Consider the following 57,671-nt stretch of genomic DNA (forward strand, 5'->3'; position numbering starts at 1 on the left):
ACCTCGCCGGGTGTCCAACCCGACTGCGGTTTGCGCCTTGATTGCGGCTCGCCAGTGCCTCACGCGGGGGTGAATTTAGTGTTAACACGCCCTAAGCCACGCCTCCGGCAAGCAAGATTCTGTGCACTATCGTCAATGCCTATACACCGCCAAGCTTATTGAGCTTCGGCATGAACCAGTTCGTGAGCACGATTTTCCAGGCCCTGGTCCAGCGCCTCTGCCCAACGCGCTGAGGCATCGGCCAGTTCTCCCCAGGCATTTGTCAGGCGCGAGGGAGGAGCATCCAGCGGCTCTCTGCGAGACAGTACCAAACGGCCAGAGCGCTGCAGGCCCAGCGTAGCGCCCAGCGTAGGGGCACCTAGCGTGTTGCCCTGCAAGAGCACGCGCAGCAACTCGGGAGAAGCATCTACTGGCAGAGACTCCGTGCCGACGTAGCAGGCACCCTGCATGGAACCGCCCATCTCGTCCGGCTCGTACGAAAGCGCGATCGCCACGCCATCGATGATGAGTTCCTCATAGCGCGCCAGTGCGGCTGCATCAAGGCCAATGTCTTGCGCCAATTCGGCCAGCGCGATGTCGTATCGTTCTTGAGTCATGTTGCAAAGTTATGAAGTTCAGTCTTTTGGTGGGGCTTTCAAGCTCTCATGTGCAGCAGCATGTAGTCTTGAGGTGGCGCCTCAACCTTGGGCTTGGCAGAGAGGCGGGCAGACCAGTTGTCTGCGTCGGCGCAGAGAACACCCAGGAAAACATCCAGGGTGTCGGGATTTAGCGAACCAATGCGCCGGGAGGCGCTCATGATGAGCATGTCGTTTCCGCGCATGCCCAAAGTGGAGCCAGCCGTTCCGGCCCAAAGATTATTGGCCTGCAGCAAGAGACGACAGATATCGGCTCCAGGATCCTGACTGAACTTGGCAAGGTCCGTGCGGCAAATCACCATACCGTCTTCCGGAGAGGTTTCGTGCGGCACAAAGGAAAGGCTCACGGCCCGGCCGTTGACGATGAGTTCCTCGGTGCTCGCGAGATCCATGCTCACAACGCCAGGGCGAGCCTGTTGCTCATAGTCTGTCAGCAGATCGAAATATTGGCGATTACTCATACTTTGATTTCCATAGATGTCTCTCTCTGATCAGGATTTCTTGATCAGTGCGAAATCACTTCACAACAGAGAGGCGACTCGAATATTTTTCTCACGAACCGATGGCAAATTTCAATCAACCACCCGCACATTCATAAGTAACCCCGGAGCGGGCTTGGTTCCATGCCACAAGACGAAATTTTCTCGGCCCCTTGGTGAAACGAACTTCTGGCAAACCGCCATCAATTCCGGCCAAGCCAAGCGCCGCTGGATCAGGCTGTTCCCCCTGGGAGCGCCAAGCTCCAGCTTGGCAATTCTGCGCTTGCAGGCCCCCCGAACTGCCAAGCTGGAGCTTGGCGCTCCCAGGAACAAGTCCGCGGCCCCGACGCCGGGCGGCTCTCAATACACGGGCAACTCTGGCGTCACCCTGCCTTGCACGACTTCGCTCCACAGCAAAGCAACGTCTGCAAAGGCCTGAACTGCCGCCGATAGCGCGTGGGCATCGGTCACGGCCAGTGGCAAGCGCACACATAGCAACACAGCACCCGTGCCCGCTTGCAGTCCCAAGGTGCAGCCGCCTGTTCCTACCCACAGAGCATTGGCTTCCAACATAAGCTGCATGAGCTTAGCGCTCTCTACGCCGGGCGCTGGGCGCCCCAGGGAAGCAAAGATGTTGAGGTTGCCCGCGCTTTCGTCGCCTTCCGGCGCAATGCCAATGGCAAGATCCTGGATCACCAGTTCCTGGGTGGAAAGGAACTCCTGCACTGGCAAGCCCACAAGACGGGCGTACTCTTCAAGCAGTGTGGCGTAGCGGCTCATGCAACTGGTCCTTTATGCAGGTTTGAACTTAAAAACAGGGTATGGAACGTGTTCCGATAACGGGGCATTCGACGCTCAGACGACCGGATATCTCCAGCGCTTGAGCGCATTGACCTGCTCCAGGTCTGCTGCCATCAAAACGCCAACTTCAGCTTTCTCCTCGTTCAATTCACGCAAGACCTGCTGTAACTCTTCAACATGGAAGTCAGCCAGAACGCTGGCGACTTTGACATTCTCAGTCGCCTCCGTGGACTCCCGCCTTGCTCTATTGGCGGCAATGGCTCGGATCACCATGAAGTCCTTCACTTTCTCCAGCTCTTTGGCCAGGGGCGTGAAAACGGGGTTCGATTGCTTGATCAAGAAGCTGATCCGTACTTCCGTGATAGGTTTACCCTCTCCATCCAACGACAATTGACCATCTTCGTCGCGTTTGAAAACCCGTTCGAACTGCATGCTCCGAGCACCTCCGGGAAACCCTGCCCCGTGATGATCGATGGTCATGATGCCAGAATGGCGACCGCTGGCTTGCCCCACCATGTTGGCGGTGTAAGCGGTGGGCATGGACATCAGAAAGTTAAAGAGCTTGCCGTCAGGGTCCGCGGTCAAAAGTGCGCCGCTGGAGTCCGTTCGAGCCAAAGGAGCCTCAAGGTCCCCGGCAGGCTTATCGGCCATGACGGCAATGTATGAGGCAAGATCTCGAACGATCGTGACATTGCTTGGCACCAGATAGGTCATGGCACCGTCTCCAACTACAAGTTCAGCCAGAACCAGATTGCTGCCAGCCCTGATCAGACTATGCAGGTTTTCACCGCGGCATAGCTGACGTCCGGCCTCTTCCTGGCCGATCAAGATTTCATTGATGGACAGACCGCGCATTTCCATGAGGCGAATCGGGTCTTCAACTGCGTCGAGTCGGCTGTTCTCCGCACGGCTGGAGAGCTTGATCAGCGCATCCTTGTAGTTCGCAGAAAAAGCCCGCTCGCTCCGCTCGGACTCCGTGCGGGCAGAATCCCCAAAAAAGAAGCTGGGCAGGCCCGCCATGAAGATCCCCAGGCTGGTCAGGGCCCGCCCCACCAGGGAAAAGATCGCTCCGAACACCGATTTGCTGTCGGCCATTCGTTCAAGCATCAGCGCTCGTGCCTCGCCGCGGCCTAGAGCCACAGGCCTGTTCTGGATCACTGTCGAACCCGCTGGCAGGGTACTGGCCCTGGCCAGAGCGCTTTGCAGTTGCTCGATCTGCCTGTCCAGGGTCTTGATGTGATCGTCACGCTCCAGAGACACAAGCAGAGCCCGGCTGGTGCTGGCCGTTCGCATGCGCTCCTGCCGTACCAAGGCATTGAGCTTGTCCAGCAGAGCGTCGACTTCGTTCATCACCTCAGTGATATGGTTGGCGGCGGCACGCAGATTCGCGTTCTCAGGAATGCGAGAGAGGGCACGACTTCCCAGAACCACGCCACTGAGAAACGCGAATATCCTGGCGACGAAGCCCGTGGTCGGCTCCGCAGCAGCGGCCGGGAGCGTCGCAGCCACGGCGATGGAACTGACGGCGCGACCCATGACTTGCAAGGCCGCAAGCGCCCGGATCCTCAAGACAGACCTTTCTTCGTCGTCTGGAGCATTGCCAAGGACCAAGCCCGAACCACCCGGGTGTTGCAACGCCAATTCGGGCGTTTGATAGGTGTGAATCAGAGCACGGTAGAGTTGGGCAAGCTTGGTTTCTATGTCCGCGGTGATTTTCTTAGCCTCTGAAGCCGTTGCTTCGGAAACGTCGGACAGGACTGGTGCACCAGCTTTCCTCGCCCCCGGCCCGGCATTGGCTATGTCCGCGGTGATTTTCTTAGCCTCTGAAGCCGTTGCTTCGGAAACGTCGGACAGGATTGGTGCACCAGGTTTCCTGGCACCCGGCCCGGCATTGGCCATGACCATGTCGCAGTATTCAAGTGTCCTGCCCACGGTGTCCGCTATGCCGGAATATATCCTTGCCGCCCAGCCTGGCTGTTGAGCCTGTGGGTCACTCATGACCTGCGCGCTCATCTCTCCGGAGCCCAAACTAACGGCTTTAGAAGCGCCAGGGGTAGCGCCGACAGAAGGAGCAGGCGGACTATTTTCTTCGTGAACTTCGAACCCCTGCGCTTCGAAGAACTCATCGTCACCCTCTAGAAACGGGAACTGGGCGTCAATCCCCCGTGCTCGCAAGGCTTGGAGGATCTCGTTGGCGGAGTCAATGTTTTGCTGGTCTCGACGGCCGGTGTGAAGCGAAGCGGTGCTTACACCGCTTCCAACTGCAGCTTGTCCTTCACCAACCTCGAGCGTTGATGATGTGTCAGTAGCTTGACCGGCCTCGAGAATGGCCTCACTTGGCGAGCTCAAACCTGAGTGCGAAGTTATCGTGGAAAAGCCTGTCATATATCACGTCCTGAACAGTTTTGATTCACCTAAATCGCGACCAACAAGAGCCACTTCGAGTCCTGAGCAATACCAGGATTCACGACCCCTCTACTGAGTAAGTGGCGGCGGCAGGATAAACGTTCCAAATTAGCTGACTCGGGTAAGCTGGCACGCGGTGCCAGGATGGCGATCGCCGAACGCTCAATGGACGCTAAGTCCAGCCCGTGATTTCAGTTTTTCAGCGCGTGCGCGAATTCACGAAGCCACGCTGTCACTCGCTGGAATTCGCGTGCGTCACATTGGTCTTCTGCCAATCGCGTTGCCAAAACGAGCTTGTCCACCCCATCGACTTGCCGCAAGCCGACCTGAAGCGGGGGATCGCCGGGCGATGGATCGCTAGACCGTTTGAAGGCTCGCAGCAAAAGCCCCGTCCCCTCATAGGGCGCCGGTTCTGCCCAGTGCAAGACGACCTCTTCACCCTGCCGGAAGAAGCCAAGGGTGGCGCCATGATCAAATCGCAGCTCCACGACGCCAGTTGGTCCTGTTGCCAAGTTCTGCACGCCCATTTCCTGGCCAAAATCGGCCAGAGCCTGCTCCAGTCTTTTCACTTCACTCGTCCTCTCGGTCGATGGCTGCGTCAAGCGCGTCCTGGGCAGCATTGAATACGCTCTGACGTTGGTCGAGATCGGCAAAGACCTTCGGCGGGATTTGGCGCAGCAGGCCTTTGACCCCCGTCAGGAAGTTGATCTGGGGTTCCACGTCTTGCGCACCCACCTTCTCTGCAAGGCGCACAAAACGATCCGAGGAGACCCAGCTTTCACTGCTCAGGCTCACCAAATCTTTCATGAGCGCAATCGCCTGCCCTTGCTCTGCAAGACCGAACCTTGCCTTTTGCTGCGCCAGCAGTTCATGGCAACCGTCCAGCACGGTCGTGGCCACGCTCAGGTGGTAGAGATCCTGCACAAGATTTTGAAGATGGGCAGGCTCCGTACTGGGGCGCGCCGCTGCCAAGTCCTGTCCCAATGCGCGCTGCAGACGGCTTAAACCCGCCTCAAGACCAGATTCACCGAATTGATCCAGAACCAGCTTGAGTGCGCCAGCCAAGGTGGCGTGGCCCAGAACCAGATCGACATAGGCAGCTTGAAACTGAACGACCCCCGCAGGCCCGGGAGCGCCCTCCTTGGCCACTTCGATGGTATTGAGTTCGGCTCTTATGCGAGGGCCAAACTCCATCTCCAGGTCTTCAAGACCCTGGTGCAGGTTTTCGAGCGTTTGCCCAGAAGCGCCTTGCTTTTCCCCTTCCTGCAATGCGTACTGCAGTGCCAGGTACTGAGCGGTGGGACGCGTGAAGAGGCCACGGGCGTGCATGCCAGGATCACCCTGCCCGCTCATGACGCGCTTGACCAGCATCAGCAACTTCTCTGAGCCGCCCTCTTCTTCCTCGGTGTCCTCAATGTAGCTCTCTATCGCATCGGGGTTCATCAGGGACCGGGGGCGCGCCAACTCTTTCTTGCGCTCCGCGACGTGCCTGGACTCCGCCGACTCTGCGAAATGCATGCTGATTTCCTCGGCGGCTTCAGCCAGCATGGAGTTCTCGATCTCCACTTCAAACTGCTCAGCACCCATTCGGCCACTCATGGCCGCCCCGCCTTCGCCAGCGCGCCCACGGGGCCTATCGAAGGGGGTTGCCAAACCGCCTGTCTTATCCACCAGATTCATGTCAGCCCCCAAAAATGATAAAAACTGTTGCCTTACGTCTACGTTGTGAGTCAATCATGCAACAAAAAAGTTCCATTTCTCCTGTCCTGGTCTGATCATTGGCTAATAGTATTCAGAATGCACGCGAGTGCGCCAGAGTCCTCAGGGCAACAACGTTTGCGTAGCCCCTGCCAGCCCGCGCCGAGGGCAGGAAATGAAGCTCTACGTGGTACAACGCCAGCGCGCGTAATCCATTCGGCCACACTTCAAAAAAGAAGTCTAAAAGTTGGAACCATGCTCATGCTGCAGTTACTTACCCTATAAGTGCGGCATGCAAGCGCAGCACCACTGATCAAACCGTTCTAAAGGAAGCTTGAGTATGTCTTCATCAAACCGAACGCTCTCTTACGAGGATGCCATTGCCCAAGCAGAGATGGCGCTGCAAGAAACAGACAAGCTCTTCGAAGAGCATGGTATCGACCCGGGCAAAGCCAGAGCTTACTTTGCATCGGTCACCACACCGGAGATTCGTGCACAAGCCGAAGCTGCGTTCAACGCAGACATGCAAGCCCTACACCAGGAAGTGCGAGACCTTTTGAAGTCCACCGCCACCACCCGGACCAAAACCAGGCGGCAGATGGTCTGAAGTCGATTGCCTAGCAATTACCAGCCGATAAAGCCCATTATTCGATTATTTTCTTCACAAGATTACTGAGCAAATATTATGGTAGCCCCTATCGCAGAGCGCACCGCCACTCAGGCCAACTCGACATCTGAAGTTCAGCCCACCAAACGGTTCGATGTACTTGAAGAATATTCAGCCGTCATGATGGCCCTCATGGACAACTATGACGACTTACTGTCGAAAAAAATCGCTGGCATGAAGGCAAAAACCCAGCAATCCACTGCGTTGAATGGTGTGATGACCGCTCTCAACAAAATAAAAAACTCTTTTCCAAGTGATGCGAAGCCAAGCGACAAAGTGAACAAAGATAGGCTGGCGGAGAACAAGAAAGAATTAGAAGATGCGGTCAAGCTTGCCGGGATCAACCTAAACCCCTCGGGTCAAAGGTCGATTGAGGAACTATTATCCATGGCAAAACAATCTTTGGCGTCTGGACCCAGCAACATCGCAAAACTAGAGCAAGGGATTGAGGATTATAAATCTGGAAAATCATCGGGAAGCGCAAATACCGTCTCATATAACGAATCTGAAATCAAAAGAATAAAGGATTTCATGGCAAAATCCGAGAAAGACATTCCGTATCTGGAAAAAGGAAACTACCCACCAGATATGGAGATTCGGATATTTGATTCAGACACCACAAAAAATAAAGTCGACGATGCAATCAACACCGTACAAGGTTTGATTGACAGCGCGAACTCCACCAGTCAAATGGAGCAGCTTGAATTGCAACAGCTGATGAGCAAGCGTTCCAACGCTCTGGAATCGCTCTCGTCGGTAATCAAGAAGTACTTCGACGTGTTCAGTTCCATCGTCAGCAAAATGTAATTATTTTTTGAATATTGACCAAGGGCGCGTATGAAATTCAAACCACTCGATGAACTGAGCGAAGAGCAGGCCTTGGCCCAAATCAAGGAAGCGCAGCAATGGCTGGGTGAAGGCGGGTCATTGGGCGATGCCATGGATATTCCGGTCGCGCAGCGCGAAGCGCTCTATCAGGTCGGACACGGTTTTTATACCCAGGCGCGGTATCAGGAGGCGTTCAAAGTCTTCTCCATGCTGGTGATCTATGACCACCTCAACCCGCGCTACCTCATGGCGCTGGCCGGTGCGGCCCAAATGCAGGGGCTCTATGAAGACGCCCTGCAACACTATTCAACCGCCGCGCTGACGATGGAGGATGACCCCACACCCCTTATTCACAGTGCTGATTGCCTGATGGCGCTGGGCCGGACAGACCTGGCTCAGGAAACACTGGGTCTCGCTATCGAGCTGGCCGAGAACGATGACAAATTCAGTGCAGTCAAGAAGCGGGCTGAAGCGGTGCTTGCCATGATGGACGCCAAGGTGGGGTCGCCTGCTCCTTAATACCCACGGAAAATGAAAAGCTGATCAGGCAAGTCAAATTTTTCCACTGCATCCTTGTATTTTCACTTCCCGCTTTTCTTGGGATCGTAAGACCAATTTTCAGAAGGAGTACGTATCATGGGCATTTCTACTTCTAATATCCGCACGACGCCTCCCAGTAGCTTGGCCATCATGGACGAGGCCTCTGATTCCAAGGTAGCGGCGAGCAAAAAATCTCCATCGACTGAAGCGCCCAATCTGGATGCCATTCCAAAAGGCGCACCCGGAGAAAATGATGGCGACAAATTACTTCCCGCCCCTAAACCTTCGAATCGCGAAGATCTTCAATCGGCGCGTCTTGCGGTGAAGTCATCACGCGGGGACGCCGGCGCTGATATTTTTGCGGTCTTGGCGCTCTTTCAGAGGTTGTTTCAAGAAGCGCGAGTGAATGCGCGTGATCAGCGCAACATCGCTTCCCAATCACGGCAGAAAAGTTTGCTCAACGCAGCGGAGGAAGAAAAAAAGGGTATTCCGCTGAGAATGTGGGGAGGCGTGGTACAAGGCATTCTCCAAGCCGGGGGCGGAGCCGTTTCTCTTGGAGGAGCAGTCTTGAGTGGCGTGGGATCCGCCAAAGCCAAATTGGCCTCACCTGCTCCCACCAAGCCTTCGGACGCCGCCAAGGCAACCAATGCCCTGGCGTCCAAACAGCCAGTCATAGGTGCCACTGGCTCAGTTGCGACACCCAAAGCGAATCTGGCTGGCGCACCCGCGCCCAAACAACCTGCAGCTCCCGAATTGGGCTCCAGTCCCACAGTCAGCGCCAAGGCCAACGAAAAAGCTCTGGCTGCAGCAAAGAACAAATCCGAGCAGGAGCCCCAAGCCACTCAGGAGCAGGTGTCTCGGTCTCGCCCAAGCAATCAGAAGCGCCAGCATGAAAAGGAAATCGAACTGACTCCCATGAAGAACCAAGGTTCGGCAGGGGCGTCGGAGTCGAAAAAGCCAGCTGAGATTTCAAAACCCGACAGCAATCCTGCATCGGAGGCCAATGAATCGAATTCGCAGCCCGTCACAACCAAAGAGAAATCTCTGCGGGAGCGAGCCATTGAAGCGAATGAAAAGCAGAACCAATTGAAAGAACAGGAGCTTTCCAACCGGGAAGCAGACGAGTTCAATCGTTCGGTAGACCAATGGGAAAAAAATCTTTCCAGGAAAATGGATTCCTACCGGACGATTTCAGCCGGTTCCGAGGCCACCAATCAACTCGCATCTGGAATTGGCGCGTCCGCACGCGCCTGGAACGAAAACAGAGCAGCCGAACATGATGCAGAAAAATCCTTTCAAAACGCTGCTGCACAAAAGCACGAAATGGATTACCAGCAACAGAATGAAATCTTCAACCAGTCAATTGAAAATTCAAGGTATGTGCTTGACAAACTTGATGCTTCACTAAGGTCTGAACTGGAAGCCAAAAAATCGATTGCCAGAAATATGGCTTAGAAGGGGTCATCATGAGTGCCATTCCAGCCAATTTGTCGCCCGGCTCCGCGCTGCCAAGCAAAACTGTCGATGTGTGGGCTGCACAGGACGCAGCACCTGCTGACCGAACCAATGTTGCCCGGCCCGTGGCCGGCCCTCAGGATTTTGATGCGTTTGGACTGCCGAACACTCAGAACCCGTTAAAGGATGCCAACGGAGCTCCCGCCCTGGCCGCCCCTCTCGCTGGGGTTCTTCATGATGAAGAGTTGGCGAACCTGCTTGACTTCCTGGTGAACACCGGGCATGAGGGCCAGAAGAAAAACATGGAAAACAGAATTGAGGCCAACCGCAACAAATCACTAAAGGCCAATGAAAGCCAGAAGGTCAAAATCCAGGACGAGCTTTCTGCGGACTTGAAAGCCCAAAAGGCGGCTCGCAGAGCCAAAATACTGGGTTGGATAGGGAAAATTGTTGCTGTGGTGGCGGCTGTGGTCGCCACCGTGGCCACCGTGGCCACGGCTGGAGCCGCGTCACCGCTTATGGCACTTGCGGTCATAGGTTTGGTGGGGGCTTCCATTTCATTCATCGACCAATGCGTCAAGGAAAAGAATCCGGATTCCTCCTTTTCAATATCCAAACTCCTGACTAAAGCGGTGGAAGGGTTTCTGACCAAGGTTGGGGTAGACAAGGACACCGCTGGCCGCATCGGCCTGGTCGCTGCCGGGGGCGTCGGTGTTTTGACCGGTGCGATCCTGGTGGAACCGCAACTGCTGGGCGACATGTCCAAAGGCATTTGCGAATTGGCAGGCGCCTCTGACAAAACCAAGATGATCGTCACCATGGCGGTTGGAACCACCGCAACGGTCACGATTGGAGTTGTCATGGCACTCGCCGCGAGAAAAATACCCAATGACTCCATGAACAAGGTTGTCCGAATGCTGATGGGCGTAGGCACAAACTCCATCCAGGGCAGTACACAGGTTGCATCCGGCGTCAACACCATCGCTCAAGCTCGGTACCAAGCCAATGCGTCTGAAATTTCAGTGGATAAGAAGAAGATCGACGCCCTGATGGTCGAGCTTCAGAATGAGCAGGAGCAAACCTTCGATAGCTTCAAGAGACTCTTGTTGATGTCCCAAGCATCTACAGAAGATTTCACTGAAATGATCGGCGAGTACTATAAAAATTCGAGCTCAATCATGACCAATCTCGGCAACTCCAAGGTTGCCGTCTGAAAATCGCCAAGGAGCCGTACACCATGACAGATTCTTCCCAGAGCGACACGCAAGCTGATCAGTTCGACCTTAAAGCCTTTTCAGAGGCTTTTCATGAGGAGTTCGAGAAGCTTCCCGCCGCAAACCGCTTTTCACCTGAACAGTTGGAAGTGATTTACGGCATGGGTTATGCCCACGCCCAGCAAAAACAATGGGAACAAGCGCTGCCGATCTTCGCCTTCCTGTCCCAATACGGACCAAGCCGTCGGCATTATCTGGCTGGCTTGGCTCAGTGCACGCGCGAACTGGGCCGGCTTGACGAGGCGAAAAATGTGTACGCGCTCATGCTCACACTGTTTCCGGATCACTTGGAACCAGGCGTGCAACTTGCTGAGTGCCAACTTGCGCTGGGCGAAGTCTCAGCAGCACTGACCACACTCAATTTGCTTCTCGAAATTTCCGAGGACGGGAGCTCCTTGAAACGCCGAGTACAGTCTTTCCTGGATCGCCTGGGCAGTAATTTGCCGCAATCAGCTCCCTGACGGGAGGATGAAAGAAATTCGCCCAGGCTGCCGGTCAAATTACCTCCTTACTCTCCAATGTCCACAGCATCTTCACTTCCTGACAGTTCAGATATCCACCTGCTCACCGAAATCGGATTCCTGGCCTCTGCCAGGGGAGATGTGGCGCGCGCCGAACCGATCTTCCGCGCGCTTTTGCTGTTACGGCCAGAAAAAGCCTTTCCCCATGTGGGACTGGCCACCGCACTGATGAATGCCCGCCGCGCAGGCGATGCAGCCACCCATCTGGCCACTGCCAGCCTCCCCCCTGGCGAGGACTCCGACATGGTGCAGGCCATGCACGGCCTGGCGCTACAACTGGATGGACGAATCAGCCAAAGTCAGCGGGTGCTGCGAGAGGTGGCCAAGCAAGCGGATCGCCCTGAGGGCACCAGCGATGGCACGCGGCTTGCTCGTAAGTTGTTAGGGCAAGACGCCATGGGAACTGCTTGAAAAATGGCCCCCACGCTTCCCCGCTTCGCGAGGTCCGCCGCCCCCCGAGGGGGCGCTTTTCATCTTGGGAGCGGCCCGGCGATGAAGAAAACCTGAAAGGCCTCAAAAAAGTGCCTGATAGAAGCGCTTCGCAAATGATCCCAAGAAAGAACCGCGGAATGCGCCAAAAAACCATGTCGCCATGCCGCTCTACCTCTGAATCTTCGAGATAATCAAAATATCTTAAAGGACGCTTCATCATGGAATCCGTCGCCAACACACTCGTCGCTCAACTGGCTCGCACCGAAGGTTCAGCGCCCCGGGAAACCTGGGTGGCACCGGCCGCTGCACCCAACGAACTGGCGGCGGCACGCTTTGCAGCCATCATGAATGCACCGGAAGTGGCGCCGGTGGCAGTGGCAGCAGAGCCATCTGCTGCCCTGGCCAGTGTCAGTGCAACTTCCGAAACCCGGGGCGACCGCATGCTGGCATCCCTGCAGGGCGTCTCAGAGGACTTCAGAAACACCTGGACCACCCTGCAAACGGAGCTGCAGTCCGATCAATCCATGAGCCTTCGCGACATGATGAACTTGCAGTTGCAGGTGACGCAGATGTCCGTGCAGTTTGAATTGCTGGGAAAAGTGGTTAGCCGCTCAACGCAGAACTTCGACCAATTGGTACGCGTGCAATGACATTGGGCGTTCAAGGATTTGCACCCATGGGCTCACGCTCTTTGCCTTGGATGCGCCACATGATGCAAGTGGCGCTGATGAGCCTTTGCATAGTGCTGGCTGCCTGTAGCGGCCGTGTGGACCTGATGGGCGCCATTCCGGAAGAAGAGGCCAACGAAGTGCTCGGCGCCTTGCTCAAGGCCGACATTTCTGCCAACAAGGTGGCAGGCAAAGACGGCATGGTCGCTGTACGCGTTGAGGGGCATCAGGTCAGCCGCGCCCTGCAAGTACTGCGCGAAAATGGCTTGCCACGTGAACGTTATGCAGGCATGGGACAGGTGTTCAAGAAGGAAGGACTGATCTCCTCACCACTTGAAGAACGAGCTCGCTACATCTATGCGCTGTCACAGGAAATATCAGGGACCTTATCGAAAATTGATGGCGTGCTGTATGCACGCGTACATGTCGTGCTGCCTGAGCGCGGGACTGCGGGCGAGCCCGGCACTCAGTCCACAGCTGCGGTGTTCATCAAGCATCAGGAAGGCTATGACCTGGAGCTTCTTCAACCTCAGATCCGTCGGCTGGTGACCAACAGCATTCCGGGTCTCGCGCCCGAACGCGTCTCCATCGTCTTCGTTGCCGCGCAGGCCCCAATGGGTGAAGTGGCCACACCACCCACCGTGCACTGGATGGGCTTTGATGTGGGTGCAGCTTCAGCGTCCGGACTGTCTACGCTGGTCTGGAGCCTGGTGGCGATCATCGTGCTGACTCTGGGCGCTCTAGGCGCTGTGCTTTGGCGTTACGTTTTGCCCGCCCGACGTGATCTCTCCCCTAAAAAGGAAGTGATGGCTTGAAGGTCAACATCACGGCTTCACAGGTGACGCGAACAGCGGCAATGCCCATTGCTGCGCCCCTTCCGTGTCTTGGGGGAAAGTGGTTCACGACCGCGTTGTCACTGTCCAGGCCTCGTAAGTGCCTGCAGGTTCCCAAATTAGAGGGTGCCTGAATGAATCAACTGGCAGTTCCCTCTGATGTCCGCTGGCCAGGCCTCGGCGGCGAGGCGCTGCCTCGTCTGCTTGAATTCAACCTGTTGCCAAGCAAGACGTTGCACCCCGCGCAAGTGCCCTACCTGGCCCCCCCAACCGGATTTTCAGAAGCGACCGCAGCTGCGCTTCCAAGTGTGCTGGAGATCTTGCACCGTGCGTGGTCTCAAAGCCTTTTGAGCGGGCTGGGTGCCATGGCAGCGCCCGTACTTAACCTGGGCGAACCGGCCTTGCCGCTAGCCCTGGCTTCTCCGTCGCTGCTGCAGCGACTTTCCCGTGACCTTGGGATCGCCCTGCTGGGAGCAGCCTTGCGGAAAATAGTGGAACGAGAAGAAGTGTTGAGGGTACGCTCAGATCTGGGTGAGGATGGCATGGACTGGGCACTTGAGGGCGCTGCCAAATTGCTCCCTGGTTCAGCCGATGCACAAGGCTGGGTGCAGGCTGGCTGGGCGGAAGCTGCAGACCAGCTGGGCTGCGGCCTGCTGGCCCAAGCCTGGCATGATGCCCCAGCGCCTCTTCGCGAGCGCGCCAACTGGAAGCTGCCCCCCTCCAGCCTGGGAGCCAAAGCCCGCGGTGTCTCTGGGCTGGCAGCGCCACAAGCGCGCGCCGTTTGCCTTCAACGACTGCATCAAATGGAGCCCACATGGCTTTTGTGCTTCCCTTAGCGTCTCGGGATCCTCTGAAGCCGGCCCGTCAGTTGCAGGCCCATGTGGCCCCTGGCACGCAGGTTCTGCGGGCGGCAGAAGTGAACGCCTGGGCTGATGCCGAAGCCATGCTGGAGGCTGCGCGGGCTCAGGCAGACGCCATCGTGGCTGGCGCCAATGACGCGTTCGAAAAGGAACGCCAGCGCGGCTATGCAGAAGGCGTGGCAGAAGCCCGCATGGAGCAGGCCGAGAAAATGATAGACACCGTGAGCAGGACGGTGGATTACTTTGCGAAGGTCGAATCCGACATGGTGGCTCTTGTGATGGCCGCCGTGCGCAAGATCATTGACGATTTCGATGACGAGCAACGCGTGGTGATCGTCGTGAAGAACGCACTTTCCGTGGTTCGAAACCAGAAGCAGATGACGCTTCGCGTCAATCCACGTCAAGTTGACGCTGTGCGAGCGCACACCAACGAGCTGCTGGCGGCCTACCCCGGTGTAGGGTATCTGGATATCGTGCCCGATGGACGCCTGGATGCAGAAGCCTGCATTCTGGAAAGTGAAATTGGCATGGTGGAAGCCAGCATAGAAGGACAGATTGCGGCCTTGCAGGCGGCCTTCCAGAAGGTTTTGGGCAATCGCATATGACGCCACCTCCTGCGCACCCCGTCGAGCGCTCATCTGAGACGGTGAGCGTTGCCCCCGCGCGAGCACACCGGCAGTTCCACTACATCACCGAGATGATGGATCTGGCGCTGCAGGACACGCCCATGCTGCGCATCAAAGGCCGGGTTACCCAGGTCGTTGGAACCATCATCAAGGCGGTGGTGCCCACCGTGAAGATTGGCGAAGTCTGCCTGCTCCGAAACCCTGGCGAGGACTTTGAGATGAAGGCCGAGGTGGTGGGGTTCGCGCGCGATGCTGCACTGCTCACACCCATTGGCGACATGTATGGGATCTCTTCCGCCACCGAGGTGATTCCGACTGGCCGGGCCCACATGGTGCCAGTAGGATTTGGACTTCTTGGGCGGGTGCTGGACGGACTTGGCCGTCCACTTGACGTCGCAGAGCACGGGCCGCTAGAGGCCACGAAGTACTACCCCGTGTTCGCAGAAGCGCCCGACCCGCTGACGCGCCGCATCATCAGCGCACCTGTCGAGCTGGGGGTGCGTGCGCTGGATTCCGTCCTGACTTGCGGGGAAGGCCAGCGTATGGGCATTTTTGCCGCGGCCGGCGGCGGCAAGTCCACACTGATGGGCATGCTCGTCAAAGGCGCGGCAGTGGATGTGACCGTGGTCGCCCTGATCGGCGAGCGGGGTCGCGAGGTCCGCGAGTTTCTGGAACACGAGCTGGGCCCCGAAGGTCGCAGGCGCGCCGTGATCGTTTGCGCCACCAGCGATAAATCTTCCATGGAACGTTCCAAGGCGGCTTACGTAGCCACCGCGATTGCCGAGTTTTTCCGCGATCAGGGAAAGAAGGTGCTGTTCCTGATGGACTCGGTGACCCGATTTGCCCGTGCGCAACGGGAGATCGGATTGGCCGCAGGCGAGCCGCCTACGCGCCGCGGTTACCCGCCCAGCGTGTTCGCTACGCTGCCCAAGCTGATGGAACGCTCGGGCATGAATGACCGCGGCTCGATCACCGCCCTCTACACCGTGCTGGTGGAAGGCGACGACATGACCGAACCGGTTGCGGATGAAACGCGATCCATCCTGGACGGTCACATTGTGCTTTCAAGACGACTCGCGTCGGCCAACCACTACCCTGCCATCGATGTCCTGGCGTCTACCTCCAGGGTGATGAACGCGGTGACCACCCCCGAACACAAATGGCTGGCTGGACGGTTGCGCGAACTGATGGCCAAGTACGAAGAAGTGGAGCTGCTGGTCAAGATCGGGGAATACAAGAGAGGCGGAGACGCCGCTACAGACGAGGCCATTGACAAGATTGAGGCCATTCGCTCGTTCTTGAAGCAACGTACCAATGAACATTGTTCAATGGATGAGACATTGAAACACATGCGCGCCCTGGTAGGACCAGCGCCCGGGGGCCTGCAATGAATGTGTTTCCTGAACTGCTGCGCATCAAGAGTTTTCGAGAGAACCAGGCGGAGCTGCGCATGCGCCGCCAGATCGATTTGACCAGACTGGCTCACGAGAACCACGAAACGGAGCAGAAGCGACTGGCGGACTTGTTGCGCGAAGGAATGGAGATAGAAGCGCGCCTGTATAACGACCTGTGCCAGCATGTCGTGCGCCTGCGCGATATTGAAGACGTGCGCCACGCGGTCACAGGCCTGCGCCAGCGCGAGGATCGCCAACAGGACGTTGTGACCGCGGCTGGTAAGGAAGAGCAGGAGGCCGAGCAAGCGCTGACCGCTGCGCGTGCCTCGCACAAGGAAGCCCATAGGCAAAAAACAAAGTTCGAAGACCTTTCACGCGACTTCGATCTCGCCTCTGCGCGCGATGCAGATCGACTGGAGGACCTGGAAATGGAAGAGGCCGCCAGCGTCCGGCGAGACCGCGAGGACTGGGAATCCATATTCTCACAGGAGAGCCGGACATGAACCTCAGCAGCGATCGCCCTGTTTCCCTTGATCTTGGCATGTCCTCACAACCCAATTTTGACTCTCGTTCTGACAATGCCTTGGGTAATCGACCAGACTTGGGCTCGAATGCCCAGCCCAACCCCGACCAACATCAGCAGGAGCAAGACGCGCTCAAATTGCGTGAACTCCTCGAGGCGCAAGAGCCCGCGACGCCAACTCCTCCAGCTCCCCCACCTCTCCCCGATCTGCCGCAAGAGCCGAACGTAGCCAACCTGCAACCTTTCGAATTGTTTGGCCAAAGCGCTCCAGCCATGGCCATCACTACACCTGCCACCGCACCTACGGCTACAGCGTCCACTACCCCAGCGACTGAAAGCCCTGTCGCGGCCCAGCCGGAGACAAATACCCCCATGGCGGAAGAAAGCGCGCAACAAGACCTGGTGCATCGCCAACCTTCCCAGTCACACGCTGACCCCTACGAGCTGGAACAAGATGCACGTAGGCTGCGCAAACTTCAAGAGTCCGCAGACGCAGGACCGCATGAGCCACCGCCGCAGGCGCATGAGCAGAGCGTGGCCAGCTTGCGCCCTTTTGATCTTTTTGGGAATTCGACTGCTCCCGAGGCCACCCCTGCTCCCGCGGAGCAATCGCCTGCGATGGCCGAGTTGGAGGGAAGCATCCTGCGCATGGCCAGTCGCCTGATGGTGGGGGAAACCACGCATGGCGCTGTGGTTCGCATGGAACTTGCGGCGGAAAATCTACCCGGTGTGGTTGTGGAGGTCTACAGAGATCAAGGCGCCATCGTGGCGCAGTTCATTTGCGCCAATGAGCAATCACGTACGCGCCTTGTTCGGGCTGTGCCCTGGCTGGGCGAATCTCTTTCCACCCGGCTGAGCCAGGACACACTGGTTCGTGTGGTCACCGACGATCCCGAAGACCCCTCCCCCGTGGAAACGCGTCATCAAGCATTTTCAGGTTGAACGCGTGTCTCCCATGCCCGATTTTTCATCTCCCTTTACTACCCATCAGCCGCCCCGTCTTTCACGCAACGAGGCCAAAGCGCGCACGGCTATCGCGCAGCGGGGCAGCGGCCTGGTGCTGCACCTGGGAAATGCGCCATGGCGTGTTGACCTCCACCCGGACAGTCCGGAACCCATGGCCCCCGGCGACTGGTTGCTGAGCTTCGAATGGGTTGGTGCGGAGTTCCACCTCCAGCTGCCCCATGCAATCGCCAACCAGGTAGCGGGTTCTCTGATGCCTGGCGCTTCGTTGGCCGAGCTGCCACACGAACTTGCTTCAGCCGTACTGGAGGCCGCTCTCACAGACACACTCAGTGTGCTCAACACGCTAGGGCGTGGAATGCCGCAATGGCTGGGAATGCAAAAGGATGGGGTAGTACCGGGCGACAGTGCGAACACGCTTGGCGTGCACCTGCGTACAGAGGACGACTCGGCTGCCATCAAGGCCTCATTGCATACCGACTCGCTAGGACTACTCCTGGTGGCGGGCCTGCTCGGCAAGCGCGCGCCCGTGCCGGGTGCTCTGAACGACCACCTGGTCTTGAAGCTGGCAGCGGAGATCGGCTTTACCCATCTGCCTTCGCACGAGCTTGGTGCTCTGGCGCAAGGTGATGTCGTACTGATGGATGGATGCCACTTGGGAGCGCAGCGCATGCTGTGGCTGAGCGCCGATGGCGCAGCCGGGCTTCAGGTCCATTTGCCGGCACCGCCCGCACAAGACGACACACCACCAGAAGCTGATGCGCTGCATTCGGACAACGAGCCCCTCTCCGCCGTCCCCCCTCAATTGATTGTGACCCAAGCCTGGAGCTCTACCATGCCCGCCGAAATGCCCCCATCTGCCAACGTCAATTCAATTGATGGGGTACCTGTTCGCCTTTCCTTCGATCTGGGAGATGTCACGCTGACCGTGGCCGAGGCGCGCGCTCTGCAGCCGGGTCAGGCGATCTCGCTTGCGAGACCGCTCTCTGGCGCGGTGACCATCCGTGCCAATGGCGCCCGTGTTGGCGAAGGTGACCTGGTGGAAATAGACGGGCAGCTGGGCGTGAGTATTCGTACGCTGTTTGCCAGCAGCCAGCAAGAGGTCGAATGAGCCCAAGTTTCGATCCGATCACGCTAGCCTTGGTGCTGGCGCTGATGGCACTGCTGCCCACTGTGGTGGTGGTGACCACCTCATTCCTGAAGATCACGGTGGTCATGGCCCTGTTGCGCAATGCGCTGGGGGTGCAGCAAGTGCCGCCCAACCTGGCACTCCATGGCATTGCCCTGATTCTCACCGCCTACATCATGGCGCCTGTGGGAGCTCACATGTACGACCGCATGACTGCGAGCCCCGAAACGATGAGCAGTGTGAGCTCCATGGTCACGGCCGTTCGAGAGGGAGCGGAGCCGCTGCGTGAATTCATGGTGCGCAACAGCAAGCCAGAGCAGCGGGATTTCTTTGTGCGCACCGCGAAGCGGCTATGGGGCCCCGAGCTTTCAGCGGGCATGACCGACCGCGACTTCATGGTGCTGATGCCTGCCTTCATGGTGTCTGAGCTGACAGTCGCGTTCCAGGTCGGCTTCCTGCTTTATCTGCCGTTCGTGGTGATTGACCTGATCGTCTCCAACATTCTCTTGGCCATGGGGATGATGATGGTCTCCCCAGTGACCATCTCATTGCCTCTCAAGCTGTTTCTGTTCGTCATGCTGGATGGTTGGTCCAGATTGATTCAGAGCCTGATCCTTTCCTACGTCTGACCTCGCAAAGGCCCTATGCAAACCGTTGACGTCGTCTCCTACTTTACGCAGGCGCTTTACCTGACGCTGTGGCTTTCCCTGCCGCCTATCGTGGTGGGCGCGCTGGTGGGCACCTTGTTTTCGTTGTTCCAGGCTTTGACGCAGATCCAGGAGCAGACCCTTTCATTTGGCGTCAAGCTGATCGCCGTCACGGTAACGATTTTGCTCACGGCACGCTGGATGGGCGGGGAACTCTATAACTTCGGCGTACAGATTTTTGACGCCATGGCAACCGTTGGCCATTAGTTCTGCTGAGAGAAGGCTTTGGAAGCGCTGGCTATTCCGCTCAACTACGAAGACGCAAGGGTTTATCTCCTTTCGCTCTCGATGACGCAGCCGCGCATTCTGGCCATGTTCATGGTGCTGCCACTTTTCAACTCGCAGATTGTTCCAGGACTGGTTCGCTTTGCCATTTCAGGCGCGCTTGGCCTGGTGGCCATGCCGGTCGTGGCAGGCCAGATGGCCGTCATGGATTCCACTTCCCCGGCCTTCTGGATGCTGATGATCCTCAAGGAAGTGTTCGTGGGCTTCGTGATGGGCTTTATTGTGGCCATCCCTTTCTGGATCTTCGAGGCCGTCGGTTTCCTGATTGATAACCAGCGCGGAGCGAGCATCTCTGCCACCCTGAACCCGCTGACAGGAAACGATTCCTCTCCCTTGGGCATCTTGTTCAACCAGGCCTTCATTGTGTTCTTCATGGTCTCTGGTGGGTTCGCCCTGATGTTGGGCATGTTGTATGACAGCTTTCAGATGTGGAGCGTCACGGGGTGGATTCCGCATTTCCGAGCAGAATCTGCCGTGCTGCTTCTGGACCAGCTGAACCGCCTGGTGCGCATGGCCATGCTGCTGGCCGCACCGGCCATCGTGGCCATGTTCCTGGCCGAACTGGGGTTGGCCCTGGTCAGTCGATTTGCGCCCCAGTTGCAAGTGTTTTTTGTGGCCATGCCCGTCAAGAGCGGGCTGTCAATACTCATCCTGGTGCTCTATGCCGCCACCTTGTTCGAGTACGGCGCTGAGTTGGTCGAGTCAGTGGGAGGCATCATGCCTTTTCTGACTGAACAGTGGTCACCGGAGGTCGCCCGATGAGCGAGAAGACCGAACAACCCACGGCCAAACGCTTGCGTGATTCGCGCAAAAAAGGCGACGTGGCCTACAGCAAGGACTTCACCCAGACGGTACTGATCATCGCGATCTTCGGATATTTGTTGACGGCCGCCGGCTTCCTGATGGAAGACCTGATGGAAATGATTCTTCTGCCGACCACGTTGATGGAGATGCATTTTGAAGATGCCGCGGAAATTCTCATCACCAAGCTGGTGACCGAAGCCGCCTGGCTTACGCTGCCGCTTCTGGGCATCATTCTTGTGTTGGGTATCTTTTCCGACGCCCTTCAGGTGGGTCTGGTTCTGGCGTTTGAGAAGCTCAAACCTTCTGGCAAGAAACTGAACGCTATCGCCAACCTGAAGAATATTTTCTCCAAAAAAAATCTGGTGGAATTTCTGAAGTCTTCGGTGAAGATCATCTTTCTGTCGGCGCTGCTCTGGCTGCTGCTGCGCGATGCTTTTCCCATCATGACCAGCATTCCGCAAGCCGGGGTGGCTGGGCTGGGCCAGATCGTCGGAGAGCTCATCAAGAATATGTTGATCTGCATAGGTTTGGCCTACACAGCCATTGCCTTGGCAGATTTTGCATGGCAGCGCTACAGCTATCGAAAAGGTCTGATGATGACCAAGAGCGAGGTCAAGCAGGAATACAAGCAGATGGAGGGTGATCCGATCATCAAACACAAACGTCGGCATTTGCATCAGGAGATGATGCAGGAAGGCGCTGTGGACAGCGCGCGCAAAGCGACGGTACTGGTGACCAACCCCACCCATCTGGCAGTGGCATTGCATTACGAAGAAGGTGAAACCCCCTTACCCGTGGTGCTCGCCATGGGAGAAGGTGCGTTGGCCGGCCGCATGCGTCATGCCGCGCGCGAAGCTGGGGTACCCGTGATGCAAAATATCCCATTGGCGCGCGCGCTCACCGAGCAATCCACCGCTGGCCAATACATCCCATCCGAACTCGTCGAGCCTGTCGCCGAGCTTCTGCGACTTTTGCGCCAGCTCTTGGCAGACGGTACGCCGCCCATGGACTGAAAAGGTGTCAACGAATTCCCATGCCCTCTTTCACTGTCAAAAACCACCCACGCCGAGTTTCAACGGCCCGCCGTGGCATGCATCATGCTCTGGCTTCTCGCCTTGTTCAGGAGGCTGCATGATTCTTGCCGAGTACGCGGCCAGCTTGGGGCAAGACGCCCCTATCACCGGCAACCGACTGTCTATGACTGTCGATGATGTTTATCAGTTGCAATTGCTCCAACGAGCAGATGGACGCGTTCTGGTGCGCTCGCGGCTACGCAGCCTGCCGGAACCCGGGCCTGCTCGGGATGATGTGCTGCGCCTATACGGCTTGCTGGCCTGCGGCCGAATGCTCCGCTCATCGGTGACCTGCGCAGTCGATGCGAACGAACGCGGACTTTGGCTCCAACAATTGTGCAAAGCAGGATCCCCTCAGGCGCTGGATGAACATATAGGTTCTTTCGTTAATGAGCTGGCCTTCTGGACTAGTGCAGCCAAGACTCACTGAAAGACCGATTAGCTCAATGAAATCGTCATCATTTTTTTTGTTGCCAGGCCGCCCCAAAACAAAGAGCGCCCCCTCGGGGGCGCCCGGCATAGGGGGTAGCGCACTACGCGCAGCGAGGGAGCGTGGGGGCTATTTTCTGACCCGCCATCGCCTGGCCAGCGTAGCCGCCGCCGTCATGCTGGCTGCCACCGCACCTGCCGCGTATGCTGGTCCGCCGCCGTGGGGCGACGCCTCCTACAACTATTACGCAGACAAGGCCACTCCGCTGGCCACCGTGCTGCGCGAGTTTGCAGGTTCCTTCACCCTGACGCTGGACCTCTCACCTCAGGTCACAGGTAACGTCAACGGGCGGTTTCAGGCCCGCAGCCCATCGGACTTTCTTAACCAGCTAGGCGGCGTGTACGGTTTTCAGTGGTTCACTCACGCGGGTACGCTGTTCATCAGCCGTACCAACGAGGTCGCTACCGCCAGCATCAACAGCTCGGGCGCCAGTATTGGAGCGATGCGTGAGGCGCTCACCAGCCTGGGCGCGCTGGATCCGCGCTTTGGCTGGGGCGAGTTGCCTCAACAAGGCCTCGCCCTGATCTCCGGCCCCCCGGCATACGTGGCCATGATCAAGCGCACCGTAGACAGCTTGCCCTTGGTCGCGGGCGGTCAACAAGTTGCCGTTTTCAGGCTCAAACATGCATCGGTCGACGACAGGACCATGACCTACCGGGATCGGCAGATCACCACCAAAGGCCTGGCGCAGGTCCTGCGTGATCTGGTCACGAATGATTCCGCCTCTGTGCCTACGGCCAACAACGACGCAGTGTCACGGCTGGCGGCTCCACTGAGGGCGAGCGGCAACCCTCAACTGGGCCCCCTGAGAACCGCGGATTCTCAAATGACACCGGCAGCAACGCTGGGAACTCAAGCGCTGGGAGAAGGTCAGAGCGCCGATGGCGTCATGCGAGATGGGTCTGCCAATCTCGTGGCCTTGCGTCGCCGCCTGCCGTCCATTCAGGCTGATTCGCGCTTGAATGCGCTTATCGTTCAAGACACGCCAGAGCGCTTGCCAATGTTCAAGGCATTGATCGAGCAACTTGACGTGCCCACCGCCTTGATAGAGATCGAGGCGCTCATTATTGATGTCAACTCTACTCGCCTGGACGAACTGGGGATTGCATGGGGTGGCCGCAAAGGCGGCCTCGCAGCAGGTTTTGGCGATGTGTCTGCCACCCCAGGAGCTCTCACTATCTCAGCCGCTGCGCGCGGTAGTGGCATCAGCACGACCTCCACGGTACTGGACGCTGGCAATTACCTGGTCACCAGAATCCGAGCGCTGGAAAGCCTTGGCGAAGCGACGATCCAGTCACGGCCATCGATACTGACGCTGGACAACACAGGTGCCTTGCTCGACCTCTCAGAGACTTTCTATATTCGCGCCACTGGAGAGCGCGTAGCGACGGTGACCCCCGTCACCGTGGGCACCACACTCAAGGTGACTCCCCGCTTCATCAGCCCAAGTGGCATCGGCCCTACCGTGCAGCTGGACGTGGATATAGAAGACGGCCAGATTCAGGAGCAGCAAATCGACAATCTGCCTGTTGTGCGGCGCAGCACAGTCAGTACGCAGGCCCTCGTGGGGGAGAACCAGACGCTGCTCATTGGTGGCTACAACACTCAGTATGTGACGCAGGCCAACGACCGCATCCCGGTGCTTGGCTCTATTCCTGTCGTAGGCGCGCTCTTTTCGCACAAGGTCAATTCCTTGCAGGCGCGCGAGCGGCTGTTTCTTATCAAGCCGCGTGTGGTGACCCTGCCTGATCCTGAACCCGCCGTGCTCCCTGGCGGCCCTGTGCCGCGCATTACCGCGCCAGTGGGCCGCGACCCTTCGGCCGATGCATCGGCCTACCAACCTACCCCTGCGCCAGACTACCCCGCCACCTTGATCAATCCGCCTCCAAGAGCCTTCCCGCTGGCCAGGCCACTGACTTCGCCAACCCGCGCAGAACCGATTCAGACTTTTCCAGCCTCCGGTGAAAATGATATCGGCACGATGAAGTAACAGGCAGGTTGTGGCTCACGGATGAATGCTGTTGCGCATCCGTTGGCAAATTCGATTCGAGAAAAAACTCATCCACGCCACGACATTGACTTCATCTTCCGTTATTCGCCCTACTGCGACTGCCCACCCAACTGCCCACCCACCTGCTGAGCAGAGGCGGCCGCGTGGAGTCACGTGGGCGCTGGCGCTCGGATGGATGATGATGATCGGCCATATTTTTACGGGGCATGCGACCAGCCCCCAAAAAATTTACACCATTGCCATGGTGCTCTCACGCGCTGAACAAAACGTGGAAGCGGGCTTTCGGGACTATCTGGTGAAAAGAGGGTTATCCGTCAAATTCGAGAGCGTGCATTATTCGGATCGTCCAGAAGACGGGCCTGCGCTCATAGAAGCCGTGCGATCGCTCAAACCTGATCTGATCTATTCCTGGTCTACAAGTACGACACTGGCCCTGGCAGGAAAATATGATGCTGCCGATGCAACGACGCACATTCGCGACCTTCCCATTGTCTTCACCGAAGTCACAGATCCAGTCGGTTCCGGGCTGTTGCAGCAACTCGCCCCGCCGGAGCGCAACCTCACTGGAGTGAGCCATGTCGCGCCGCTGGCTGCACAACTCAAAGCGATCAGCAGTTACCGGCCTTTCCAGCGTCTGGGCTACATCACGAACCCGACCGAGTCCAATACGCAGAGCATCGCCAAAGCGTTGCAGCGGGCTGCAACGGAAACGGGTTTTGAGCTGCTGGAAGAAACCCTGCCCCTGAACGCCAACGGGGAAGCTGACGCCAATGCGCTTCCTGAACTCATTCAGCGACTGGCTTCAAGGAAAGCCGATTTTCTTTACATAGCGCCCAGCTCTTTTCTGGCCCTCACGCACCGAGATCTCGTAACGCAGGCGGCCATTGAAGCGAGAGTGCCAACCTTCTGCACGACAGAGAGCATCGTGCGGCAGTCTCACTGCATGTTCGGGCTGTTTGCGAACGGTGCCAACGTGGGGAGATTTGCTGCCTACAAAGCCAGTCAGATCCTGATTGACCAGACCCCGGTGGAAACCATCCCGGCCGAGCCGCTTCAGCGGTTTTCACTTCTGATCAATATGCAAACTGCCAAGAAACTGGAGCTCTATCCGCCGTTGGTACTGCTTAACGTGGCGGAGGTGATCAAGTGAATCCACCCCTGAAGTCTGGCATCACCGATTGGCTTCCACCAAGAATCACGCTGTCAGCCTGCGTGGAAGTGGCAGGCCGGTGGTGGTTGGTGGCCATGTGTGGTCTGCTGCTTTTGGCGGCCCTGTTGCTGAGTTTGCAACGCTCTCAAGCGCAAGAGTTGCGCGAGGCCCGTTTGGAAATTGCACTTCAGGGCATCAAGGAGCGCCTTGAAACCAGCCTGGCCCTTGGGTTTGAGCTGATCGATAGCCAGCAGGCGCAAGCCTTGCTGGAAGACCTCTTATCTGATGACCCGTCTCTGCTCTCTGCAGAAGTGTTCGATGCCAATGCATTGTCACTTTTCAATACGGACAGAGGCGCCATTGGAGACCGCGTGCCTTCAAGCTGGCTCGCCGCCAGCGCACACAGCCAGTCGACCGGAGGCAGGGGCGAGGCTCGAAGCACCGCCACGGCGTCCTGGTCGGTCATCCATGAGAACGGTTTCACTCTGGGCATGCCCATACGAGGCCCGTTCGGAGAAATTGCAGGCCACATCAGCATCACCTCGCCTATTCCGCCTTCACCTTCACCCTGGTATCTGCTGGGGGTCACACTGGCAGGCAGCATTGGTGTGAGCGTGGCCTGTTTACTGCTGGCCATCTGGCTACTGCGAAAACTGGCCAACTTAAGGGACGACGCGGCCATGGAGCTGGCGGCCTCGCGCCTGAGAGAAATCGACGCCCGCATGGAAGCAGGGCTTGATGCCCTCAAGCGCAACGAGGATAGCCACTGATGTCGCCGGTGAAAATAGCGCGGCGATTTGCCACTGCGGGGCTCGTGCTGCTCACGCTGGTGGCATTGATGGTGAGCTGGGTCGCTATCTCTCAGTTGCGTGACACGGCCTACCACGAGGCCGAGGCGCGCGCCCATCTCATCGCAGAAGAAGTCGCAGACCAGATTCAGTTGGCCATCAACGTCGGCGTTCCAGTCGATCATCTGGAAGGTGTTGAAGATCTTTTCCACCAGCGCACACAAAGCTTCTCCGCTATCGTTCGGATTGCGCTGGTGGACCAGCAAGGTCGCATCCTCAAGGAAAACGGCGTTACCGAGACAGACACGCTGCCGCTGGTGGTGATACCCGTCACGCACCAAGGTGCTTCCGTGGCCAGCCTGGAGCTGCTCTGGCGCCAGCCCCGGGTGTCGGCGTTACTGTTGCCTTGGGGCCTACCCGTGGCGGTATTGATAGCGCTCATCGCAGGCCTGGCCAATGAAGCGCTGCGGTTCTCTTTGACCGGCGCGGTGCTCAGACGTGAGAGGCTGGTCATGGAGTGCTGTGAACGCATTGCCACAGGCGATCTGGCGACGCGCCCGCCCCGCGTCAGCCGCAAGAACTTCGACAGGCGACTTCCCTGGTTGGTGGAGCAATTGCGCCATGTCAGCGAACAGCACTTGCGCGTTCTACGCCTGGCCCAGTCGCTGCGGCAGACCGAACCAGATTTTGAGAAACGCCACTCGCTGGATCGAGTGCTGGCAGAGACCATTGGTGGTGACCGGTTTGAACTGACTGCCCCTGCCGCCGGCGCCGACATAGAACCAGCTGCACACCCGCCCGCAGACGCAGACGCAGACGCAGACGTTCAAGCCATTTTGAGCAAGCGTGTACCTGAGCTCTCATCCGAGACTGCGCACCTTGTAGCCGCCCCCCTCCTGAGTGCACAAGCAGCACGCCAGCGCTGGCGCGGCGTCATGTTGGGCCTGTTCGCCTCGGCGCCCATGGCGGCGCTGCCTGGCTATCCGCTTGCGCTGACCGCCGCAGGCGGATTGGCTCTGCTGGCAGTCCTGCTGGGCATCTCATACCGCTTCAACTGGTTGAATAACACCGTGTACGCGCGGTATGGGCTTGTGCTTGGTAGCGCCGTATTTGGACTAGGCTTTGGCTTGCTGGCGCAAATAGCGGGGGCGCCGCGGGTGTTTCAACTATGGGACAGCCTGGGCTATGCCTTGCTGGCTTTGTGCGGCATCCTGGCCTTGCTTCTGCCGCTTCTAGGCCCCCGGGCGCCGGTCTCCGCGCATCCATCTGAGGGAGCTCGGCATGCAGCTTAAGACTCGCATCACGGCGCTGATGCTCGCCTCCATGACAGCGCTGTGGCTCGTCGGGAGCGCGTGGGAATGGCAACGCGACGGTGAAATGACGCGTCGCTACAACCAGGTGCTGTTGCAATCTCAATCCATTGCATGGAACAAGCTGCAAGCCGAATCTCTGGGCAGATTGCAAGCCGCGCTCGACCAGGCTCTGGCCAAACCGGACGTCGCGAAAGCCTGGAACAAGCGTGACCTTGAGGCCCTCGGCGCTGCCCTCAAGCCCATTCTTGAGCAACATCCAGGATGGCGTGCGGATTGGTACGACGAAAAACGTGTGCTTGCCCATACCAGTTCCACCGCCTTGCAACAACAGCCCATGGTGGACACTGGCTGGCTGACGCGGTCACTGTCCACCGACGAGATGCAGACGGGCCTTAGCCAGTCTTCGCGCGAACGGTATTACATGGTGGCATTGCGCCGTTTCGGGCCGGAAAGTGCTCCAGGCATCTTGGCTATCGGCCAGAGCCTGGGGTATCTGATGCCTGAAATGAACCGCACAGTGGCGGGTGAAAGCTTCATCATCAACTTGCGTGGCCGTGAGATCTCTGGAAGGCTGCCTGGCCTGGCCATTGACGACGGCGCGGCTCTATTGACAAGACGATCCAACGTCGCCCAGACCTCCTCTCCAGATGGGCGCCACTGGATGACCGCGACCACCCCCCTGGCCGGTTTCAACGGCCGCCCCATTGGGGCGGTCCTGACCGCTTGGGACATTACAGACCAGGAGAATGAGAACCAACGGATGGATCTGCTGTCTGTGGGGGGAGCCCTGTTGATTCTGGCGATGCTGGGCTTGGCAGTGTTTGCCTATCTTCGCCATGCGCTGGGCCCGTTGGCGCGCTCCGTTGGGGTGCTGGACAGATTGGCCAGCGGAGACCTGCGGGCTACCCCTGATGAAGACGACCAGGCCTTACCCGATGAAGCAGGTCAGATTGCCCGCAGCGTGGCTGCGCTACGCGATGAGATGTTCAACCTTCAAATGCTGCGGGACGAGCGCTTGCGCACGCACCAGCAACAGGAGCGGCTGATCCGCGGCCAATTGCGCCAGCTTGCAGACACTCTGGATGAACAGGCGCGCATCGAGGTTCTGACGGCCCTGGAACCCCCACCCGAAGCGCAAGATGCGCATTCAGACAATTCGCTCGTCAAGTTGGCAGGCGTGCTGGGACGTATGTCCGACCTGGTGACCACGCAGCAGCACCGGCTGGTGGGCCTGCTTCATAAATTGCGCGAGGCCATGGCCCAGCAAGCCACATTGATCAGCTTGCAGCAGGAACTGGAGATTGCCCGCACGATGCAACTTTCCATCTTGCCACGCTCCGCGCCTCCCACCGAAGCAGCGGCAGTATCGGCGCTGATGGTGCCGGCCAAAGAAGTGGGCGGTGATTTTTACGACTACTTCCTCATGAAAGATGGCCGTCTGGCCATGGTGGTGGCCGACGTATCCGGAAAAGGAATTCCCGCAGCGTTTTTCATGGCCATCTCACGGACCTTGCTGAAGAACATTGCCCAGTTTTTACAGGAACCTGCCGACATCATTGAACGGTTGAACGAGCAGCTATGTGCAGAAAACGAGCAGATGATGTTCGTGACCGTATTCCTGTGCGTGCTCGACCTGGAGAGCGGCGCGCTCGATTATGTCAACGCAGGCCACAACCCTCCCCTGCTCATGCGCGCAGATGGAGCGGTGGAAGACATGCCACGAGGCCAGAACATGGCTTTGGCTGTCATGGAAGACATCAAGTTCAAACAGGGGCGCGTCCAGCTGAATCCAGGCGATACGCTGCTTCTCTATACAGATGGCGTCACAGAAGCCGCCAATCCCGAAGGAAGCCTGTTTGGTGAGTCCAGACTGAATGCACTGGCCAGCGAATACAAGGCACCCAACAGCGACTTCCCCGAGGTTTTGCTTGAAGCTGTGCGGCAGTTTGAAGCTGGAGCGCCTCAAACGGACGACATTACTCTCGTAACGGCCAGATTTCTCGGACCCAGGAAGAGCTCACACTAAGTGTTCCCTCAAAGCTGTTGATCGAGGGCAGGCACTCTCCGACGAATAAAAAACCCCCAGCTTGGACACAGCATCCAGGCTGGGGGGTATGGCGAACTCGCGTTCGGGGCCAAGCCCCGATGGCGATCAGTTCAGCGCTGTTTTCTGGCCATTTTTATAGACAGACAGCGTGATGGTGGGGTTCTTCATCTCGCCAGTGGGCTGGAACTGGATGAGCGAAGTCACACCTTTGTAGTTGGATTCGACCAGCTTGGGGGTGTAGACCTTGGGATCGACCGAGTTGGCACGTTTCATGGCATCCGCCAGCAACATGGCGGCATCGTACGTGTAGGGGCTGTAGATCTGGAACTGATTGGGGAATTCAGCGTCGTAACGCTTCTTCCATTCGATGCCGCCAGGCATTTTCTGAATCGAAGATCCGCCGTCGGCGCAAACCACATTGTTCAGAACCTTGGAGTTGGCTGCCAGCTCGCTCAGCTTCTGTGTGCAGATGCCATCACCGCCAAAAAACTTGACGTTGCTCATGCCAAGTTGTTCAAGCTGGCGCAGCATAGGGCCGCCCTGGGCGTCCATGCCGCCGTAAAACACAGCATCAGGGGCCTTGGCCTTGATGGCGGTCAGGATGGCCATGAAGTCAGTTGCCTTGTCGGTGGTGAATTGGCGATCAACCACCTGGATGCCCTTGGACTTGGCGGTTCTTTCAAAAATGTCTGCCACGCCCTGGCCGTAAGCGGTACGGTCGTCAATCACAGCGACCTTTTTCAGCTTCAGTGCGTCAGCGGCATAAAAGGCCAGACCAGCGCCCAGCGCATTGTCATTGGCGATGATGCGGTAGGTGGTCTTGTAGCCTGGCTTGGTCAGGTCTGGGTTGGTCGCAGCGCCAGTGACATGAGGAATGCCGCAGTCGTTATAGACCTTGGACGCTGGAATGGTGGTGCCGGAATTCAAGTGGCCGACCACACCGTTGACCTTGGCGTCGCACAGTTTCTGTGCAGCCGCCGTGCCTTGCTTGGGATCTGCAGCATCGTCTTCCGACTGCATTTCCCATTTGATCTTCTTGCCGCCAATGACGATGTTCTGCTTGTTGAGGTCTGCCACGGCCATGCGAACGCCGTTTTCGTTGTCCTTGCCATAGTGGGCCTGCGGGCCGGACATAGGCGCCACGCTACCAATCTTGACCACCTGCACATCTTGCGCAAACGCCAAACCGGACACGGTTGCCAGGGCGGCGACGGCCACCAGACTCATCTTCAGTTGCATAAAGCCTCCAGATTTAAATGGTTGAACTTGATTTGTGCTCAACGGGCATAAACGTTAACGCAAATTTCGGGCCAACAACATAGGGAACACGCTAGGGGTGGCGCTCCTTATGGTGTCAACCGAACGGACGACCAGGTCAGGATCAACGCTCAGGCGGTCAAGAGAGTGCGTAAGCGCAACAGCGCACGCGAGTCACCGCCCTTGCGCACCAGGGTGCAAGGCAATTAAGGTGGGTCAACCCCTATAGACAAGGCGTTTGGTTCAATTCACTGGTCTGCACTCAAGACCGTGCACTGCTCGCCAAACTGCACAAAGCTCAATTAGGCGGGCGCGCCTGCATCAGGCTCTCTGAGAAGATCGTCGCTAGCGGCGCTCAGGGTTGGCGGCCGCCTTGGCTACCGTTTCGCGCACCACCTCCGCTACCGCCTGCCGGATGCGGGCATTGAGCAGGGGCATCTGCTCATGCAGTACTTGCGCGATGGTTTCGCTCAGTCTTGCATCGAGCTCGGGCCCCATGCGGGCCAGTAGCTCGATCACCGCAGTATCTGGCAGGTAAACGTTTCGCTCCTCGGGCAAAGATGCTCGAAACAAGGGCCCCGGGGGTTGCTGATCAGGTGCAACGACGTGTTGGCTTGTTGATTGATAGGCTGGCGCATAAGCAGCCTGGTATGGAACTTGATAGTCCGATGGAGCGTGTCTGTGGTGCGCTGATGCACCAATACCATGCTCCATAGCTTGATCCAGGTGCTGATCTAGGGCGTGGTCCCCTTGGGACTGGTCGGCAGATAGATCCTCTGGCTGCCCCGGCAACGCATCCGTAGGCTGGTCAGAGTGGCCATCGTGCAACGGACCTTGTGACGGCTCGTCAGGCGCAGCACTGGCCGCGCCTGTGGGAACGAAGATTTCCGTGAGCGTAGGCACGAAACGGGGTGGCTGCCGGGATGGTGGGGGCTCGTCCAGAGGCATGGCTCAACTTAGTCCGTGTAGATTTGACCTTGCATGATGCCGGGTCCATGAGGTATTTTCACCAGGGGCAACTCAAGGCTTAACCGCGCCCAAGGCCGTGCTGTTCGATGGCGTAGCCGCGGCTGGCGTAGTGGCGCCAGCGTTGGCGGGCGTTGGCGCGATCGGTTTCGTCCTGGCTTACCAGCTCCAGCAGGCGTTCAAAGCGCTCGAACCCTTCGGGTACTTCCTGCCCCAGGTGCAGGAGCACCTGGGTATGGGGTAAGCGGCTGGCGTCCAGGGCCAGGACGATGGGGGTCGCCGCCAGCATGGAAGGCTTGGCTGAAGCGGCGCAGTGCGGTATGAAATCCAGCGCAGAAAAGGTCCAAAGCGCTGCATTCAGGGCCAGCAAAGTTTCTTTGTCACCCAACACGCCTACTTTGGCGCCGGCGCTGTACGCCTTGCGCAGCAAGCGGCAGGCGTAGCCCAACTTGTCAGGCACGTTGAAGTGAAACTCCACTCCGGTCATCTGGACAGCCATGCAGAATCAAGCACGCTTTTTCTTGCCTTTGCTGGAATCGCCGGCCTTTTTCTCCGCCTGCACAGGCTCACCTGCCTGGGAAAGCAGATACTGCACCAGCAAGCCCACAGGGCGGCCCGATCCGCCTTTAGCAGCGCCACCTTTCCAGGCTGTGCCGGCGATATCGAGGTGCGCCCAAGGGGTGTCTTCAACGAAGCGTTGCAGGAATTTAGCGGCCGTTACAGCGCCAGCGGGGCGCCCTCCGACGTTGGCCACATCGGCGAAGTTGGTCTTCAGGCCTTCTGCGTATTCGTCGTCCAGCGGCATGCGCCAGCACAGATCCTGCGCTTTCATGCCGGCTTGCATCAGAGCGTCTGCCAGGTCATCGCGATTGGAAAACAGGCCGCTGCGTACACCGCCCAGCGCAATGACGCAGGCGCCGGTGAGCGTGGCGATGTCGATCATGGCGCGTGGCTTGAACTTTTGCGCATAAGTGAGTGCATCGCACAGCACCAGGCGGCCTTCAGCGTCGGTATTCAGGATTTCGATGGTCTGGCCGCTCATGCTAGTGACTACATCACCCGGTTTGACCGCACGGCCATCGGGCATGTTCTCGCAGGCAGGAATGAGGCCGACGACGTTGATGGCAGGTTTCAACTCCGCCAGGGCACGGAAAACACCCAGCACGCTGGCAGCGCCACTCATGTCGTATTTCATCTCGTCCATCTCGGGAGCGGGCTTGAGTGAAATACCGCCGGTGTCAAAGGTGATGCCTTTTCCAACCAGCGCCACGGGCGCACTGGATTTTCCGGCACCGTTATAGCGCAGCACGATCAGGCGAAGCTCCTGATCGGAGCCTTGAGCGACGGCCATGAAGGCCCCCATACCCAGCTTGCTGACTTCCTTGGGACCCAGAATTTCGCAGTCAAACCGGTCGGCTTTTCCAAGTTCACGGGCAGCATCCGCCAGATGCACCGGCGTGGCGTGATTGGGAGGGCGATTGGCCCATTCACGCGCCAACTCAACGCCGCGCAAGATGGCAACCGTTTGTTCAAAAGTGTCGCGAACCGTGGCAGCATCAGGCACACCCAGTTGCACGCGAGCCAGTTTGCTGGGCTCGGCCTTGCTTTTGGTTGCCGTGTAGACATAGGTGGCGTCAGACGCGGCCTGCAAGGCGGCGTGGACGGCAGCGCCCTGGGGGGCCGCAGCGAAGCAAATCACCAGTTCCTTGACCGAGGAGCCTTTGAGTGCGGCCATGGCAGCCACAACGGCCTTGCGCACTGAGGCTGGAGAACCATCGCCAATACCTGCCAGAATCAGCCGGGCAGATGTCACGCGCGCAGCGCCATAAGTCTGGAGCAAACCGCCCTCAGCTTTGAAATCTCCGGCGTCTATAGCGCGCCGGATCAGCACCGAGACGGCGTCCTCACCCAGCTCGAAGCCTTCAGAAACCAATACGATGAGTGCGCCGGATTTCACGGAAGCAGCCCCATCCAAGCGCAAGGTCTTCAACTCGAAGTTCATAATCTACCTTTTCCTTTCAGCCGATGTTATTCCATTCGTCGTTTCGCAAGGAGCTCAACCGCAGTTTCGGTGCCACCCTGGTGGTGCTGGTGACGATCGTGGTAACCATGATTCTGATCCGCACACTGGGACAAGCCTCGGTCGGCAGAGTAAACCCTTCCGAGGTTTTTCTCGTGATGGGCTTCACCGTGCTGGGGCAATTGCCCACCATTCTGACGCTGAGTCTCTTTATATCCGTAACCTCCACCCTCACGCGCATGTATGCGAGCAGTGAGATGGTGGTGTGGTTCTCCTGCGGACAAAACCTGAGTTCCTTCCTCAGGCCTATCATGCGATTTTCCGCGCCTGTGCTGCTTGTCGTGGGTCTGCTGGCATTGGTCGTCTGGCCTTGGGCCAACCTGCAAGTCCGCGAATTGCGCGATCGCTACGAAAGCAGGGGTGACGTAGAGCGTGTGACGCCGGGACAATTCCAGGAATCCGCAGGAGGTCAACGCGTGTTCTTCATTGACAAGGCCTCGGCAGGAAGCGAAACAGGCAGAAACATTTTCATCTCGGATGTGGAAAACCAGCGCGAATCGGTCACATCCGCTCAGAGCGGAAGTGTCGAAGTCGTCCAAGGTGACCGCTTCCTCATGCTGAACAACGGGCAACGCTTGCAGACGGATCTGGAAACCGGCTCATCGCGTGTGAGCGAATTCGTCGAGTACGGGGTTCACGTGAGCGATCGTACCCTTGCCACCAACAATGACGATTCACCGCGGTTCAAAACCACGCCGGCGCTGGTCATGGAGCCTACCGTGCTCAACCTGTCCGAGCTTTCATGGCGGCTGGGCCTGTTGTTTGCAGCTGCCAATTGCGTGGTCATTGCGCTGGCTGCCACCAAGGTCAACCCGCGAGTAGGCCGCAGTGCCGGGTTGATTTTTGCGCTCTTCGTCTTTGTCAGTTATTACAACCTTGTGAACGTCGGCCAGTCCTGGATTGCCAATGGGCGAGTGAATTTCTTCGTGTTCGTGCTGGCGCTACATGGAAGCATCCTGCTGATGGCACTGACGTGGATGATGGTCAGACAGGGCAACTGGCTGAGCTGGGGCCGCCGGAAAGGAAAGCCTGAATGAACACGATACGGCGCCTCATCTACGGCGAAATCCTGCGTGCCGTCGGTTTCGTCATAGTGGCCTTTCTTCTGCTGTTCTTTTTCTTCGACTTTGTTGACGAACTCCAGGCCCTGAACCGTTTGGCACCCCAGGGCTACACCCTGCCCATGGCCTTGCTCTATGTGGCGTTGCTGGTGCCTGCGCACATGTATGAGCTGCTGCCGATTGCAGTGCTCATTGGCACCATCTACGTCATGGCCCGGTTGGCAGAAAGTTCGGAGTTCACCATATTGCGAACCAGCGGCCTGGGGCCCGGGCGCGCTCTAGGCACACTGCTGACGCTGGGGGTGGGGTTTGTCGCCCTGACCTTCATCTGTGGGGACTATCTGGCTCCAGAAGCCAACCGCGCTGGCCAGATTCTCAAAGGAAGATTTTCAGGCGAACTGACAGTTGGACAAACGGGCGCCTGGCTCAAGGATAGACAGGATGACCGCAGTTACTCCGTGAATGTGGCAGCGCTTTCCCCGTCGGGCAGCATGAGCAACGTGAGAATCTTTGAGTTCGACGCCCAGGGCCGGTTGTTGTCGACCACCAAGGCGGCTCAGGCGCGTGTGGGCGACGACGATGCCTGGACCTTGCAAAACGTGCAGCGCCGAGAGTTTGAGCTGGCCACGCAGAATGCGTCGAATGCATCGAAATCTCAGGCCAACCAAGGCCTGAGCGGCGATAAGCGCCCCCAGGTGAGCAACTCTGCGTTGCCAGAACTGCGCTGGCCCACGAGCCTGTCCATAGACATGGTGGCCGCAGCGCTGCTGAGTCCGGACCGCATGCAGACGGTCGATCTGTTCCAGTACATCCGCCATCTGGATGACAACGGACAGAGCGCTCAACGTTATGAAATCCAGTTCTGGCGCAAGGTGTTCTATCCCTTAAGTTGCCTCGTGATGATGGTGCTTGCCCTGCCCTTTGCCTACCTGCATTTCCGCTCTGGCAACATCACTGGCTATGTGTTCATGGGCGTGCTGGCGGGCATCAGCTTTTTCCTGCTCAACAACGTATTCGGCTTTATTGGAAACCTTCGCAACTGGGAGCCCTGGATGGCTGCGGCCGCACCGGGCTTGCTTTATTCGCTGATTTCCCTTGGAGCGTTTCGATGGTTGGTGGTCAGGCAATGAGCGGTCCGCGGGCCATCGTACTGTTCGCTCACGGCTCTCGCGATCCCGCATGGCGCGCACCTATCGAAGCCGTGGCGGAGCGCATGCGACAAATTCAGGCCGGCGCGCGCGTCGTTTGCGCCTACCTCGAGTTGACGGAGCCCGACCTCCCCAGTACCGTCAACCAATTATTTGCTGAGGGCGTGCGTGCGATCACCATCTGGCCGATGTTCCTCGGCACCGGGCGGCATGCACGAGAAGACCTGCCCCGGCTGGTCGAAGAATTGCGCGCCCAGCACCCTGCCGTTGAGTTTGTCCTGCAACCCGCCATTGGAGAGCACCCGGACGTGCTCGAAACCATGGCGAGATCTGCGCTGGGTTAGTGTGCGGTACCTCAAACGACCTGCCCGTGAAATCGCGCCTTCGCGGGGGTTTACCGCACTGAAGTGATTCAAGTGCAGTTCAGGCCAGCGGCAAGGCCGTTTTGTACCTCACCTGTTTGAGCGCAAAGCCGGAGCGGATTTTTTCTATGTCCGCAATAGGCGTGAGCTGATCAAGAATGAAGCGCTCCAGGGCGGCCATATCCGCCACGACAACGCGGATGAGATAGTCGGAATCGCCCGTCATCAGGTAGCACTCCATCACCTCCTCCTGCTCGGCAATACGCTGCTCAAAGCGGGCCAGGGCGTCCTTGCTCTGGGTGCGCAGGCTGATGTTGATGAACACATTGAGGCCCAAGCCCAGCTTGGAGGCATCGGCCAAAGCCACATATTGGCGGATCACGCCACGGGTTTCCAGCGCTTTGACGCGCGCCAGGCAAGGTGAAGGAGAAAGCCCGACGCGCCGAGCCAATTCCACATTGGACAGAGATGAGTCGCTTTGCAGCTCTCGCAAAATGCTCCTATCGACTTTATCCACCTTGTACGCCTTATTGATTGAATTTCATGTATTCAACAGCATATTCTGCCGTGAAATATTAAAGACTCAGAATAAATAAGCAGCACATGCGGCAGGGATTTATCTAAAGTCTTTGGTATGAACGCCCCCATACCTCTTTTGAAATCAGATTCCGACCCAGCCGAAACCGCAGAGTGGCGCGAGGCTTTCACAGCCCTGGCTGCCAATGCCGGGAGCACACGCGCGCGCTTCATTCTGGATGAACTGGTCCGGCTGGCCCGCAGCCACCAGCTCGATTGGCAGCCCGACCTCAATACGCCGTATGTCAACACCATACCTGCCCATGCACAGCCGGCATTCCCGGGCGATCTTGGGTTGGAGGAAAAACTGGCTTCGCTGATGCGCTGGAACGCGCTGGCCATGGTGGTGCGAGCCAACCAGGCTTACGGAGAACTCGGCGGGCATATAGCCAGCTATGCCAGCGCGGCCGACCTGTTCGAGGTGGGGTTCAATCATTTCTTCCGCGCCCGCACCCCTCAGCAGGGCGGCGACCTGGTGTTCTTTCAACCGCACAGCGCACCCGGGGTCTATGCCCGTGCTTTTCTGGAAGGCCGCCTGAGCGAAGCCGATCTGCTGCACTTCCGGCAGGAAATCACAGCGCCAGAACAGGGCGCACGCGGGTTGTGCAGCTACCCCCACCCGTGGCTGATGCCTGATTTCTGGCAGTTCCCCACCGGCTCCATGGGACTTGGTCCCATCAGTTCCATCTACCATGCCCGATTCATGCGCTACCTCTCGCACAGGGCATTGCTGAACTGCGAAGGTCGCAAAGTCTGGGGCGTATTTGGTGACGGAGAGATGGACGAGCCCGAGTCCATGAGCGCGCTCACATTGGCTGCGCGGGAGAAGCTCGACAACCTGGTGTGGGTGGTCAACTGCAACTTGCAGCGCCTGGACGGGCCGGTTCGCGGGAACGGGCGCATCATTGACGAGTTGGAGCGCCTGTTTGCGGGTGCTGGGTGGAATGTCATCAAGCTGATCTGGGGAAGCGACTGGGATGGGCTTTTTGCCAGCGATAGCAGCGGCGCTTTGACCAGGACCTTCGCAGACACGGTGGACGGTCAGATGCAGACGTTTGCAGCCAAGGATGGCCGCTACAACCGCGAGCATTTCTTCGGTCAGAGTCCGGAACTCGCGTCCCTGGTGCAGGGCCTGACGGATGAGCAGATTGACCGCCTCAAACGCGGTGGTCACGACATCGTGAAAATCCACGCCGCTTACGCTGCGGCTGCGTCGCACCGAGGCCAGCCCACTGTCGTGTTGGCCCATACCAAGAAGGGCTATGGCATGGGTGCTGCGGGCCAGGGCAAGATGACGACGCACAGCCAGAAAAAGCTGGACGCTGGTGATCTGATTGAGTTCCGCAACCGCTTTCAGTTGCCGCTGACAGATGAACAGGCGACCAGCCTGAGCTTTCACAAGCCACATCAGGACAGTGCGGAGATGCGCTATTTGCTTGAGCATCGCGAGCGCCTGGGTGGATCCATGCCCCGCAGAGAAACCGCTTGCGATCAAGTCGCCGTGCCTGAAATGAACCAGTACGCCAGCTTCGCGCTGCAGGCCAACGGCAAGGAAATGAGCACCACCATGGCCTTTGTGCGCATGCTGGGTGCCTTGCTGAAGGACCCAGGCTTGGGGCCTCGCATTGTCCCCATCGTGGCTGATGAGGCGCGTACCTTTGGCATGGCCAACCTGTTCAAGCAAGTAGGCATCTACAGCAGCGTGGGCCAGCGCTACGCGCCGGAAGATATTGGTTCCGTGCTGAGCTATCGCGAAGCGCTGGATGGTCAGATTCTGGAAGAAGGCATCAGCGAGGCGGGGGCCATTGCCAGTTGGACTGCCGCAGCCACCAGCTACAGCGTGCATGGCTTTGCCATGCTGCCCTTCTACATCTACTACTCCATGTTTGGCTTTCAGCGCGTGGGTGATGCCATCTGGGCAGCGGCGGATCAGCGCGCACGCGGCTTCCTGCTGGGCGCGACCTCTGGCCGCACCACCCTGGGTGGCGAAGGATTGCAGCACCAGGACGGAAGCAGCCACGTGGTGGCTGCCACCATTCCCAACTGCAAAGCCTACGACCCGGCCTTCGCGGGTGAACTGGCTGTCATTCTCGATGCCGGCATGCAAGAGATGATGGTGGAGCAAAAGGACGTTTTCTACTACGTCACTCTGATGAATGAAAACTATGCCCAGCCGGATTTGCCCGAGGGCGTGGCCAAGGATGTTCTTCGCGGGGCGTACAAGTTTGCAAGCTACGGGCAGGCGTCGGGCCCTCACGCCACGCTACTCGGTTCGGGCGCCATCCTCAACGAAGTGATTCGTGCCGCAGAGCAGTTGGCCAGTGAAGGGATGAGGGTAGACGTGATCAGCGTGACGAGTTGGAGCGAACTGGCTCGCGACGGGGTGGCCCATGGTCAGGCGAGCCACCTCCACACCCTTCTCGAACAAACCCAGGGGCCCATCGTGGCGGCCAGTGACTACGTGCGCGCGGTGGCTGAATCTGTGCGGGCATGGATACCCGCCGGGCGGAGTATGCGCACCCTGGGCACGGATGGCTTTGGACGAAGCGACACCCGTGCGGCTTTGAGAGCGTTTTTTCAGGTCGATGCGATGAGCATTGCGGCGGCTGCGAAAAAGCTTCTCAATTAGGAGGTGTTCTGAGAGGGGCCAGTTGCCAGATTACCTCTGCGCGCCGTTCCGACCACATTTCAGTAATCGATGCCATGCATCGACTCATAGATAACTCGCAATTATCAAATTCTCTTTCGAGCTCGATGATGAATGGCTTTCCATTCGCAAGATCAATCCAAGAAAGAGACAAATGAAAAATTCAACAGCGGCCAGGTTGACTAGGGCATTGGCATTGAGCCTGCCGTTCGCCACCCTGATGGGGTGCGCGCAGGCACCCATCCAGCTTGAGAAGATGGGATCGTTTCATGTCGGCGGCCGAGAGGTGGTGCTGAGTGGCCGTCCAGTCAAGGAAATTGCCCTGACCGCAGGCGGTGTGCCAGCCAAGTTTGATCCCAATGGGGTCTACCAGGTGGAGCAGATGTACGTGCAGTACTTCATTCCCAAAGATCCGCGCGGAGCTCTGCCTCTGCTGATGTGGCATGGCGGTGGGCTCAGCGGTGTGACCTATGAGACTACACCGGACGGCCGCGAGGGTTGGCTCAACTATTTTGTCAAGAAAGGCTGGCCAACCTACAACTCGGACGCCGTTGAGCGTGGGCGTTCAGGCTTTGCGATGTATCCGGACATTTTCCAGACTGAACCGGTTTACCTGACCAAGGAAAACCCTTTCGAGCGCTTTCGAATTGGGCAAGGCGCCGGCTCCTACAGCAAGGACCCGCAGCGAATGAAGCTGCTGCCGGGCAATCAGTTCCCGGTGGAGGCCTATGACCAATTCACGAAACAGAACGTGCCGCGCTGGACCTCCACCGACGCTCCAACCATTGCCGCCTATACCGAACTGGTCGATAAGGTGTGTCCTTGTGTGGTGATCGTCCATTCACAATCTGGACTGTTTGGCGCCCGGGTGGCGCAGGCACGACCAGATAAGGTCAAGGCACTCGTCATGGTCGAGCCTGCTGCTACCGGTGCGGTGGAAGACGCGACGAAGATGAAGAACGTGCCAGTTCTTGCGATCTACGGCGACTACATTGCGCAGGACCCAAGATGGCCCACCATTCGCGCCAACGGAGGGCGCTATTTCGACGCGTTGCGAGCAGCCGGTGGAAATGTAGACGTCATTGACCTGCCAAGTATCGGCATCAAAGGCAATTCGCACATGATCATGATGGATAAAAACAGCGACGTCATCGCTGGCATCATCCAGGATTGGCTGGTCAAGCAACGTCTCTATAAATAGGGAGGCCCAGCCCTCCGCTACCCGCAACGCGCCAAGGCAAGGCCCCACGTTGACCCGCGTTAAATCATGGAATAGGTTTGCACCGCCTCGACATCTGTGGGGATCACCGCAGCCAAATGCACAAGCCCCGCATGGAGTGCACGCAGTGTGGCCATTTGCAATAGATCGCGGGGACTGATCTGGGCGTCTGGCAAGCCAGCCGTCAACGAGCGCACTGCGTTCAACAGATCTTGAGGCGTGCACTGCGCGCCGCTTTCCAACAGCCGATTCGCTACACCAAGGTGATTCAGCGTAAGGGCCCACTGAAGTGCGGAAGGACTCCCCGGGCCGTTCAACCCGGCATCGACCCCGTGACGAAGCAACATATCCGCCGCTCCCTGGTTTCCTCTCTTGGCGGCGTAAATCAAGGCTGTCTCACCATCTTTGTCAAACAGCTCTGGATCCGCCCCGGCGTTGATCAGCAACTCAAGGAGGTCCAAAGAAGGAACTTGCGTGACGTACATCAGCGCAGAAACCCCGTCCTGATTGACCGCATTCACGCTTACCCCGGCTTCCAGCCACGCCTGAACGCCCGCTCTGTCGTTGGTTCGAACCATATCCCTCAACCCACGCTCCGCACCGGCCTTGCAGCTATCAGGCATGCGAGCGCCCATCGCATGCAAAGCTTTCGTAAGCTCAGGATATTTCATTGCAGCAACGCATGCCATGGCGCAATCGAGGTCGACCTGCAGTGCTCCCGTCGATGCAAGCGAGCACCTCATAGCGGCCCTTGCCACATCGTTTGCGCCCAACAGACCGCGCAAAACCATTGGACTCAACTGCGTCACCAATCCCTGACCGAAGGCCGCAAAGGTGTTCACGCCCGCTGCGATCAAAGCAGCCGACACGGGCCAATTACCGGCGTCTATGAACCTCTTCAGCGCAGGCGTGTTCATCTCGAGCTGCAAGTACGAGAGCCGCGCTCCTTGCAAGCGCAACTCTTTCACCACGTGCGCATGTCCTTGCGCGACTGCGAGCGATATCGCGCTTTCCCCCTTCTTGTTGGTGGCATGTATGTCCGCTCCGGCCGCTCCTAACATCTTCACCGCTTCCAGCTTGCCTCGCTGGGCGGCGATCATGAGCGCAGTCGATCCGCTCTTGTTGGTGGCATTGAGGCTGGCTCCGGCAGCGATGGATGCAGCGAGGCCTTCTACGTGCCCTAGAGCGGCCGCTTCCCGGAGTGAACGATTCAAGACTTCCTCGGCGGTCAGTGCAGGTTCTGCACTGGCAGGCAATGCCCCGTGTACGCCAGCAGGGCTTTCGGTTAAAGGCAGGGACGCGCCCGCAAGGGGCCCGTTGCCGACATCTTGCGCGCACACCTGTTTGTCGGCCTGCATCGACGATGCCAGGCCGGTGTTGGAGACCGTGGCGAGCCCATCTACAGCTTGATGCGGTGTTGACGATGAGTGAGCGCCGCTCGTGAGCGAGTGGCGACCCATCGGGTTGATGGAGACAGGGGTAGCGGTAACGTCACGTGGCATATGGAAACTCTGGGAAAAAAGGAAAAAACCGGGAAACCTCGTCATGGGCGTCGGGGAGCGCACCAGGCGATGGCTTTCGTGAAAGTTACGCAGCCAACGACTTGACTTCAACCGGTTGCAGGAAGTGAGTGACACCTCCAGGCTGTGAGTTCCATCCCTTGCGCACGGCAGGATTATTTTTTCAATGGCGGCAAGACCAGCGCATCGATTCCGGGGGCAGCCAGGGCACGGGCTGAAACCGCGACCAGCCGTTGGCCGCAATGCCAGGGAACGGAGAGTGGAGAGATTGGAGCGGGAGCTCTTTACCGCTGAGGCCACTTGTTTGACCCCATCTGCCTTGAAACCGTGGAATCCGTTAGAAACCTGACACATTTTCAAGTCAGATGACGCATCGGAGCATGGGCTCGCGCGCCAAATCGTTAGACGGATATCGCATAATTAAGGAAATTTATATACCCATACTCTATGAACCTCCACCAATTTCGTTTCGTTCAGGAGGCTGTTCGCCGTAATCTCAACCTGACGGAGGCGGCCAAGGCGTTACATACCTCCCAGCCCGGGGTTTCCAAAGCGATCATCGAATTGGAAGAAGAGCTGGGCATAGAGATCTTCAGCCGTCACGGAAAACGGCTGAAGCGGGTTACAGAACCCGGCGAACATGTGCTGGAGAGCATTGCCATCATCATGCGCGAGGTCGGCAATCTCAAGCGCATCGGGGATCAGTACAGCGCCCAGGACAGCGGCACGCTTTCCATTGCCACCACCCACACGCAGGCTCGCTACGTCTTGCCGGTGCCGGTAGCCAAGCTGCGTGAAAGCTATCCCAAGGTCAATATCAGCCTGCACCAAGGCTCGCCCGATCAGGTGGCGCGCATGGTGATAGAAGAAACGGCCGAAATTGGCATGGCCACCGAGTCGCTGGCGAGCTATCCGGAGTTGGTCACCCTGCCCTGCTACGAATGGCAGCATGTACTGGTGCTGCCGCACAACCATCCCTTGGCCAGGAAAGAGCGCATTGCGCTGGAAGACATTGCCGCCGAGCCCATCATCACCTACCACCCTTCGTTCACTGGACGCACCCGCATCGACACTGCCTTTGCCCAGCGGCATCTGGACCCACGCATCGCGCTGGAGGCCATTGACTCCGATGTGATCAAGACCTATGTGCGCTTGGGCCTGGGAATTGGCATCGTCGCCGAGATGGCGGTCAAGGGGGAAGCAGATCAGGATCTGGTGACCCGCCCCCTGGGCCAGTTGCTTGGCCAGAACGTCGCGCGTATTGCCCTCAAGCGAGGAGCCTATCTGCGCGACTTCGTGTACCAATTTGCGAGCCTCCTCTCAGACCGCCTCGATCGCAATCTGATCATGAAGGCCATGACCGGGCATGTGAACGACTACGAACTCTAAGAATGACCTCCGAGAGCCCTAAGACCCCCGCCTTTCCCTCCCGCTTGCCCAACGTGGGCACCACCATTTTTACGGTGATGTCGGCATTGGCCGCCGAACATCAGGCCGTGAATCTGGGCCAGGGATTTCCTGATTTCGATTGCGACCCGAAGCTGGTGGACTCCGTTTCCACGGCCATGCGGCAGGGGTTGAATCAGTATCCGCCGATGCCGGGCGTCGCCCCGCTGCGCGAAGCCGTGGCGTCGAAGATAGAAACGCTTTATGGCCGCACCTACAACGCAACGACCGAAATCACCGTGACCGCCGGGGCGACGCAGGCCATCTTGACGGCTGTCCTGTGCTGCACCGGTCCTGGCGATGAAGTGATTGTTCTGGAGCCGTGCTATGACAGCTACGTGCCCAATATTGAACTCACGGGTGCCAAAGTGGTGGCCGTACCGCTCACCCCAGGCAGCTTCCGTCCGGATTTCGACAAGATCGCGGCAGCCCTGTCCCCCAAGACGCGCGCGATCATCATCAACAGCCCGCACAATCCTAGCGGCACGGTGTGGTCACCGGCAGATATGCAGCGCCTGGAGGACCTTCTGGCTCCCACCAATGTCCTGCTCATCAGCGACGAAGTGTACGAACACATGGTCTATGCGCCGCTGCGGCATGAAAGTGCGGCGCGCTATCCAGGCCTGGCTGCGCGGGCCTTCATCGTCAGCAGCTTCGGCAAGACCTACCACGTGACCGGATGGAAGATAGGCTACGTGGCCGCGCCTGCCCACCTGATGGCTGAGTTTCGCAAGGTGCACCAGTTCAACGTATTCACCGTGAACACGCCCATGCAACAAGGGCTGGCGACGTACATGCAAGATCCCAGGCCTTACCTGGACCTGCCCGCGTTCTACGGCGCCAAGCGAGATCTGTTCCGCAAAGGCCTGGAAAAGACCAGATTCCGGTTGCTTCCGTGCGAGGGCACTTATTTTCAGTGCGTATCCATAGACAACTTGGCCATTGCCGAGCGCGATCTGCCCGAAGGCGAATTCTGCCAGTGGCTCACGCGCGAAGTCGGAGTCGCAGCGATTCCCCTCTCAGCTTTCTATCGCGATGGGTTCGACCAGAAAGTGATCCGCTTCTGTTTCGCCAAGAAGGAGGAGACGCTGGAGGCGGCTATGGGGCGGCTGGCCAAGTTGTAGACCAAGGAGCCGGCGCGCGGAAGCGGCCTCCCGCCTTTCCCAGTCGCCTATCCAGTTTTCGATCTCGACCAGCCTCGGCGCCTCAACAACGCCACGGCCCTCACTCACGCCCCCGCCCTCACCCCAACCCTCAATGCCATGCTCAAAACCAATACTCCTTGGCATGCTTAACTTAATTTGATAGACCACATTGACACGGTTGCTCTCCCGCCTGCGGGAGAGGGAGCAAAGTCGGACGGCCGCGGAGCAGGCCATGCGGAGTGGCCGCGGAGCTGGCTTTGCCAAGCCGCTGGCTGCGTCCCTTGGGGGGATGGCGCGCTAGCGCCTCAGGGGAGAACCTCTTTCTCCAGGCCGCTGGCTGCGTCCCACCTTGGGTGATGGCGCGCCAGCGACTCAAGGGTGCTACTTCTTCTGCGGTGGCAGGTCTTATGCTGAAATTGAAGTATGTGGCTTTGAATATTTTTTGAGGTATTTGCTATGGAAGAAATTTCGTCTCCAAAGAAGCTCGCTCTGGCAGCCCTATTTTGTTCGGTACTCCTGGGCTGTGGTGGCGGTGGTGACGACCGTTCTTCTGCTCCACCTCCGCCCGCTCCCCCTCCGGTTACCCCGCCACCGCCACCTGCCCCTGCCGGCATCCCTAAGGTGATTAATGGCATAGCGACGTTGCTCGCGGGGTCCCTCTCAGACGATCCCAATATTGCGTGTGGACGAATTGACTCGAATACACCTGAAGACAGCCGCTTTGGTCTCAGGACGAACGCAATGGCCGTGAAGGCAGACGGTTCTGTCTATTTAACTGACCAACCATGTGCTTCCGTCTCTGAACTGGAAAACGTGGATGCTGTCAGAAAGATCAACCCCAATGGAGCAGTCTCGACCTTTGCCCGAGGCGACATCATTTCCGAAACAATGCCTCTAAAAAGCTTTGTTACAGCAAATGGTTTGGCATTCGATCAGGCGGGTAATCTGTATGTTAGCGATCCGCGTCAATTCGAGGTTCAAATTGACAGAGAAAGCTGCGAGATTTCTAGCTCTGTTCCCGCGATCCAACCTTTTGGCAGTCGCGCAGGAATTTGGAAAATAACGCCAGGCGGCAACGTATCTGTTTTCGCAGGAGTTCTGAACGAATCGAGAAGCACTTATTCAGGTAAAGGAGTGGATGTGGCATTTCTCGCTCCGGGAAATATACAGATCGATTCAACCGGGCTTATGCATGTCTATGACCGCCACGCTGCGCCCTACAGGACCATTGATTCCGCAGGAAACGTTTTGGAGGCTCCACCTCCATTTAATACACACGGTGGCAACTTCATAGCGAGTCCCCAAGGCGATGTCTATACGCCTACCTATTGCACAGGTACTAACACGCCTATAGATCTAGTAAACGTTCGGTCTGGCGCCATCATTGCCAAAGACATTCCGGCGTCTTTGAGGATCGCCGTGGATGCACGGGGTAACGTCTACTCTGCCTCTTTAGGAAATCCGCGACTTGGAACTAACGCAGTGGTTTACAAAAAATCGCCAACCTCTGAACGCTTTGAGCCGGTTGTCACGGAAGTTCGCGACCTTCACGCTATTGCAGTGGGCCCCAGCAATGAGTTGTTTATTAAGTCGGGCTATGCAGTGATCAAGGTGGTTTTCAACTGAAGTCTGAGTCAACAACTGAAGCGGATCGGGCTGGCCGATTCCTCTACTAATTTGGCCATACCGGGTTGTCGGTGCTGATCTTCAATCCCCTAGTCTTGCACGGCCCTAAAACTCCAAGCCGTGCAAGCCAGGGCGTGTTCAATCAGCGCTCTGCTCTCCCGGCTCGTCAGCTACAAATGGCTAATCCGCAAAGTCGGAGTCGGAGTCGAGCTATTCCCCTCTCAGCTTTCTATCGCGATGGTTACGATCAGAAAAGTGATCCGGTTCTGTTTCGCCAAGAAGGATGAGACGCTGGAGGCGGCTATGGGGCGACTGGCCAAGTTGTAGTAAGTGGTGTTTGCGAGGAGCTTGGCGAAGCTCATTCGCGATAGAACTCCGCAGTTCTATTTCAGAGCTCTCCCGTAGAAGCATCCGCGCCTTAAAGATCACCCAGCACACGCCTCACACCCCCGCCCTCACCGGTCGGCCGGCCCCGCCCAACCCTCTCCCCTGGCCGGGCGCCCGCCCGCAGGAGAGGGAGCAAAGTCAGACGGCCACGGAGCAGGCCATGCGGAGTGGCCGCGGAGCTGGCTTTGCCAGGCCGCTGGCTGCGTCCCTTGGGGGATGGCGCGCTAGCGCCTCAGGGGGAACCTCTTTCTCCAGGCCGCTGGCTGCGTCCCCCCTTGGGGGGAAGGCGCGCCAGCGACTCAGGGGGATCACCTTTTTTGCGGTGGCAGGTCCGTACAACTGCCGTGCGCAACTTCCGCAGCCATCCCAATGCTCTCACCCAAGGTGGGATGCGGGTGGATGGTCTTGCCGATATCGACGGCGTCAGCGCCCATCTCGATGGCCAGCGCGATTTCGCCGATCATGTCGCCGGCATGCGTGCCCACCATGCCACCACCAAGTATCTTGCCGTGACCATGCGCCTCAGGACTGTCGTCGAACAGGAGCTTGGTGACGCCTTCGTCGCGGCCATTGGCAATGGCCCTGCCCGAAGCGTTCCAGGGGAACAGGCCCTTTTTGACCTTGATGCCTTGAGCCTTGGCTTGATCTTCAGTCAAGCCTACCCAGGCCACTTCCGGATCGGTATAAGCCACGCTCGGAATCACACGCGCATTGAAAGCACTGCGTGCCAGCGCTTCATCGCCTTTGAGCTCACCGGCGATCACTTCAGCTGCCACGTGCGCCTCGTGCACCGCCTTGTGCGCAAGCATGGGTTGGCCCACGATATCGCCAATGGCGAAGATGTTGGCCACATTGGTGCGCATCTGGATATCGACATTGATGAAACCACGGTCCGTGACAGACACGCCTGCTTTATCAGCACCGATTTTCTTGCCATTGGGACTGCGGCCCACGGCTTGCAAAACCAAATCGTAGGTCTGGGGCGCCGGAGCACCCTCCCCTTCAAATGACACTTCAATGCCTGCATCGGTGGCCTTGGCCGCCACCGTTTTGGTCTTCAGCATGATGTTGTCAAAGCGGGGGGCATTCATCTTCTGCCAAATCTTGACCAGATCCCGGTCAGCACCTTGCATGAGGCCGTCGAGCATTTCCACCACATCGAGACGGGCACCCAGCGTACTGTAGACCGTGCCCATTTCCAGGCCTATGATGCCGCCGCCCAAGATGAGCATGCGCTTGGGGACTTCCTTCAGTGCCAGCGCACCCGTGGAATCCACCACACGCGGGTCATCAGGCATGAAGGGCAGGCGCACGGCTTGGGAGCCGGCTGCAATGATGGCGCGCTTGAACTGCACCACCTGCTTCTTGCCCGTTTTTTCCTGAGCCGTGCCGCTGGTTTCCTCGACTTCAATATGGTTGGCCCCCACGAAAGAGCCGTAACCGCGCACCACCGTGACCTTGCGCATCTTGGCCATGGCACCCAGGCCACCAGTCAGCTTGCCGATGACCTTTTCCTTATGGGCGCGCAGCTTGTCGATGTCCAGCTTGGGAGCACCGCCATAATCGATCCCGAGAGCGGCCAGGTGGCTCACCTCATCCATGACCGCTGCAACGTGCAACAGAGCTTTGGAGGGAATGCACCCCACATTCAGGCACACGCCGCCCAGGCTGGCATAGCGCTCAATGAGCACCACCTTGAGGCCCAGATCCGCCGCCCGGAAGGCCGCGCTGTATCCGCCAGGGCCGCCACCAAGCACCACGACGTCGCACTCCAGGTCGCTTGCGCCACCATAGCTGGCAGCAGCAGGCGCTGGGGCACTGACGGCAGGAGGGGCGGCAGGTGGCTGGTTCCCAGCGCCACTATTGGGTGACGAGGAAGGAGAAGAAGAAGCCACAGCAGGCGCTGCAGCCTTGCTCTCATTGCTCGCATCTGGAGCCGCTGCAGAGGCTGCTTCCAGGACCAGAACCACTGACCCCTCAGAGACTTTGTCGCCCAGCTTGACGGACAAGGACTTCACCACGCCTTCGTGGCTGGATGGAATTTCCATCGAAGCCTTGTCGCTTTCGACAGTGATCAAGCTTTGCTCCTGCTTGACCGTATCACCGGGTTTGACCAGCAACTCGATGACGGAGACATCCTTGACGTCGCCGATGTCAGGTACCTTGACTTGAATTTCGCTCATGGCCTGGTTTCCTTACAACAGCACGCGACGGAAGTCGCCAAGGATCTGGCCCAGATAGGCATTAAAGCGCGCAGCCGCGGCGCCGTCGATCACGCGGTGATCCCAGGTGAGAGACAAAGGCAGCATGAGGCGTGGCTGGAACTGCTTGCCATCCCACACAGGCTCTGTGGTGGAGCGGCACACGCCCAGAATGGCAACTTCAGGCGCATTGATGATGGGCGTGAAGTAACGTCCGCCAATGCCGCCCAGGCTGCTGATGGTGAACGTGGCGCCACTCATGTCGGCGGGGCCCAGTTTGCCATCGCGGGCCTTCTTGGCCAGCTCGCCCATTTCCTGGCTGATTTGCAGAACACCTTTTTGGTCGGCATTCTTGATCACGGGCACCACCAAGCCATTGGGGGTATCGGCGGCAAAGCCGATGTGCCAGAAGTTCTTGTAGATCAGGGCGTCGCCATCCAGAGAGCTGTTGAACTCTGGAAACTTCTTCAGTGCCGAGACACAGGCCTTGATCAGGAAAGCGAGCATGGTGACCTTGACGCCGCTCTTCTCGTTTTCCTTGTTGGTGGACACGCGGAAGGCTTCGAGATCCGTGATGTCTGCGTCGTCATGGTTGGTGACGGCGGGAATCATGACCGCATTGCGAAGCAGATTGGCGCCGCTGATCTTCTTGATGCGCGACATCTCCTTGCGCTCAATGGGACCAAACTTGGCGAAATCGACTTTAGGCCATGGGATGAGGCCCAGCTCGCCCCCACCGGTGCCTCCGCCCGCTGCGGGCGCAGCGGCGCCTTGTGCTTTGGTACGCGTGCTACCGGCCATGACGGCTTTGGTAAAGCCTTGGATGTCTTCCTGCGTGATGCGGCCTTTGATACCGCTGCCCTTGACTTCTTCCAGTGGCACGCCGAGTTCTCGAGCGAACTTGCGCACGCTGGGGCTGGCGTAAGGCAGGCCTATCGGTGGTTTGGTGGGGTCGTGCGGGGCTGCGCTGGCCTCGCCCTTGGCAGGCTGGCCCTCACCCCTACCCTCTCCCGCCACGGAAGAGGGAGCAGGAGTCTGCGCTGCTGCTGCGGGTGCCTGCGCCGATGGCGCGGGAGCGGCAGATGAAGCGGACGCTGCAGCACCTTCGAGAATCAGGAGCAGATCGCCAATGTTGACTTTGTCGCCCAGCTTGACCTTGACCTCTTTGACCACACCAGCCGTGCTGGAGGGGATCTCCATGGAAGCCTTGTCGGACTCCACCGTGATCAGGCTTTGCTCGACCTTCACGGTGTCACCAGGCTTGACCAGAACCTCAATCACAGCGACATCCTTGAAGTCACCGATGTCGGGCACATGGACTTCCACCGGGCCACTGGGGCTTGTCGCAGGAGCGCTAGGCTCTGAGGCAGCCGGGGCCGGGGCTTGTGTCTGCGCAGCAGGCGCGGGGCTTGGCGCCTGGGCAGCAGGTGCGGGCGCAGGCGCAGGTGCCTCGCTTTCGCCGCTGCCTTCTGCCTCAAGGACCAGCACGACGGAGCCTTCCGAGACTTTGTCGCCCAACTTGACCTTCAGTTCTTTCACCACACCAGCGGTACTGGATGGGATCTCCATCGAAGCTTTGTCGCTTTCGACGGTAATCAGCGATTGCTCAGCCTTGACCGTATCGCCCGGTTTGACCAGCAACTCAATGACGGCCACTTCGCTGATGTCACCAATATCAGGGACTTTGACTTCCACTAATGCCATGTTCGCCCCCTAATTACGCGTACAGCGGGTTGATCTTGTCGGCCTGGATGCCGTACTGCTTGATGGCAGCCACCACGTTGTCCATCGGCACCTTGCCTTCATCGGCCAGCGCGCGCAGCGCTGAAACGGTGATGTAGTGGCGATTGACCTCGAAGTGCTCGCGCAGACGGTAGCGGAAATCGCTGCGGCCAAAGCCGTCAGTGCCCAGGACTTTGTAGGTACGGCCCTTGGGAATGAACGGACGGATCTGCTCGGTATAGTTCTTCATGTAGTCGGTCGAAGCGATGACCGGGCCCGCATGAGGTTCCAGCTGCTGGGTGACGAATGAGCTGCGTTGCTCTTCGGTCGGGTGCAACAGGTTCCAGCGCTCAACGTCCTGGCCATCGCGGGCGAGTTCGTTGAAGCTTGGGCAGCTCCAGACGTCGGCAGCAACGCCCCAGTCCTTTTGCAGCAGCTCTTGTGCAGCAATGCTTTCGCGCAGGATGGAGCCAGAGCCCAGCAACTGAACGCGAGGCGCATTGGCAGCGACGGCGGCCTGCGCGGGCTTGCACATGTACATGCCCTTGATGATCTGATCCTCGGTGCCTTCGGCCAGGCCCGGCATGGCGTAGTTTTCGTTCAGCAGCGTCAGGTAATAAAAGACGTTGTCCTGCTTCTCGACCATTCGCTTCAAGCCGTGGTGGATGATGACGGCCACTTCGTGCGCGAAGGTGGGGTCATAAGTCACGCAGTTAGGAATGGTGCTGGCCAGGATATGGCTGTGACCGTCTTCGTGCTGCAGGCCTTCACCATTCAGCGTGGTGCGTCCGCTGGTGCCGCCCAGCAGGAAGCCGCGAGCCTGCATGTCGCCGGCTGCCCACGCCAGATCGCCCACACGCTGGAAACCGAACATGGAGTAGTACACATAGAACGGCATCATGATGCGGTTGCTTGTGCTGTAGCTCGTGGCAGCTGCAATCCAGCTGGCAATGCCGCCAGGCTCGTTGATGCCCTCTTGCAGGATCTGTCCGTCCGTGGCTTCCTTGTAGTACATCACCTGGGCCTTGTCGACCGGCGTGTAGTTCTGACCCTTGGGGTTGTAGATGCCAATCTGGCGGAACAGGCCTTCCATGCCGAAAGTGCGCGCCTCATCCACCAGGATGGGCACTACGCGAGGACCAAAGGCCTTGTCGCGCAGCAGTTGCGTCAGAAAGCGAACGAATGCCTGAGTCGTGCTGATTTCGCGGCCTTCTGCCGTGGGTTCGAGCACGGCCTTGAAGGTATCCAGCGAAGGAATGGTGAAGCTCTCATCGGAGCGTTCCCGGCGGTGAGGCAAATAACCCCCAAGCGCTTTGCGGCGCTCGTGCAGGTACTTCATTTCCGGCGTATCGTCCGCCGGCTTGTAGTAGGGCAGCTTGTCCAGTTCGCTGTCCGGCACCGGAATGTTGAAACGGTCGCGGATGTAGCGAATATCTTCGTCCGAGAGCTTCTTGGTCTGGTGCACGGTATTGAGGCCTTCACCGGCCTTGCCCATGCCGTAGCCCTTGACCGTTTTGACCAGCAGAACAGTAGGCTGGCCCTTATGAGTATGAGCCGCATGGAAGGCTGCATAGACCTTTTCAGGGTCATGTCCACCACGGCGCAGATCAAAGATTTCCTCGTCGGACATGTGCTCCACGAGCTTGGCAGTCTCGGGGTACTTGCCGAAGAAATGCTTGCGCACGAAAGCACCGTCGTTGGCTTTCATGGCTTGGTAGTCGCCATCCACCGTTTCCATCATCAACTGACGCAGCTTGCCGGATTTGTCCCGCGCCAGGAGTTCGTCCCAGCCCTTGCCCCAGATCAGCTTGATGACGTTCCAGCCAGTGCCGCGGAAATCGCCTTCAAGTTCCTGAATGATCTTGCCGTTGCCACGCACGGGGCCGTCCAGGCGCTGCAGGTTGCAGTTGATGACGAAGATCAGGTTGTCCAGGTTTTCGCGCGCTGCGAGACTGATGGCACCCGTGCTCTCGGGCTCATCCATCTCACCGTCACCCAGGAACACCCAGACTTTGCGGTTGGATGTATCTGCAATGCCACGGGCGTGCAGATATTTCAGGAAGCGGGCCTGGTAGATGGCCATCAGCGGGCCAAGGCCCATGCTGACCGTAGGAAATTGCCAGAAACCGGGCATGAGCTTGGGATGAGGGTAGCTCGATAGGCCCTTGCCACCCACTTCCTGACGGAAATTCTCAAGCTGATCTTCCGTGATTCGGCCCTCCAGGAACGCGCGGGCATAGATGCCTGGTGCGCTGTGCCCCTGGATATAGAGGCAATCACCACCATGGCCTTCATTCTCTGCATGCCAGAAATGGTTGAAGCCGGCGCCCCACATGCTGGCCAGAGAGGCAAACGAGCCAATGTGACCACCCAGGTCCCCACCGTCTTCGGGATGGAGACGGTTGGCACGCACCACCATCGCCATGGCGTTCCAGCGCATGAACGCGCGCAGGCGCTTTTCGAGCGCGATATTGCCGGGGCAACGCGCCTCATGCATGGGCTCAATGGTGTTCACGTAACCGGTGGTGGCCGAGAACGGCAGGTCAATGCTGTTCTGGCGAGCAGTTTCAAGCAGCTGCTCGATCAGAAAGTGAGCGCGCTCTGGGCCTTGAGATTCAATGACAGCCGACAGCGCGTCCGTCCATTCACGGGTTTCCTGTGTGTCGGCGTCGGTAGGCGAAGCATTACCGGATGAATTGGGTTCTGCGGACATCTCGTCGTCTCCTCGTTATGGCTTAACGCCCATTGTGTACGAAGTTTCGATCCTCCCACAAACACATTCATTTTTCAAGTCATGACCATTGATTTCATATTAAGAAATATAAATTACTAATCCTGCCCAAGAAACCGATAACACATGACTGGCAACCACTGATGCCAGGCTTGTGACCTACACTCCGGGGGCCATGCAGTCCCCATCCTCATCCGTCGCCAGCGAAAACAGTTCTTCGGCCTCGCCAGCATGGTGGAGCCTCATGTCATCGCAAGGCCGTGAACGGCTGATTCACTTCGCACCACTGGCAGCCGTCGTGCTGTTCCTCGCGGTCATCGCCACTGCGTTTTGGTACCTGCGCCTGGAAGAGATGCACCGCGAGCAGGAAGCGGTCAAGCGAGACGTGGAATACGGTCAGCAGCGCCTGCGCTTGCGCCTTCTGGAGCGGCAGGAGCAACTCATGCGGCTTGCGCGCGATGTTTCCAACCGCGAATTGAGCGCCCCCCACTTCCTTATCCGGGCGGAGTCGCTGGTCGCTCAAAATCCAGAATTGCTTTCGGTGAGCTGGATTGATGACCGCCGCAGGGTCATAGCCACCCAAGCCTCTGTCAGCGTATCGGCGCAGCGCGACTGGATGGACGGTGATGTACTCAAAGCAGGTGAAGCCGAGGCAGGCTATGGACTTGCGCGCGACCTGCTCCAGCCGGTGTATTCACAGCCCATCACCCCCAAGGACAGCGAAGCCATATTGCAATTGCATGTACCGCTCACCTTGCGCGGAAAATTCTCGGGCGAGTTGCTGGCTGAGTACAGCGTCGATGGCTTGCTTCGATATGGCGTGCCTTCAGAGGTGTTGGCCAAATATGCGGTCGCCTTGCTCGACGATAAAGCGGCGCTCCTGGCGGGCCAGAGCATTCCTGATCGGCCAGGGCTGTCCGAAAGCCTCCCCTGGACGGGCAAGGTCAATGAGTACGAAATTCCCGTGTCCCCCGTGGGCAATGGACTGGTGCTGCGGGCTCAGGCCTGGCGTACCTCACAGGGCGTCGTCGGGGGCACGCTGTTCTGGCTGGTGGCAGTCCTGGCGTCCATGACCACCTGGATGTTGATCGCCAATTGGCGCCAGTCGCAGCGGCGCCAACAGGCTCAAATGGCGCTGCAGTCCGAGACGAGCTTTCGCCGCGCCATGGAAAACTCCATGTTGACAGGCATGCGCGCGCTCGATTTGCAGGGGCGCATCATCTACGTCAATCCTGCCTTCTGCCAGATGACAGGCTGGAGCGAGGACGAACTTATAGGCCAGTCCCAGCCTTTCTCATACTGGCCCTACGAAGACCGGGACACGCTGGCCGCACGTCTGGAAGAGGAATTGGAAGGCGCGTCTGACACAGCGGGCTTTCAGATGCGCGTATTGCGCAAGGACGGCACGAAGTTCGATGCCCGCCTCTACGTCTCTCCCCTGGTAGATGCGACCGGTAAGCACGGTGGCTGGATGGCGTCCATGACGGACATCACCGAACCCAACAGAGTCCGGCGCCAGCTCTCTGCCTCCTACGAGCGCTTTACCACCGTACTGGAGGCGCTGGATGCATCCGTGTCCGTGGCGCCCCTTGGCAGCGAGGAATTGCTGTTTGCCAACAAGCTCTATAGGCAGTGGTTCGGCACGACAACGGAAGGGCATCTCAAACTGGTGGTGCGTGGCGGCAGTGCCGAGACGCCTGTCTCCGACGAAAGCATGGATGCGGTGGATTCCTTTGCCGGGTTCCCGCTTCACAACCTGACAAGCTCCGCCGTCGCCGAGCATGCAGAAATCTACATGGAGCGGCTAGGCAAGTGGCTGGAGGTTCGTTCACGCTACCTCAATTGGGTGGACGGCCGTTTGGCCCAGATGGTCATTGCCACGGACATTACAGTGCGCCGCCAGGCAGAGGAACAGGCGGCCGCACAGGCCGAACGCGCCCAATCGGCCAGTCGCCTGATCACCATGGGCGAAATGGCCTCCAGTGTGGCCCACGAGCTGAACCAACCTCTGACTGCCATCAGCAACTATTGCACCGGGATGATCTCGCGCATTCGCGGCGGCGGCATTGCGGAGCAGGACCTGTTGAATGCACTGGACAAGACCGCACGGCAGGCCCAGCGCGCAGGGCAAGTGGTGCAGCACATCCGAAGCTTCGTCAAACGCAGCGAGCCCCGGCGCCAGCTGGCAGAAGTGCCGCCCATGATCGACCAGGTCATTGAGTTGGCTGAGATAGAGATGCGCCGCCGCCAGGTCAGGCTGACTCGGCAGATTGCGCCTCGCCTGCCCCCGCTCAATGTGGATCCGATTCTGATCGAACAAGTCCTTCTGAACCTGATCAAGAACGGCGCTGAATCTGTCGACGCCGCGCACCGCGCTCCAGTCAACAGGCTGGTGGAACTGCGCGTGGTGCCTTGCGTGGTCGATGGGCAACAAGCCGTACAGTTCAGCGTCACTGACTCGGGGCGAGGCCTGTCGGCTGAGGCTCTTGCACGGCTATACGAAGCATTTTTCTCCACCAAAAGTGAAGGCCTGGGCATAGGCCTTAACCTCTGCCGGTCTATCGTGGAGTCGCATCAAGGCAGGATCAGTGCCGAGAACCTCTACAATTCTGGTCAACCCGTGGGCTGCCGGTTCACCTTCTGGATTCCGGTCAGTTCGATTCAAGGCACGCCTGAAGCAGGCACTAACAACAAGACTATTGCATGAACCTTATTCCGAAGCGAGGAACGGTATACGTTGTCGATGACGATGAGGCCGTACGAGATTCCGTGCAATGGCTGCTGGAAGGTCAGGATTTTCGAGTGCGCTGCTTTGAATCGGCAGAAGCATTTCTTTCACGCTATGACCCGCGTGAAATTGCCTGCCTGATCGTGGACATTCGCATGGGAGGCATGAGCGGCCTGGAGTTGCAAGACCGCCTCATGGAAAGGCAGTCCCCCCTGCCCGTGGCATTCATCACCGGGCACGGCGACGTGCCCATGGCGGTGGACACCATGAAAAAAGGTGCCATGGATTTCATCCAGAAGCCCTTCAAGGAAGACAAGCTGGTGCCGCTGGTTGAGCGCATGCTGGAACAAGCCCGCGCGGCTTTTGCCGAGCACCAGCAAGCGGCCAGCCGGGATGCCTTGCTTTCCAAGCTCACCGGACGCGAAGCCCAGGTGCTCGAGCGTATCGTCGCAGGCCGCCTGAACAAGCAGATCGCGGATGATCTTGGCATCAGCATCAAGACCGTGGAAGCGCATCGCGCCAACATCATGGAGAAGTTGGGCGCCAATACTGTCGCGGACTTGCTCAAGATTGCCCTGGCGGGGAAGTCTTGAGCCCCCCCTGAGTCGCCTTCGGCGCCTTCCCCCCCGGGGGGGACGCCACTGGCGGCCTGGCGGAGCCAGCTCCGCGGTGGCCCGTGCATGGCCTGCTCCGCGGCCATTTGGCCTTGCGGCACAATTCACATACCCACTGGTCAATTGCGTTCCTACTTAACCAAGTGAACAAAGGGCGCTGAATGCGGCTTGGATGGGGACGGGATAGGGTGGATAGTGGGAAGAATTTTTTACGCCCGGGTCATGGACTTTCGGGCGTTTTCAATTGGCATTTGGAGAGACGAACCATGACTGCACAGATCATCGATGGCAACGCGGTTGCCAAGCAATTGCGTACCGAGGTGGCGCAACGCGTTACGGCTTTGAAGGGCAAGGGCATTACGCCGGGGCTGGCGGTGATTCTGGTTGGGGAAGATCCGGCCAGCAAGGTTTATGTGGGCAAGAAGGTGCAAGCTTGTGAAGAAGCAGGCCTGCACTCGGTGCTGGAGAGGTATGAGACCGATCTGACCGAAGCCGCGCTGCTGGCTCGGGTAGAAGCGCTCAATCAGGATCCTTCCATCCACGGCATTCTGGTGCAACTGCCGCTGCCTGCGCACATTGATGCGCACAAGGTCATTGAGTCCATTTCGCCCGCCAAGGACGTGGACGGTTTTCATGTGGCCAGTGCAGGTGCCCTGATGACGGGGACGCCAGGCTTTTGGTCGTGCACACCTTATGGATGCATCAAGCTGCTGGAGAGCACCGGCATCGATTTGCGCGGAAAACATGCGGTGGTGATTGGGCGCAGCAACAACGTGGGCAAACCCATGGCGTTGATGCTCCTGCAAAAAAACGCCACGGTCACCATCTGCCATAG

The 57,671-nt window shown here is 58.4% G+C and carries 51 protein-coding genes (1 of these 51 running past the window's edge); 36 read left to right on the forward strand and 15 right to left on the reverse strand.

From position 1 onward, the window contains the following. Positions 1-155: 155 nt before the first annotated feature. The 6 genes from ABIE13_RS25435 to sctW all read right to left on the reverse strand — a co-directional run bounded on the left by ABIE13_RS25435 (position 156) and on the right by sctW (position 6,001). Positions 156-596: a type III secretion system chaperone gene (locus tag ABIE13_RS25435; RefSeq protein ID WP_354448745.1), complete on the reverse strand. Its 441-nt coding sequence runs from the start codon at positions 594-596 to the stop codon at positions 156-158. Between the two features lie 38 nt (positions 597-634). Further along, positions 635-1,096, reverse strand: coding sequence for a type III secretion system chaperone (locus ABIE13_RS25440; protein WP_354448747.1), 462 nt, complete (start codon positions 1,094-1,096; stop codon positions 635-637). 378 nt (positions 1,097-1,474) lie between these two features. Then, positions 1,475-1,894: a type III secretion system chaperone gene (locus ABIE13_RS25445; RefSeq protein ID WP_354448749.1), complete on the reverse strand. Its 420-nt coding sequence runs from the start codon at positions 1,892-1,894 to the stop codon at positions 1,475-1,477. A gap of 75 nt (positions 1,895-1,969) precedes the next feature. After that, on the reverse strand, positions 1,970-4,300 hold the full coding sequence (locus ABIE13_RS25450) for a hypothetical protein (protein WP_354448751.1): 2,331 nt from the start codon (positions 4,298-4,300) through the stop codon (positions 1,970-1,972). A gap of 212 nt (positions 4,301-4,512) precedes the next feature. Continuing rightward, on the reverse strand, positions 4,513-4,890 hold the full coding sequence (locus tag ABIE13_RS25455; protein ID WP_354448753.1) for a hypothetical protein: 378 nt from the start codon (positions 4,888-4,890) through the stop codon (positions 4,513-4,515). 1 nt (position 4,891) lies between these two features. Then, the gene (gene sctW, locus ABIE13_RS25460) at positions 4,892-6,001 is read right to left on the reverse strand and encodes a type III secretion system gatekeeper subunit SctW (RefSeq protein ID WP_354448754.1); all 1,110 of its coding nucleotides are present in this window, start codon (positions 5,999-6,001) and stop codon (positions 4,892-4,894) included. 358 nt (positions 6,002-6,359) lie between these two features. Here sctW and ABIE13_RS25465 point away from each other — a divergent pair, with 358 nt between their 5' ends. From ABIE13_RS25465 to ABIE13_RS25585, 25 genes are all read left to right on the forward strand, one after another. Next, positions 6,360-6,626, forward strand: a complete 267-nt coding sequence (locus ABIE13_RS25465; RefSeq protein ID WP_354448756.1) for a hypothetical protein — start codon at positions 6,360-6,362, stop codon at positions 6,624-6,626. 78 nt (positions 6,627-6,704) lie between these two features. Next, positions 6,705-7,493, forward strand: a complete 789-nt coding sequence (locus ABIE13_RS25470) for a hypothetical protein (RefSeq protein ID WP_354448758.1) — start codon at positions 6,705-6,707, stop codon at positions 7,491-7,493. 30 nt (positions 7,494-7,523) lie between these two features. After that, a complete protein-coding gene (locus ABIE13_RS25475; RefSeq protein ID WP_354448760.1) occupies positions 7,524-8,033 on the forward strand; it encodes a SycD/LcrH family type III secretion system chaperone in 510 nt (169 codons plus the stop codon). A gap of 774 nt (positions 8,034-8,807) precedes the next feature. Further along, complete coding sequence (locus ABIE13_RS25480) at positions 8,808-9,509, forward strand: hypothetical protein (RefSeq protein WP_354448762.1); 702 nt, start codon at positions 8,808-8,810, stop codon at positions 9,507-9,509. 11 nt (positions 9,510-9,520) lie between these two features. Then, positions 9,521-10,723, forward strand: a complete 1,203-nt coding sequence (gene sctE / locus ABIE13_RS25485) for a type III secretion system translocon subunit SctE (RefSeq protein WP_354448764.1) — start codon at positions 9,521-9,523, stop codon at positions 10,721-10,723. Positions 10,724-10,746: 23 nt separating this feature from the next. Then, the gene (locus tag ABIE13_RS25490) at positions 10,747-11,244 is read left to right on the forward strand and encodes a tetratricopeptide repeat protein (protein WP_354448766.1); all 498 of its coding nucleotides are present in this window, start codon (positions 10,747-10,749) and stop codon (positions 11,242-11,244) included. Between the two features lie 57 nt (positions 11,245-11,301). Continuing rightward, the gene (locus ABIE13_RS25495; RefSeq protein WP_354448768.1) at positions 11,302-11,715 is read left to right on the forward strand and encodes a tetratricopeptide repeat protein; all 414 of its coding nucleotides are present in this window, start codon (positions 11,302-11,304) and stop codon (positions 11,713-11,715) included. 239 nt (positions 11,716-11,954) lie between these two features. Next, a complete protein-coding gene (gene sctI, locus ABIE13_RS25500) occupies positions 11,955-12,386 on the forward strand; it encodes a type III secretion system inner rod subunit SctI (protein WP_354448770.1) in 432 nt (143 codons plus the stop codon). A gap of 26 nt (positions 12,387-12,412) precedes the next feature. Continuing rightward, positions 12,413-13,219 carry a type III secretion system inner membrane ring lipoprotein SctJ gene (sctJ, locus tag ABIE13_RS25505; protein ID WP_354448772.1) on the forward strand — a complete coding sequence of 269 codons (807 nt, stop codon included), beginning with the start codon at positions 12,413-12,415 and terminating at the stop codon, positions 13,217-13,219. A 152-nt stretch (positions 13,220-13,371) separates the two neighbouring features. After that, positions 13,372-14,073: a SctK family type III secretion system sorting platform protein gene (locus ABIE13_RS25510; RefSeq protein WP_354448774.1), complete on the forward strand. Its 702-nt coding sequence runs from the start codon at positions 13,372-13,374 to the stop codon at positions 14,071-14,073. Continuing rightward, on the forward strand, positions 14,052-14,702 hold the full coding sequence (locus tag ABIE13_RS25515) for an HrpE/YscL family type III secretion apparatus protein (RefSeq protein WP_354448775.1): 651 nt from the start codon (positions 14,052-14,054) through the stop codon (positions 14,700-14,702). Before ABIE13_RS25510 ends, ABIE13_RS25515 begins: the two co-directional genes overlap by 22 nt. Then, positions 14,699-16,114, forward strand: a complete 1,416-nt coding sequence (gene sctN, locus ABIE13_RS25520) for a type III secretion system ATPase SctN (protein ID WP_354448777.1) — start codon at positions 14,699-14,701, stop codon at positions 16,112-16,114. Before ABIE13_RS25515 ends, sctN begins: the two co-directional genes overlap by 4 nt. Next, complete coding sequence (gene sctO, locus ABIE13_RS25525) at positions 16,111-16,620, forward strand: type III secretion system stalk subunit SctO (protein ID WP_354448779.1); 510 nt, start codon at positions 16,111-16,113, stop codon at positions 16,618-16,620. The genes sctN and sctO overlap by 4 nt, the downstream gene beginning before the upstream one ends. Beyond that, a complete protein-coding gene (locus tag ABIE13_RS25530; protein WP_354448781.1) occupies positions 16,617-17,582 on the forward strand; it encodes a hypothetical protein in 966 nt (321 codons plus the stop codon). The genes sctO and ABIE13_RS25530 overlap by 4 nt, the downstream gene beginning before the upstream one ends. Before the next feature lie 13 nt (positions 17,583-17,595). Next, complete coding sequence (sctQ, locus tag ABIE13_RS25535; protein WP_354448783.1) at positions 17,596-18,714, forward strand: type III secretion system cytoplasmic ring protein SctQ; 1,119 nt, start codon at positions 17,596-17,598, stop codon at positions 18,712-18,714. Further along, positions 18,711-19,361, forward strand: coding sequence for a type III secretion system export apparatus subunit SctR (gene sctR, locus ABIE13_RS25540; RefSeq protein WP_354448785.1), 651 nt, complete (start codon positions 18,711-18,713; stop codon positions 19,359-19,361). Before sctQ ends, sctR begins: the two co-directional genes overlap by 4 nt. A gap of 15 nt (positions 19,362-19,376) precedes the next feature. Next, positions 19,377-19,646, forward strand: a complete 270-nt coding sequence (gene sctS, locus ABIE13_RS25545) for a type III secretion system export apparatus subunit SctS (protein WP_354448787.1) — start codon at positions 19,377-19,379, stop codon at positions 19,644-19,646. A gap of 18 nt (positions 19,647-19,664) precedes the next feature. Next, positions 19,665-20,486: a type III secretion system export apparatus subunit SctT gene (sctT, locus tag ABIE13_RS25550; RefSeq protein ID WP_436278485.1), complete on the forward strand. Its 822-nt coding sequence runs from the start codon at positions 19,665-19,667 to the stop codon at positions 20,484-20,486. Then, entirely contained in the window at positions 20,483-21,541 is a 1,059-nt protein-coding gene (gene sctU, locus ABIE13_RS25555) for a type III secretion system export apparatus subunit SctU (RefSeq protein WP_354448789.1), read from the forward strand. The genes sctT and sctU overlap by 4 nt, the downstream gene beginning before the upstream one ends. Positions 21,542-21,659: 118 nt before the next feature. Further along, positions 21,660-22,031, forward strand: a complete 372-nt coding sequence (locus tag ABIE13_RS25560) for a CesT family type III secretion system chaperone (RefSeq protein ID WP_354448791.1) — start codon at positions 21,660-21,662, stop codon at positions 22,029-22,031. Between the two features lie 16 nt (positions 22,032-22,047). Further along, a complete protein-coding gene (gene sctC, locus ABIE13_RS25565; protein ID WP_354448793.1) occupies positions 22,048-24,081 on the forward strand; it encodes a type III secretion system outer membrane ring subunit SctC in 2,034 nt (677 codons plus the stop codon). A gap of 25 nt (positions 24,082-24,106) precedes the next feature. Next, positions 24,107-25,252, forward strand: a complete 1,146-nt coding sequence (locus ABIE13_RS25570) for an ABC transporter substrate-binding protein (protein WP_354448795.1) — start codon at positions 24,107-24,109, stop codon at positions 25,250-25,252. Beyond that, complete coding sequence (locus ABIE13_RS25575) at positions 25,249-26,022, forward strand: PDC sensor domain-containing protein (RefSeq protein ID WP_354448797.1); 774 nt, start codon at positions 25,249-25,251, stop codon at positions 26,020-26,022. Before ABIE13_RS25570 ends, ABIE13_RS25575 begins: the two co-directional genes overlap by 4 nt. Then, positions 26,022-27,332 (forward strand): hypothetical protein, encoded by a 1,311-nt coding sequence (locus tag ABIE13_RS25580; protein WP_354448799.1) that lies wholly within the window; start codon positions 26,022-26,024, stop codon positions 27,330-27,332. The genes ABIE13_RS25575 and ABIE13_RS25580 overlap by 1 nt, the downstream gene beginning before the upstream one ends. Further along, positions 27,322-29,379, forward strand: coding sequence for a PP2C family protein-serine/threonine phosphatase (locus ABIE13_RS25585; protein ID WP_354448801.1), 2,058 nt, complete (start codon positions 27,322-27,324; stop codon positions 29,377-29,379). Before ABIE13_RS25580 ends, ABIE13_RS25585 begins: the two co-directional genes overlap by 11 nt. Before the next feature lie 126 nt (positions 29,380-29,505). Here the strand turns inward: ABIE13_RS25585 and ABIE13_RS25590 are convergent, their stop codons facing one another. The 4 genes from ABIE13_RS25590 to ABIE13_RS25605 form a co-directional block, all read right to left on the reverse strand. Then, a complete protein-coding gene (locus ABIE13_RS25590; RefSeq protein ID WP_354448803.1) occupies positions 29,506-30,639 on the reverse strand; it encodes a branched-chain amino acid ABC transporter substrate-binding protein in 1,134 nt (377 codons plus the stop codon). 363 nt (positions 30,640-31,002) lie between these two features. Further along, complete coding sequence (locus ABIE13_RS25595; protein ID WP_354448805.1) at positions 31,003-31,605, reverse strand: hypothetical protein; 603 nt, start codon at positions 31,603-31,605, stop codon at positions 31,003-31,005. A 79-nt stretch (positions 31,606-31,684) separates the two neighbouring features. After that, positions 31,685-32,122, reverse strand: coding sequence for a DNA polymerase III subunit chi (locus ABIE13_RS25600; RefSeq protein WP_354448807.1), 438 nt, complete (start codon positions 32,120-32,122; stop codon positions 31,685-31,687). A 6-nt stretch (positions 32,123-32,128) separates the two neighbouring features. Next, a complete protein-coding gene (locus tag ABIE13_RS25605; RefSeq protein WP_354448809.1) occupies positions 32,129-33,625 on the reverse strand; it encodes a leucyl aminopeptidase in 1,497 nt (498 codons plus the stop codon). A gap of 23 nt (positions 33,626-33,648) precedes the next feature. On the opposite strand from ABIE13_RS25605, the gene lptF reads away from it, so the two are divergent. From lptF to ABIE13_RS25620, 3 genes are read left to right on the forward strand one after another with little or no spacing between them, the layout of a single operon-like run. Beyond that, entirely contained in the window at positions 33,649-34,740 is a 1,092-nt protein-coding gene (lptF, locus tag ABIE13_RS25610; RefSeq protein WP_354448811.1) for an LPS export ABC transporter permease LptF, read from the forward strand. Beyond that, positions 34,737-35,894 (forward strand): LPS export ABC transporter permease LptG, encoded by a 1,158-nt coding sequence (gene lptG / locus ABIE13_RS25615; protein ID WP_354448813.1) that lies wholly within the window; start codon positions 34,737-34,739, stop codon positions 35,892-35,894. The genes lptF and lptG overlap by 4 nt, the downstream gene beginning before the upstream one ends. Next, on the forward strand, positions 35,891-36,256 hold the full coding sequence (locus ABIE13_RS25620; protein ID WP_354448815.1) for a sirohydrochlorin chelatase: 366 nt from the start codon (positions 35,891-35,893) through the stop codon (positions 36,254-36,256). The genes lptG and ABIE13_RS25620 overlap by 4 nt, the downstream gene beginning before the upstream one ends. 79 nt (positions 36,257-36,335) lie before the next feature. Here ABIE13_RS25620 and ABIE13_RS25625 read toward each other — a convergent pair whose 3' ends face one another. After that, positions 36,336-36,791, reverse strand: a complete 456-nt coding sequence (locus ABIE13_RS25625) for an Lrp/AsnC family transcriptional regulator (RefSeq protein ID WP_354448817.1) — start codon at positions 36,789-36,791, stop codon at positions 36,336-36,338. A gap of 117 nt (positions 36,792-36,908) precedes the next feature. Between ABIE13_RS25625 and mdeB the strand changes: the two genes are divergently transcribed. Both mdeB and ABIE13_RS25635 read left to right on the forward strand, forming a co-directional pair. Then, a complete protein-coding gene (mdeB, locus tag ABIE13_RS25630) occupies positions 36,909-39,479 on the forward strand; it encodes an alpha-ketoglutarate dehydrogenase (RefSeq protein WP_354448819.1) in 2,571 nt (856 codons plus the stop codon). A 172-nt stretch (positions 39,480-39,651) separates the two neighbouring features. After that, the gene (locus tag ABIE13_RS25635; protein WP_354448821.1) at positions 39,652-40,698 is read left to right on the forward strand and encodes an esterase; all 1,047 of its coding nucleotides are present in this window, start codon (positions 39,652-39,654) and stop codon (positions 40,696-40,698) included. A 59-nt stretch (positions 40,699-40,757) separates the two neighbouring features. On the opposite strand, the gene ABIE13_RS25640 is transcribed toward ABIE13_RS25635, so the two are convergent. Then, the gene (locus ABIE13_RS25640) at positions 40,758-42,218 is read right to left on the reverse strand and encodes an ankyrin repeat domain-containing protein (RefSeq protein ID WP_354448823.1); all 1,461 of its coding nucleotides are present in this window, start codon (positions 42,216-42,218) and stop codon (positions 40,758-40,760) included. A gap of 465 nt (positions 42,219-42,683) precedes the next feature. On the opposite strand from ABIE13_RS25640, the gene ABIE13_RS25645 reads away from it, so the two are divergent. From ABIE13_RS25645 to ABIE13_RS25655, 3 genes are all read left to right on the forward strand, one after another. After that, positions 42,684-43,625, forward strand: coding sequence for a CysB family HTH-type transcriptional regulator (locus ABIE13_RS25645; protein ID WP_354448825.1), 942 nt, complete (start codon positions 42,684-42,686; stop codon positions 43,623-43,625). Positions 43,626-43,627: 2 nt separating this feature from the next. Next, positions 43,628-44,806, forward strand: coding sequence for a pyridoxal phosphate-dependent aminotransferase (locus ABIE13_RS25650; protein WP_354448826.1), 1,179 nt, complete (start codon positions 43,628-43,630; stop codon positions 44,804-44,806). A gap of 762 nt (positions 44,807-45,568) precedes the next feature. After that, positions 45,569-46,453, forward strand: coding sequence for a hypothetical protein (locus tag ABIE13_RS25655; protein WP_354448828.1), 885 nt, complete (start codon positions 45,569-45,571; stop codon positions 46,451-46,453). 695 nt (positions 46,454-47,148) lie between these two features. Here the strand turns inward: ABIE13_RS25655 and lpdA are convergent. The 3 genes from lpdA to aceE are packed head-to-tail and all read right to left on the reverse strand — an operon-like array spanning position 47,149 to position 53,476. Continuing rightward, positions 47,149-49,023, reverse strand: a complete 1,875-nt coding sequence (gene lpdA, locus ABIE13_RS25665) for a dihydrolipoyl dehydrogenase (protein ID WP_354448830.1) — start codon at positions 49,021-49,023, stop codon at positions 47,149-47,151. Between the two features lie 12 nt (positions 49,024-49,035). Next, complete coding sequence (gene aceF, locus ABIE13_RS25670) at positions 49,036-50,745, reverse strand: dihydrolipoyllysine-residue acetyltransferase (protein WP_354448832.1); 1,710 nt, start codon at positions 50,743-50,745, stop codon at positions 49,036-49,038. 13 nt (positions 50,746-50,758) lie between these two features. Further along, positions 50,759-53,476 carry a pyruvate dehydrogenase (acetyl-transferring), homodimeric type gene (gene aceE, locus ABIE13_RS25675; RefSeq protein WP_354448834.1) on the reverse strand — a complete coding sequence of 906 codons (2,718 nt, stop codon included), beginning with the start codon at positions 53,474-53,476 and terminating at the stop codon, positions 50,759-50,761. Positions 53,477-53,669: 193 nt separating this feature from the next. Here aceE and ABIE13_RS25680 point away from each other — a divergent pair, with 193 nt between their 5' ends. The 3 genes from ABIE13_RS25680 to folD form a co-directional block, all read left to right on the forward strand. After that, positions 53,670-56,201 carry a PAS domain-containing sensor histidine kinase gene (locus ABIE13_RS25680; protein ID WP_436278486.1) on the forward strand — a complete coding sequence of 844 codons (2,532 nt, stop codon included), beginning with the start codon at positions 53,670-53,672 and terminating at the stop codon, positions 56,199-56,201. Further along, positions 56,198-56,815, forward strand: coding sequence for a response regulator transcription factor (locus ABIE13_RS25685; protein WP_354448838.1), 618 nt, complete (start codon positions 56,198-56,200; stop codon positions 56,813-56,815). Before ABIE13_RS25680 ends, ABIE13_RS25685 begins: the two co-directional genes overlap by 4 nt. A gap of 287 nt (positions 56,816-57,102) precedes the next feature. Continuing rightward, on the forward strand, positions 57,103-57,671 hold the 5' portion of the coding sequence (gene folD / locus ABIE13_RS25690; RefSeq protein ID WP_354448839.1) for a bifunctional methylenetetrahydrofolate dehydrogenase/methenyltetrahydrofolate cyclohydrolase FolD. It continues 286 nt past the right edge of the window; only the first 569 of its 855 coding nucleotides appear in the window; the start codon lies at positions 57,103-57,105; its stop codon lies off the right edge, out of view.

The sequence above is a fragment of the Ottowia thiooxydans genome (genome assembly GCF_040548795.1).
GTDB classification, from domain to species: domain Bacteria; phylum Pseudomonadota; class Gammaproteobacteria; order Burkholderiales; family Burkholderiaceae_C; genus Ottowia; species Ottowia thiooxydans_A.

Excerpts from the sequence above, each read along its gene's own strand:
- ABIE13_RS25595 (WP_354448805.1), bottom strand. The coding sequence starts at position 31,605 with ATGCCTCTGGACGAGCCCCCACCATCCCGGCAGCCACCCCGTTTCGTG.
- sctC (WP_354448793.1), top strand. The coding sequence starts at position 22,048 with ATGAAATCGTCATCATTTTTTTTGTTGCCAGGCCGCCCCAAAACAAAG.
- ABIE13_RS25645 (WP_354448825.1), top strand. The coding sequence starts at position 42,684 with ATGAACCTCCACCAATTTCGTTTCGTTCAGGAGGCTGTTCGCCGTAAT.
- sctU (WP_354448789.1), top strand. The coding sequence starts at position 20,483 with ATGAGCGAGAAGACCGAACAACCCACGGCCAAACGCTTGCGTGATTCG.
- sctN (WP_354448777.1), top strand. The coding sequence starts at position 14,699 with ATGACGCCACCTCCTGCGCACCCCGTCGAGCGCTCATCTGAGACGGTG.
- mdeB (WP_354448819.1), top strand. The coding sequence starts at position 36,909 with ATGAACGCCCCCATACCTCTTTTGAAATCAGATTCCGACCCAGCCGAA.
- ABIE13_RS25470 (WP_354448758.1), top strand. The coding sequence starts at position 6,705 with ATGGTAGCCCCTATCGCAGAGCGCACCGCCACTCAGGCCAACTCGACA.
- ABIE13_RS25490 (WP_354448766.1), top strand. The coding sequence starts at position 10,747 with ATGACAGATTCTTCCCAGAGCGACACGCAAGCTGATCAGTTCGACCTT.
- sctE (WP_354448764.1), top strand. The coding sequence starts at position 9,521 with ATGAGTGCCATTCCAGCCAATTTGTCGCCCGGCTCCGCGCTGCCAAGC.
- ABIE13_RS25560 (WP_354448791.1), top strand. The coding sequence starts at position 21,660 with ATGATTCTTGCCGAGTACGCGGCCAGCTTGGGGCAAGACGCCCCTATC.
- ABIE13_RS25655 (WP_354448828.1), top strand. The coding sequence starts at position 45,569 with ATGGCCGTGAAGGCAGACGGTTCTGTCTATTTAACTGACCAACCATGT.
- ABIE13_RS25465 (WP_354448756.1), top strand. The coding sequence starts at position 6,360 with ATGTCTTCATCAAACCGAACGCTCTCTTACGAGGATGCCATTGCCCAA.
- ABIE13_RS25450 (WP_354448751.1), bottom strand. The coding sequence starts at position 4,300 with ATGACAGGCTTTTCCACGATAACTTCGCACTCAGGTTTGAGCTCGCCA.
- lptF (WP_354448811.1), top strand. The coding sequence starts at position 33,649 with ATGTTATTCCATTCGTCGTTTCGCAAGGAGCTCAACCGCAGTTTCGGT.
- sctS (WP_354448787.1), top strand. The coding sequence starts at position 19,377 with ATGCAAACCGTTGACGTCGTCTCCTACTTTACGCAGGCGCTTTACCTG.
- ABIE13_RS25510 (WP_354448774.1), top strand. The coding sequence starts at position 13,372 with ATGAATCAACTGGCAGTTCCCTCTGATGTCCGCTGGCCAGGCCTCGGC.
- ABIE13_RS25585 (WP_354448801.1), top strand. The coding sequence starts at position 27,322 with ATGCAGCTTAAGACTCGCATCACGGCGCTGATGCTCGCCTCCATGACA.
- ABIE13_RS25605 (WP_354448809.1), bottom strand. The coding sequence starts at position 33,625 with ATGAACTTCGAGTTGAAGACCTTGCGCTTGGATGGGGCTGCTTCCGTG.
- ABIE13_RS25620 (WP_354448815.1), top strand. The coding sequence starts at position 35,891 with ATGAGCGGTCCGCGGGCCATCGTACTGTTCGCTCACGGCTCTCGCGAT.
- lptG (WP_354448813.1), top strand. The coding sequence starts at position 34,737 with ATGAACACGATACGGCGCCTCATCTACGGCGAAATCCTGCGTGCCGTC.
- ABIE13_RS25590 (WP_354448803.1), bottom strand. The coding sequence starts at position 30,639 with ATGCAACTGAAGATGAGTCTGGTGGCCGTCGCCGCCCTGGCAACCGTG.
- aceE (WP_354448834.1), bottom strand. The coding sequence starts at position 53,476 with ATGTCCGCAGAACCCAATTCATCCGGTAATGCTTCGCCTACCGACGCC.
- ABIE13_RS25495 (WP_354448768.1), top strand. The coding sequence starts at position 11,302 with ATGTCCACAGCATCTTCACTTCCTGACAGTTCAGATATCCACCTGCTC.
- aceF (WP_354448832.1), bottom strand. The coding sequence starts at position 50,745 with ATGGCATTAGTGGAAGTCAAAGTCCCTGATATTGGTGACATCAGCGAA.
- sctO (WP_354448779.1), top strand. The coding sequence starts at position 16,111 with ATGAATGTGTTTCCTGAACTGCTGCGCATCAAGAGTTTTCGAGAGAAC.
- sctQ (WP_354448783.1), top strand. The coding sequence starts at position 17,596 with ATGCCCGATTTTTCATCTCCCTTTACTACCCATCAGCCGCCCCGTCTT.
- ABIE13_RS25435 (WP_354448745.1), bottom strand. The coding sequence starts at position 596 with ATGACTCAAGAACGATACGACATCGCGCTGGCCGAATTGGCGCAAGAC.
- ABIE13_RS25600 (WP_354448807.1), bottom strand. The coding sequence starts at position 32,122 with ATGGCTGTCCAGATGACCGGAGTGGAGTTTCACTTCAACGTGCCTGAC.
- ABIE13_RS25640 (WP_354448823.1), bottom strand. The coding sequence starts at position 42,218 with ATGCCACGTGACGTTACCGCTACCCCTGTCTCCATCAACCCGATGGGT.
- ABIE13_RS25530 (WP_354448781.1), top strand. The coding sequence starts at position 16,617 with ATGAACCTCAGCAGCGATCGCCCTGTTTCCCTTGATCTTGGCATGTCC.
- ABIE13_RS25475 (WP_354448760.1), top strand. The coding sequence starts at position 7,524 with ATGAAATTCAAACCACTCGATGAACTGAGCGAAGAGCAGGCCTTGGCC.
- ABIE13_RS25650 (WP_354448826.1), top strand. The coding sequence starts at position 43,628 with ATGACCTCCGAGAGCCCTAAGACCCCCGCCTTTCCCTCCCGCTTGCCC.
- ABIE13_RS25685 (WP_354448838.1), top strand. The coding sequence starts at position 56,198 with ATGAACCTTATTCCGAAGCGAGGAACGGTATACGTTGTCGATGACGAT.
- ABIE13_RS25570 (WP_354448795.1), top strand. The coding sequence starts at position 24,107 with ATGCTGTTGCGCATCCGTTGGCAAATTCGATTCGAGAAAAAACTCATC.
- sctW (WP_354448754.1), bottom strand. The coding sequence starts at position 6,001 with ATGAATCTGGTGGATAAGACAGGCGGTTTGGCAACCCCCTTCGATAGG.
- sctJ (WP_354448772.1), top strand. The coding sequence starts at position 12,413 with ATGGGCTCACGCTCTTTGCCTTGGATGCGCCACATGATGCAAGTGGCG.
- sctI (WP_354448770.1), top strand. The coding sequence starts at position 11,955 with ATGGAATCCGTCGCCAACACACTCGTCGCTCAACTGGCTCGCACCGAA.
- ABIE13_RS25515 (WP_354448775.1), top strand. The coding sequence starts at position 14,052 with ATGGCTTTTGTGCTTCCCTTAGCGTCTCGGGATCCTCTGAAGCCGGCC.
- sctR (WP_354448785.1), top strand. The coding sequence starts at position 18,711 with ATGAGCCCAAGTTTCGATCCGATCACGCTAGCCTTGGTGCTGGCGCTG.
- ABIE13_RS25445 (WP_354448749.1), bottom strand. The coding sequence starts at position 1,894 with ATGAGCCGCTACGCCACACTGCTTGAAGAGTACGCCCGTCTTGTGGGC.
- ABIE13_RS25680 (WP_436278486.1), top strand. The coding sequence starts at position 53,670 with ATGCAGTCCCCATCCTCATCCGTCGCCAGCGAAAACAGTTCTTCGGCC.
- ABIE13_RS25635 (WP_354448821.1), top strand. The coding sequence starts at position 39,652 with ATGAAAAATTCAACAGCGGCCAGGTTGACTAGGGCATTGGCATTGAGC.
- ABIE13_RS25440 (WP_354448747.1), bottom strand. The coding sequence starts at position 1,096 with ATGAGTAATCGCCAATATTTCGATCTGCTGACAGACTATGAGCAACAG.
- lpdA (WP_354448830.1), bottom strand. The coding sequence starts at position 49,023 with ATGAGCGAAATTCAAGTCAAGGTACCTGACATCGGCGACGTCAAGGAT.
- ABIE13_RS25580 (WP_354448799.1), top strand. The coding sequence starts at position 26,022 with ATGTCGCCGGTGAAAATAGCGCGGCGATTTGCCACTGCGGGGCTCGTG.